This window comes from Streptomyces marincola, from assembly GCF_020410765.1.
Taxonomy (GTDB): Bacteria; Actinomycetota; Actinomycetes; order Streptomycetales; family Streptomycetaceae; genus Streptomyces; species Streptomyces marincola.
Genome location: NZ_CP084541.1, coordinates 2,781,083 through 2,837,304, shown reverse-complemented (window position 1 = coordinate 2,837,304; position 56,222 = coordinate 2,781,083). Strand labels below are relative to the sequence as shown.

The following is a 56,222-nucleotide window of genomic DNA, read 5'->3' as shown; positions in this document are numbered from 1 at the left end:
GACGGACGAGGGAGACGAGGCGTGAGCGAGGGCCAGGACGACCGGGACCGCGCCGGGGTGTACGACATCCTGGACGAGCGGTTCCGCACGGGGCGCTGCACCCTGGGAGACCAGCGGCTCGAAACGCTGCACACGGGCTCGCGGTGGGCCGAAGGGCCCCTGTACGTGCCGGCCGGCCGCTACCTGCTGTGGAGCGACATCCCCAACGACCGGCTGCTGCGGTGGGACGAGACGACCGGCGCCGTCGGGGTGTTCCGCGGCCCCGCCGGATTCCCCAACGGCAACACCCTCGACGGCTCCGGCCGCCTCATCACGTGCGAACAGGGCAACCGGCGCGTCACCAGGACGGAGCACGACGGTTCCGTGACCGTCATCGCCGACCGGTTCGGCGGCAAACGCCTGAACAGCCCCAACGACGCCGCCGTGAAGTCCGACGGCTCCGTCTGGTTCTCCGACCCGGACTTCGGCATCGTCAGCGACTACGAGGGGCACCGCGCCGACAGCGAGATCGGCGCCTGCAACGTGTACCGCGCCGACCCGGTCAGCGGCGAGGTCACCCAGGTCGCCGACGGCTTCGACGGCCCCAACGGCGTCATCTTCTCCCACGACGAGCGCCGCCTGTTCGTCTCCGACAGCAGGGCCGGGCAGATCCGGGTCTTCGACGTGCGGGACGACGGCACGCTGTCCGACGGCACGGTGTTCGCCGCACGCGACGACGGCGGCTTCGACAACATCCGCCTCGACGACGCCGGCCGCCTGTGGGCCGCGGCGCTGGAGGACGGCATCCACTGCTACGACCCGGACGGAACGCTCATCGGCCGCATCCGGGTGCCGGAGACCGTGGCGAATATCCGCTTCGGCGGCCCGCGCCGCAACCGCCTCTTCATCGCCGCGAGCACCACGATCTACTCGCTGGTCATGAGCGTCACCGGCCAGCGCTCGCAAACGCGTTGACGCCCGTCAGCTCCGCCGGCAGCGCCCCCAGCCGCGCCGCCTGCCCAGGGTCGGCGGCGTGCGCCGCGACCCCGGGCACCGGCCCGCCGCCTTCCGGCGCCGGCCCGGCAGGCGGTGCGACCTCGCAGTCCTCGCGGTAGACGCCGCCAAGACCGGCGAGCAGGGGGGACGTGGCCGCCCACACCTGGGTGGCGGCGCCCTGCTCCGGCGTCTTGAACGACGGGTCGGCCGGGCGGCCCGCCTCGTCGATCCAGCCCGCGCCGACCATCTCCGCCGTCTCCAAGTGCCGTTGCAGGGGCGTCAGGACCGAGCCCGGGTGCGGCGAGAACGCCCGCACGCCGTCCTCCCGGCCCAACTCGTCCAGACGCGGGGCGAACAGCACGTTCGCCGTCTTCGCCTGCCCGTACGCCAGCCACTTGTCGTACCCGTCCGCGAACTGCACGTCCGCCCAGCGGATGCCGGTGAGCTGGTGTCCCGAGGAGGACACCATCACGACACGGGCGCCCCGCCGCACGAGCGCCGGCCGGAGCAGATTGACCAGGGCGGACTGACCGAGGTGGTTGATCGCGAACTGCGCCTCCCAGCCCGGCCCGACCCGGGTCTCCGGGCAGGCCATGACCCCCGCGCCCGCGACCACGATGTCGATCTCCCGGCCGGAGTCCACGACCTCCTGCGCGAAGGCCCGCACGCTGCCCTGATCCGCCAGGTCGGCCTCGCCCACATCCACGCCCTCGATGCCGGCGAGCACTTCCCTCGCGTTCTCCGGACGCCGCGCCGGAACGACGACGCTCGCTCCGGCCCGTGACAGCGCCCGCACTGTCTCCAGACCGATCCCCGAGTAGCCTCCGGTGACGACCGCCCGCCTGCCCGTGAGGTCGATGCCCCTCACCACCTCCTCGCTGTGCTCCGATATCCGAAATTCGAACCGACGGCCCGCTGCGGTGTCCGTGTCGCTGCCATGCCGGTGACGCCAGGTGCTGGAGCGCTCTCGACGTCAACCCGGCGGGCCCGCCCTCCGCCCGAGCGCTTCGCCACACCCGCCGCGCTGGCGTTGACGCCGACGTCAACGTCTACCGTCGTGGTCACCGCGCCCAGCGGAAACGGAGACGGCGGCGGAAGGAGCAGACATGCGCATCGGGGAACTCGCCGAGCGAGCCGGAACGACCACGCGCACCCTGCGGTACTACGAGTCCCGTGGTCTGCTCGCTGCTCATCGCGACGCCAACGGCCACCGCACCTACGGTGACGACGCGCTGCTTCAACTGCGCCAGATCCGTGCCCTCCAAGAGTTCGGTTTCGGCCTGGAGGAGACCAGGCCGTTCGTGGAATGCCTCCGCGCGGGCCACCCGACCGGCGACACCTGTCCGGCGTCCCTCGACGTCTACCGCGACAAGCTGGCCGAGCTCGACGCGTGCATCGCTCGCCTCCAGGAGGTCCGCGACGCGGTCCGGGCCCGCCTCGCCCTTGCCGAATCCGCCGCGCCGCCGCCGCGGTGCCAACTCGGCCCCGACCACCCCCTCTCGAAGGAGTGACCCGCCATGCCCCCGAGCCTCACCGCCCTTTCCCAGGTCACCGACGACACGTTCGCCGAAGAGGTACTCGCCTCACCGCTGCCGGTGCTCGTCGACTTCACCGCCGCCTGGTGCCCGCCCTGCCGCATGATCGCTCCCGTCCTGGCCGACATCGCCGCGGAACGGCCCGACAGCCTGAAGGTCGTCAGCATCGACGTGGACGCCAACCCCGGCACCACCGCCGCGTACGGCGTGCTGTCCATGCCCACCTTGATGCTGTTCAAGGCGGGCGAGCCGGTGAAGTCCCTGGTCGGTGCCCGCCCCAAGCACCGACTGCTTCAGGAACTCGCCGACGAACTCTGACCCGCGGCCCGCCAGGCGCTTCCGCGTGGCACCCGCCGGCCGCCTTCACTCCGGGGCCGGCTTCCCGGGCCGGCCCCGGACCGGCCCGGGACGGCGTCCAGCTCACTGCCTCCTTCCAGCTCACGGCCTCCTTTCGCGCCGCTTCCTCCTTCCTCACTGTCCCCCCTGTCCCGGGCGGTGGCCTGCGAGTCCCCACCGCCCCGCTGCGCCACCGCCCCGCGGATCGCCCCGACCGCGATGCCGCCCGCCCACCGCGACCGCCACCGACCGTGACAGCCGGGCGGACGGCCGTGGCACTGCCGAACACCCCCGCGGCCCGGCGGTAGCCTCCTCGGGCCCTCGGCCCCTCGGCCCCTCGCACCGTTCGCCTGCGCCGAGAGAAGGTCTCCCGGCCTCCCGGCCTCCAGGTCTCCCGGCCTCCCGGCCTCCAGGCCTCCCGGCCTCCCGGCCTCCAGGCCTCCCGGCCTCCCGGCCTCCAGGCCTCCCGGCCGTCCGGTGCCGGTCAGCGCCCGCAGTCGTCGGTGGCGCCCGGTGCGGGGGACGGCTGCTGCCCGGGCCCCGGCTCCTCCCCACGCAGCGCGAGCACCTCCGGCGGTGTCACCACGAACGGCCGCACCATCCCGTGGGCCTGGCACTCCAACGACTGGCAGTGATAGGCGAACCGCCCGTACGCCCCCGCGAACGCCCCCATCACCGAGACCAACTGCCCCGGCGCCACCCGGAAGACGTCCTTCCAGCCCACCTCGTGAGTGGCCACCGTGGAGTCCGTTCCCGGCTGGCCGCCGCAGACCACCGGTTCCCCGGCCCGGGTGCCGCCCAACTCCGGATCGAACCCCTCGACGCGGCACGGCCGGCGCTCCATCACCTGGAAGGCCGACAGATGTATGTGCACCGGGTGGACCGGCCCGCCGAGGTGCAGGAAGGTCCACAGCTCGTGCTCCCCGTGCATCACCGAGAACGCCGGAGCCTCTTCAAAGGCCCGGGACGTCCTGCGGTACGTCACCGTCCTCCCGTCCGCGTGCACCACCTGGATCACACCGTCCGACGGAACCGCGACCGAGTCCTCCGGCACCGCCGCCATCTCCCACATCTCCGGATGCTCGCCGCCCCCCGTGGTGCGGGGCGGAGTCAGTACGACCAACCGCTCCCGGTGCGGGGTGTCATGCGGCAGCCTGCGGAACGAGGACGATATGACCCCTGGCAGCACGAACGCGTCGTCCCCCGGCCCCCGCCCTATCCGGAACTCCATGACCTGAGGGAAGGGCACGTCGCCGGCCGCGTCCTCCAGGCCCGGTCGCACGTGGGGCCCGACGTTGACCAGGCGCAGCCGCCTGCCGCGCAGTGCCCGGAAGTCGATCAGCAGATCCAGCCGCTCGGCAGGCGCAACGGTCATCCGAGGCAGCGCACCGTCGAAGTCCACCGGGACCGGCCTCGGCAGGAGTCCGCCGTCCGAGCCGATCTGGGTGACCGCGCCGGTCACCGGCACCCCGTCCTCGTCGACCAGGACAAGATCGAAGATGCGGGCGTTCGACGCGTTCAGCAAGCGGAACCGGTACCACCGCGGCTCCACTTCGGCGTAAGGCCACAGCACACCGTTGACCAGGGTGAAGGGTCCGGTGAACGGCAGCGTGACCGACCTGCCCGTTCTCCGGTCGGCCCCTGGCGAACGTGGCACCTTGTACAGCAGCTCGCCGGTGGGCTGCCCCCGGCCGTCCACCTCGAAGTTGCGGTCGAGCAGCACCAGCGGGATCTCGTACCTGCCCCGGGGCAGGTGCAGCGCGTCCTCCTCCGCGTCCCGCACCAGGTACATCCCCACCAGCCCCGCGTACACGTTCCACCGGGCGACATGTGCGGCGTGATCGTGGTACCAGAGGGCCGCCGCCCGTTGTTCGTTCGGATACTCCGCGAGCTGCGTGTCGCCGCTCGCCACCGCGTTCTCCCACCAGCCGTCGCTCCCGCCGCCGGTGACCGCGCCGTGCAGGTGCGTCACCGACCAGGCCGGAAGGTCCGCCACCTCCCTGGTCTCGGCGAATCCCGGCCCGCGCCCGGCGACCGCGCCGCACGGCACCCCGTCGACGACCCGCGGGGCATGGCCCGCCGTGGCGGGATACGGGGTCCCGATCCCGTTCCGCCAGCCGACCCGGATGCGCTGACCGCGCCGCACATCGAACGTGGGCCCCGGGAAGTGCCCGTCGTAGGCCCACACATGTGTCGGCGCCATCTGTGAGTGCAGGCGCACCCAGGTGGCCCTCAGCTCGATCTCGATGTCCTCCCGCACCCCTGCGCCGCGCCCCGGGCGCAGGATGGGCGGGATGCGCAGCGGGTCGAGGTAGGGCGTCAGCCCCGCGACGGGCTCGGCCGCCTCGACCGCGGGCCCCGACCACCCGTCGACGACCCGCAGCCCGTCGTCCCGCGATGACTCCGTCCCGCCGCGGAGACCGGCGGCATCGCGCATGGCCTGGGCGGCCGGCCGGCCCCAGGCCTCCGGCTCGCCGGCGGTAGGGAGATGAATGACATCCGACATGGACCACACCCCCGTGGTGTCCCCCGTGCCGCCGACCCACTCAGCGGCATTCTCTACCCCCCTTGACCACACGCGGTGGCCGTCAGGTTGCCCACGGAGACGGTCGAACGTGAATTCACCCTTTCGAGGGGCCCCGGCGCCCGGGGGCCCTCAGGCGGAAGCGGTGGCCTCGTCGAACACGGCGGCGACCGCCTCGATCTCCACCAGCTGGTCGTCGTAGCCGAGCACGGTGACACCCATGAGCGTGCTGGGCACGTCGTGGCCGCCGAACGCGTCGCGCACGACCTCCCACGCCGTGACGAGGTCCGCCTGGGAGGACGAGGCGACGAGCACCCGGGTACTGACGACGTCATCGAGCGTCGCGCCGGCCTCGCCCAGAGCCGTCCGCAGATTCTCGACGGCCTTCGCCGCCTGCCCCGCGTAGTCCCCGACGGCCACGGTCGCACCGTCCTCGTCGAGCGGGCAGGCCCCGGCGGGGTATATCAGCCGCGCCCCCGCCGGAACCGTCGCCGCATAGGCGTACTCGGCGACATCGGACAGCGCGGCGGAACGGACAAGGGTGACGGCTCGGCTCATGGCGAACTTCCTCTCAAGGCGGCGGACGGCAGTGCCCGGAGACGCACGGGCGCCGTGATTCTGACCCGCCACCCCCCGCCGCCGCGCGGCATTTTCCTGTCCCCGAGCCGACGCCGTACTCTCCGCCCCGTTGCCGCGGACGGGCGCGGTCGTCAGCGGGCGCCGGTCTCAGTACACGCCGTCCCAGATGGCCCGTTCGGCGGGGTTGGGATCGCTGACGACGGCGGAGTGCGTGTCGAAGCGCATGACCGGTCGGCGCGTCAGATCGTAGCGGGGCCAGCCGGGGTCGCCGTGGGTGGCGAACCCGACCCACCTGGCGTGCATCGTCTCGGCGAGTCCTCGTGGCGGCTCGGTTCCGGTGAGCTGCTGGAACAGCGGCGAGTCGAGCAGGTCGAAGACGAACGGAACCTCAAGGAAGTGGCAGGCGCCGAGGAGCCCGTCGTACAACGGAGACCGCCAGGCGAACTCGTAGAAGAACGTGGGCGCCGGAGCGTTCGCCCGGGCCTCGGCCAGCCGGTAGGCCGGAACGCGGTACCACCAGTCGCGCTGGAGCAGGGCCAGCAGGTCGCCCGGGGAGGCGTCGCGGTTCGCGGCCCGGTAGGCGCGCACGGCGTCCTCGACGGGCAGCCCGTAGAGCTCCATGGCGGTGACCAGGTCGCCGTGGCCGATCGCGTCGAGCCCTCCGAACGGCACCAACGACAGCCGGCCCTCTTCGGCGTTGGTGCCGACCAGCACGTCGATGTCACCGCCGACGCCGGACCGGATCAGATCGATCGGCGGCGCCGGCAGGTCCGCCTCCCCGGCAACAGGTTGCCAGGCGGTCACCCGGGCCCCCGGCTCGCCGTTCCACCGCCTGGGGTCGGGGCGGCGAGCCAGTCGGGCCATCACCGCGCTCTGGGCGTCGAGGACTCGTTCACGGGGAACGGCCGCGATCGAGTCCCGCTCGGGTGGAACCCCGAGTTCCGCCGCCAGGAGCCGCCCGACGAACTGAGCCGTCTCGGGAGTCTGCACCAGGTTCCCGGCTCCGCTTTGCAGGATGGCCCTGCCGAACAGCCCCCGCGCGGCCGGCATGGCGAGAAGGGCGCCGATGAACATGGCACCGGACGACTCGCCGAAAAGGGTCACAGCGTCCGGGTCGCCGCCGAAGGCCGCGATGTTCTCCCGTACCCACTCCAGGGCGGCGAGCTGATCGAGCAACCCCAGGTTGGCGACGCCGTCCCCCAGGTCGAGGAATCCCTCGGCGCCCAGCCGGTAGTTGACGCTCACGAAGACGACGCCGTCCCGGGCGAAGCGGCTTCCGTCGTAGGGAACGCTGCACCCGCCGTCGGTTCCCCCGCCGTGGATCCAGACCATGACGGGCTGCCGTGCCGCCCCCAGGTCGCGGGACCAGACGTTGAGATTGAGGTACTCGTCGCCCGGGACGGCCGGATAGAAGCCCGTGAGGCTGTCGGGAACGGGGAACGCCGGCTGCGGCGCGGTGGGACCGAAGCGGACGGCGTCGCGCACTCCGGCCCACGGGGCGGCGGGCCGTGGTGGGCGCAGCCGGTCCGGCCCTACCGGCGGTCTCGCGTACGGGATGCCTTTGAACGCCTGGACGCCGTTCTCAAGGACACCGCGCACGGCGCCTCCGCGCGTCATGACCACGGGACCGTTCTCCACGGACATCAGCTCGCCTTCGACTCGGGGCGGCGCCGCCGAGCCAGGCCGACGGCGACGGGCACTCTTACACCGTAAGTTTCTCGTTTCCTCGCATCATACGTACGGCGTAAGATGCGGCGGCCGAAAGGATGGTTGACGTGTGTGCTCGTCGTTCTCCTGGCCAGCGCGCCGGACTGAGCCGCCAGGCGGCACTGGAAACCGCCCTGGCACTGGTCGATCGGGAGGGCTTGAAGGCGTTGTCCATGCGCCGCCTCGGTAGCGAGCTCGGGGTGGAGGCCATGACGCTGTACCACTACGTCTCCGGCAAGGACGCCCTGCTCGACGGCTTGGTCGAACAGGTCGTCGCCGCCGTCGCGCCCCCACGGCTCGACGCCTCGTGGCAAACAGGGTTGCGCGACTTCGCGCACGCGCTTCTGGACGCGCTGAGCGCCCACCCGCACGTACTCCCGCTGGTGGTCTCCCGGCCGGCCCTCACCGCGCAGAACGTGCGACTGAGGGAGAGCACGCTGAGGTCGTTGCGGGAGGCGGGATTCCCGGCGCACAGGGCGCTGGACGTGCTGTACTCCATAACCAGTTTCGTCGTGGGGCATGCCGCGACAACGGCGGCTCACGACGCCTCGGGGACGGATGCCTCCCCCGACCTCGACGCCGCCCAGTCCTTGGAGCTTGCCGAAGCGATCCGCACCGGGCCCGGCGTCGGTGCCGGCAGGCGTTTCGACTTCGCCCTTGAGGCCATGCTCTCCGGATTCGAGGCGGCCCGTATCAGCAAGCAGTGACCGCTCACCGGCAGCTGACGGCACCCTCAAGACCACGAGCTTGTCAGCCGTCCCTCTCGGCGCCCACCCGAAACCCGCGCTCGGCCTGTGCGCGACGGCCCCTCGGCTCGAACGCGCCATCCGCACGCCCGCAAGCGGCCCCGCCCATCGTGCGCAACCCGCGGAAACGCCGAGAACCCGCCCGATCAATTCGATCGGACGGGATCCCGTCTGCCGTTCCACCTGGTCCTGGGCACGGATTGTGCTGTGGACCTGAGGGAATTTGAACCCCTGACCCCCTCGTTGCGAACTACGGGCACGACGGTTGCTGAGGTCTGCTGGGCTGGTCAGCTAGCCACATGGGGCTGATGGCGGCCGACTGCGGTCGCGCCGGTTGCTGTACTCCGCTCTGTACCGCAACCGAGCTGCGCCGGGCACCGGCCGGCGGCGCCTGTTGTCCGAGAGGGCTGGCCATCGGCTCCCTCCAACACGCTTTCCAAGTCTGTTGACCACCCATGACGACCGTCCAGACGCGTTCACCTGCGTCCATGCCAGGACGAGCACGCGGCCGCACGCTGCTGCGCACAGCCACGAACCCCCTCGTAGCCTCTGAATGAGACGGAAACTGAGACGGACCGGGGGGCGCGACGCGTGGGGCCGGTCGCTCACTCAGGCTGACGGGCAGATCGCGCGCCCGCTGCCGGGCGACTTCCCTATGGATCGGAGCTAATGGAAGGCGCTGTGCAACCGATAGGAGTTACAGACTTGCCAGTTAACGAGTAGCAAAGTTTGCCATATCGAGCAAGTCATAGATCCACGATTCAAACAATCTAATCCCACCTGCAGCCGGTGAATCCAAGAGCTCCAGCACGTTGGATGCCCCATGAGCAATCATCAGAGAGTCTATCCTCTTGGCCGCATTCCTCCCGCGATGTGCAATATAATTTCGCACGGCCTGCACTTCTTGTGGCGGCGAAGCATTGGCCTGCACTCCAGCTGATGGCGATACCGTGCTGTGAATACTAGAAACACCAATGGCCGCCGCGATAGTCGCCCGATTTGGGACATTCAATAAATCGGCAGCATCAATAGTGGCAGCTGGAACGAACCAGTTAGGCTCACCGTGAGATTTGGAAGATATCGACGACAGATTAGAGCCAAGAAACCGAAGTGCCTGAGTCTGATTGCGCCCCACGGCAGGAGAGAGGATGCGTCCAGAACGGGTTTCGAACTGATGAAAGGCGCTCCGAAGTACAAGGCTTCTGCAGAACCTGTTCCAGGCGTCATGTAATGCGATTACGGCACCCTCGCGCGTGATCCGCTGGGCCCCGAACCCAATATGATGCCGATCCCCTCGCGGCGGCAAAGTGAAGGAATCTAAGATCTCCATGCACTCTACGCGGAAATCAGAGTACGGCTTTGAAAGCCCCAGCACTAATGCTCCATACCGTCTTCAGTTAGAGCCTCGCAGAAAACCCTGAACCGCTCCCTTCGGCTAGCAATGCGCTGAGTCGAGGACTTGGAAGTCGTGTAGAAGCGCTCGAATTCTCTGGGCGGCTCCTCAGATTTTAGGATCTCATTCAGGTACGTCAGATTCGCCGTGAACCGCTCGATACTCTCGCTGAAGCCGTCAGGGCGTACAGGCATGTGCTCATCGCCGATATCACCGCTGGGAATTCCAAACTCGGCGTAGGCGAGGGCCGCGAAGATCATAAGTGCTTGCGGGCGTTTAACGATCGGTTCATTCGCGAGACTGGGCACAACGTGGTCGAACATCACGTCGAGAATTCGATCGACGCGCTGCTCAACCTTCGCTTGCTCGGGGAAGCCCGCCTTCTTTCGCTCGTAGAGGCGGTTGATCTTATCTTCGCCGCCATCGGTGACGCCTTGCAGTAGAACGCTGTACATCTCTGCCATCAGCGAATAGCCGATCATTCTGACCTGGTCTCGCTTGCCCAAGATCCCTAGGTCCCAGAGATCAGTCCACTTACGGGACTGCTCCTGTACAGAGAAGCTGAACTCCGTGTCGTACTTAGCATTGCGCAGCTCAGCCGCGTTCACCGGAACGGCGTAACTGTTGATCCGAGCAAAAACTTCAAGCACGTCGGAGTCAGTTGCGTTGATCAATTGCTCAGCCGTGATTTTGTACGCAAGAAACTTATCTTGAAGTTCGCCCGGCAGGCTACTGTAAGCGGCCCCGCGATAGTTTTTCGATCGAATCCCAAGCTTAAACTTACCAGCGGCGAAATCTATGATGGTACGAAGGCGCTGCTGGCCATCGACGACTTCCCGAAAGATTCGATGCGAAGTGCGATCGATATGCGTACGCATTAACACCTTGGGGACTGGGTATCCGTGCAAGATGGTGTCAATGAGATACGTGCGAGCAGTAGTTGTCCAGACTGGCCCTCGTTGAAAATTGGGATTTAGGACCAGCTCCTTTTCATTGTTCCATTTAATGAAGTCCGCAATTGGGTAGTGCTCAGGGCTAGACTGATCCATGAACTTCCTCGCCAGTGATTCTCTGGGTGATCGGCGAAGAGATCATATCGCTGGAGACGGCCCGTGTCCGGCCTTCTAGGGAAGTCGTCAAACCTTCACTTGCATCTGCCCAACCGCGCAAGTCGGTGGAGCGGGTTTGGGCGGTGTCCTGTTGGGGTTGGGGTCGGGCATGGTCAGAGGGCCGTACGCTGGCCGGCGACTTGGGCAGGCTGGTCCTGCCCGCGGTTGTGCCCGAGTGGCCCTCTGGCCTTGCTCGACGCGGGTCCCGAGCCCGGCAGGTGCGTAAAGCCGCGGAGCCGACCCCTAGCCACGACGGCGCCCGGTGACAGCAACCTTCTACGGCCTGCCTGTTGGTGCGCGGCCGGCGGGCCTGGGCCGGAGCGGGGCGGAGACAGGAGCGGCGGCCCGGGGGCCGCCGCTGCCGCGCGCGCCGCGCTACGCGCGGCGCCTTGAAGTCGTAGAGAAGGTTGTTACTCGTTGCGGCGTCTGGGGTGTGGTGGTTGGTGCTGTTGACGGTGGGCTTCGATGGCGTAGGTGGCTGCTTCGGCTTGGTGGATGGCGAGTTGGAGTCGGAGGCGGGGGAGCTGAGCGTGGAGCACTCGTTGCAACGCATCCAGCGCCGCCTGGTGCACGACGAGACCAAGACCGAGGCGTCCATGGCCGTGCTGCCGCTGCCGGACATCTGCGTGGCCGCGCTGAGGCTCCGGCGGGAGGCGCAGGTTGCCGCGCGGAAGGCCGTCGGGGAGTTGTGGACGGACAACGGGTTCGTGTTCACCACCCGGTGCGGGACTCCGGTGGAGCCGAGGAACTTCAACCGGCAGTTCGCCGCGCGGGCCGACAAGGCGGGGGTGCGCCGCATCCGGCTGCACGACACCCGGCACACCTGCGGATCGCTCCTGGCGGCCCTGGACGTGCACCCGCGCATCGCCATGCAGATCCTCCGGCACAGCAAGATCGCGGTCACCATGGAGGTGTACACGCACGTCCCGTCCGAGGCCACGCGCAAGGCACTGCGGAAGCTCGGCAAGCACCTCGGCGCCGCAGCGTCGCCCCCGTAGGCCGTTGCTGTACTTCGCTGCATGCACACACGCGAGAGCCCCCGCCGATCGAGATCGGCGGGGGCTCCCGTCTGCCGTTCCACCTGGTCCTGGGAACGGGTCTTGCTGTGGACCTGAGGGGATTTGAACCCCTGACCCCCTCGTTGCGAACGAGATGCGCTACCAGGCTGCGCTACAGGCCCGCGTTCGGGAGAAACTGTAACACCCCGCGGGGGGTGAGCCGAAATCCGTTCTCCGGGTCACTCGCCCGCCGCGCGGCGGTGCGGTTCGTCGGCGTACTGGTCGAAGAGCGGTGTGCGCTGCGGCGCCTTGACGTCGGCCGCCGGTTGCGCGGGCCGGGGGGGCGCGGCGGGCGCCGCGGGCGTGCCCGCCGTGGTGGAGCGGGCCGCGCTCCAGGTGTCGGGGCCGTCGAGGTCCACGCCCCGTGTGGTGCGCGGGGCGACGGGGGCGTTCACGTAGGTCGGCAGGGGCACGGGGGCGGGGTCCCAGCCCTCCTGGTCGTCGTCCGGGCGCCGGGCGCGGCGGCGCTGCTGGTCGACCCACTCGGCGTGGTCGGTCTGCTCCACGACGGCCGCGGCCGGCTTCTCGGGAACGGCCGCCCTGCTGCGCTGCGTGCGTTCCCGCAGGCGCTTGGCGGCCTCCTCGGCCCGGCGGCGGTCGAGGGCGACGGCGTAGCGGCGCCGTTCCTGCCGGCGCACGTGCACGACGTAGGCGGTGAGCAGCACGGCGGGAATGGCCGGAAGCCACAGGTACCCGGAGCCGGCGGTGAGGGCGAAGATTCCGCCCAGAGTGAACGCGAGCAGCAGGACCATGGTGGTCCTGCGCCTGCGGGCGAGCACTTTGGCGCGCGAGTTCGGGGTGCTGGTCGGTTTCGGCTGCTTGACGGGTTCGGCGAAGGACCGGACGTCGGCGGAGACGTCCGGCGGTGCCGCCTCGGCCGGCTCGTCGTCCGCCGGGGCCGCCGGCGCGCGTCTTCCGCGCGTCAGCAGCCTGATGGCGGTGCTGAAGCGCTCCGTCGGCCGGGCCTCGTTCAGCTCGTCCTGCCTGCGGAGCCACATCGGCACGAGGTAGGCGGCCCAGGCCCCCACGATCATTGCGAAGATGAGGCCACTGCTGCTCACGCTCACACCGTAGAGGGGTTCGCGTGGGTCCATCCGCCAAATAGCCCGGTGTGTCGCACGATCAGGCCGTCATCCCGGGTATTTCTTCGTACCGCCGGACGTATTCGAATATGTGTTTTATTTTTGGGTCGTGCTGTCCCGCCGCCACCGGGCCAGCAGGCCCTGCGGCACCTCCTCGACCGTGAGCGCGAAGACCAGGTGGTCGCGCCAGGCGCCGTCGATATGGAGATAGCGGGGGCGCACGCCCTCCTCGCGGAAACCCAGTTTTTCCACCACGCGCCGGCTCGGGCCGTTCTCCGGGCGGATGCAGATCTCCACCCGGTGCAGGCCGAGGGAGCGGAAGCAGTGGTCGGTCGCCAGGGCGACGGCCGTCGGCACGATGCCCCGGCCGGCCAGTGAGCGGTCGATCCAGTAGCCGATGTGCGCGGAGCACATGGACCCCCAGGTGATGCCGGCGACCGTCAACTGCCCGGCCAGGCGCCCCTGGTGGACGATGACGAACGGCAGCATGCGCCCCGCCTGCGCCTCCGCCCGCAGGTGCCTGACCATCTGCCGGAACGTCGGCCTGCGGGCCGGCAGGTGGCCGGGCGGCGGAGGCGGGACGGTGGCCTCCCAGGGGCGCAGCCAGTCGCGGTTGCGCTGGTTCACCTCGCGCCAGGCGCGGTGGTCGCGCTGCCGGATGGGCCTGAGGCCCACGTCGCCGTCCGCCAGTTCAACGGACCACGGATGCGCGCTCACGGCCGGTGATCGCCGCCGTTCAGCTGGTCGACGGCGTGCCGCAGGAGCGGGCGCAGCACGGCGAGCCCGTCCTTGACGCCGCCGGATGACCCGGGGAGGTTGATCACGAGTGTGCGGCCCGCGACGCCGGCGAGCCCGCGGGAGAGCGCGGCCGTCGGCACCTTCGCCAGGCCGGCGGCGCGAATGGCCTCCGGGATGCCGGAGATCTCGTAGTCCAGGACCCTGCGGGTCATCTCCGGGGTGCGGTCGGTGGGGGAGATGCCGGTGCCTCCCGTGGTGAGGACGGCGTCGTAGCCGGCGGCCACGGCGGCGCGCAGCGCGGTCTCGACCGGCTCGCCGTCGGGAACGACCTGCGGGCCGTCGGCGGCGAAGCCCAACTCGTCGAGGGCGGCGACGATCAGCGGCCCCGTGGTGTCGGCGTACACGCCGGCGGCGGCGCGGTTGGAGGCGGTGAGCGCGAGGGCCCGGTACCGCCCGGTGCCCGCGGTCATCCGGCGCGGCTCCAGTCACCCGAGGCGCCGCCGGTTTTCTCCTCGACCCGGATGTCGGTGACGACGGCGGCCTTGTCGACGGCCTTGACCATGTCGACGACGGTCAGCGCGGCGATGGAGACGGCGGTCAGCGCCTCCATCTCCACGCCGGTGCGGTCGGTGGTGCGGACGGTGGCGGAGATCTCCACGGCCTCGTCGGTGACGGCGAGCCGCACGTCGACGCCCGACAGGGCCAGCGGGTGGCACAGGGGAATCAGGTCGGGGGTGCGTTTGGCGCCCATGATGCCGGCGATCCGCGCGGTGGCCAGCGCGTCCCCCTTCGGCATGCCCTCGCCGCGCAGCAGTTCGACGACCCGCGGCGCGACGAGCACCCGGCCGGTGGCCGTGGCGGCGCGGGCGGTGATGTCCTTGCCCGACACGTCGACCATCCGGGCGGCCCCGGACGCGTCGAGGTGCGTGAGGTGCGGGGTGCTCATGGGCAGCTACGGTACCGCTCGCTCAGCGCAGCAGCACCACCGTCAGCTCGGCGCCGGGCGCGACCTCCGTCACCGTTTCCGGGATTTCGATCAGGGCGTCGGCCCGGGCCAGCGCGGCGACGAGGTGGGAGCCGGCGCCGCCGACGGGGCGGACCGTTCCGCGCCCGGCGTCGTGGCTGCCGCGCAGGTACTGCCTGCGGCCCGCGGGGGAGGCCACGGGTCCTTCGCCGTCGAGGCGGGCGGTGGTGCGCGGCCGGTGCAGCGCGTCCGCCGTGCGGCCGGCCATGGCGCGCAGCGCGGGCCGCACGAACAGCTCGAACGAGACGTAGGCGCTCACCGGGTTGCCCGGCAGGGCGAACAGCGGTGTGCGCGCGGGGCCGATGAGGCCGAAGCCCTGCGGCTTGCCGGGTTGCATGGCGAGCCTGCGGAACTCGGCCCGGCCGTCGAGTGCCTCCTTGACCACGTCGTAGGCGCCGACGCTGACGCCCCCGCTGGTGACGATCAGGTCGGCGCGGCCGAGCTGGTCGTCCAGCGTGGCGCGCAGGGTCTCCGGCTCGTCGGCGACGGCGCTGGCGCGGTAGGCGACGGCGCCCGCGTCGCGGGCCGCCGCGGTGAGCATGAAGCCGTTGGAGTCGTGGATGCGGCCGGGGGCGAGCGGCCGGCCCGGCGCGGTGAGTTCGCTGCCCGTGGACAGGACGACGACGCGCGGGCGGGGGCGGACGGGCACGGTGGCCCGGCCTATCGCGGCGAGCAGGCCGATCTGGGGGGCGCCGAGCACGGTGCCGGCGGCGAGCGCGACGGTGCCTGGCGCCGCGTCGCTGCCGCGGGGCCGGATGTGCGCCCCGGCCGCGGCCGGCCGGTGCACACGGACCTCGGGCCCGTGGTCGCGGCCGGTCATGGCGTCGGCGGGGCCCGCGCCCGTTCCCCCGTCGGTCCACTCGACGGGGACGACGGCCTGGGCGCCGGGCGGCACGGGCGCGCCCGTCATGATGCGGGCGGCCTCGCCGGGCCCGACGGCCGGCGGCCGGCCGCTGCCCGCGGCGATGTCGCCGATGACGCGCAGCACCGCGGGGTACTCCTCGGTGGCCGTCTCGACGTCGGCGACGCGCACCGCGTAGCCGTCCATGGAGCTGTTGTCGAACGGCGGCAGCGGTGCGGTGACCGGAACGTCCTCGACGAGGACGCAGCCGTCGGCGTCGAGGAGGGGGAGCTCGATGGGAGCGAGCGGGCGGACGGCGCCGAGGACGTCGTCGAGGTGCTCGTCCACGGACCAGAGATCAGTCAATCTGGGGCATCTCCTCGCGGACGTAGGAGCGCAGCCAGCTGCGGAACTCGGGGCCGAGATCGGGGCGTTCGCAGGCGAGGCGCACGATGGACCGCAGGTAGTCGCCGCGGTCGCCGGTGTCGTAGCGGCGGCCCTTGAACACCACGCCGTAGACGGGCCCCGCGGCCTCGGGCTCGCGCGCCATGGTCTGGAGTGCGTCGGTCAGCTGGATCTCGCCGCCGCGGCCGGGCGGGGTCCGGTCGAGCACGGCGAAGACGCCGGGGTCGAGCACGTAGCGGCCGATGATGGCCAGGTTGCTCGGCGCGTCGGCGGGGTCGGGCTTCTCGACCAGGCCCGTGACGCGCATCACGCCGTCCGCGACGGGGTCGACGGACGCCGCGCCGTAGAGGTGGATCTGCTCCGGGTCGACCTCCATCAGGGCGATGACGCTGCCGCCGTGCTCGGCCTGGGCCTCGATCATCCGGGTGAGCAGGGGGTCGCGGGGGTCGATCAGGTCGTCACCGAGGAGCACCGCGAACGGCTGGTCGCCGACGTGCGGCTCGGCGCACTGGACGGCGTGCCCCAGGCCCTTGGGGTCGCCCTGGCGGACGTAGTGGATGGTGGCGAGCGCGGTGGACTGCTGGACGCGGGAGAGCCGTTCCGAGTCGCCCTTGCGGCGCAGCGCGTCCTCCAGCTCGTAGTTGCGGTCGAAATGGTCCTCGACCGGTCGCTTGTTCCGGCCGGTGATCATGAGTACGTCGGTGAGTCCGGCGGCGGTCGCCTCCTCCACCACATACTGGATCGCGGGCTGGTCGACGACCGGCAGCATTTCCTTGGGCGTGGCCTTCGTCGCGGGCAGAAATCGTGTGCCGAGCCCGGCGGCGGGAATGACAGCCTTGCTGATCCGGGGGCGTGGTGACGTCATGTCGGTCACTTTATCCATCCGGTGAGCGGGCACCGAGCACTGCCGAAGTGCGTCGTGTTAAGGGAGGAAACGATTGGCGAGACGTGAAAGAGGTGAACGATGGGCGTGGACGGGTTGACGGCACGTAAACGCGAGGTGCGGCGCGACCTGCTCGCCGTGCGGGCCGCCATGTCGGACGACGAGGTGGAGGAGGCGGCCGGGGCGCTGGCCGACCGCGCGCTCGACCTGCCGGGGCTGGCCGCCGCGGACACGGTCGCCGCGTACGTGTCGGTGGGGCGCGAGCCCGGCACCGGCCGGCTGCTCGACGTGCTCGCGGAACGCGGGGTGCGGGTGCTGCTGCCGGTGCTGCTGCCGGACGACGACCTGGACTGGGCGCGGTACGAGGGCGCGGACCGGCTGGTGGAGTCGGAACGCGGCGGCCGGGCGCGGCTGCGCGAGCCGGGGGGCGTGCGCCTGGGGCGCGACGCGGTGGTGGACGCCGGTGTGGTGCTGCTGCCCGGCCTCGCGGTGGACCGGCGCGGCGTGCGGATGGGCCGGGGCGGAGGCAGCTACGACCGGGTGCTCGCCCGGCTGTCGGCGGCCGGCTCCGAGCCCGACCTGGTGGTGCTCGTGTACGGGCACGAGGTCGTCGACGAGCTGCCGAGGGAGCCGCACGACCGGCCTGTGCACGCCGCCGTCACGCCGGAGGGCGTGCACAGGTTCCGCGCCCCCGGGCGTACCCCGGGGGCGTGAGCGGGCGTCAGGAGGCGTTCGCGGGCGTGAGGGTCAGGGTGTTCTCCGCCCGCTCCTCCACCGCCTCGCGGCTGAACGCCCACGGCAGGTACTCGCCCCTGGCCCACAGGTCGGTCTGGTCGGTGTAGTTGCCGTGGTAGGCGTGTCCCGACGCGCCCGTGAGGTTGATCCACAGGGAGTCGTCGAAGTTGTCGAGACTCACGACCATCCGCATGGACGGCACCCAGGTGATGTCGTAGCCGCCGGCCGCGTTCCAGCCGCTGGCGTCGACGGCGTCGGTGCCGCCGGCGATGTTCCACGGGCCGCGGTTGAGCATCCACTGCACGGGGCCAGGACCCTCGGTGCCCAGGGTCTGGTTGTTCAGCATCAGCCGGTGCAGCCGGCCCCAGCTCCAGGTGTCGATGTCCTTGCCCAGCTCGGCGGTCAGTTCCCAGCGGGCGTCGCGCATGGCGCGGGCCAGCAGGTCGTCACGGTGCTCGACGGCCTGCTCGGTGTCCGTCTCCGGCACGGTCCACCAGGGGTTCTCCGGGTCATCGAGGAGGCCCCTGACCACCTCGAACCACCGGTCGCCGCCGTCGGGCTGCGCGGTCTCGGGGGAACGTTCGCCGCACTCGGTGATCATCCGGTCGCCGCCGTCGAGGTTCTCCAGCGGCTGCGACTCGTCGGCCGGCGGGACGCTCAGGCACTGGCCCTCGACGCGCAGTTCCTTGGGCAGCTTGTTGCCGAACGCCAGCTGGAGGACGTTGCGCCACACCGCGTTGTAGTAGGCGGCGGCCGGGGAGTCGGCGTCCTGGGTGTAGTCCCACCCTTCGAGGAGCGCCTGCGCCTCGCGCACGTAGGGGTCGGAGATGTCGATGCGCAGCAGGTGGGGGACGAGCAGCTTGGCCATCTCGTTGCTGTTGTCGAGCTGGATGTCCTGCATGTCGCCGGTCGAGATCTTGCCTCCGTCCTCGATCGTGCCGCGGATGAGGTCCTCGATGCGCTGGCTGCGGGTGCCGTAGCTCCAGTCGTCGGTCAGCCGGTAGCCGTAGTCGTCGCCGACGACGGCCTGGTTGGCCGTGACGATGTAGCCGCGTTCGGGGTTGAACTCCCAGGGCAGCTCGTCCTGCGGGATGTACTCATCGGCCCAGTCGTAGGCGGAGTCCCAGCCGGGCGAGGGGTAACGGCCGTCCCCCTCGCCGCGGATCGGGATGAGGCCGGGGGCCTGGTAGCCGATGTTGCCCTCGGTGTCCGCGTAGATCAGGTTCTGCGAGGGCACGGCGAAGTCCTCGGCGGCGGCGCGGAACTCCTCCCAGCCGGACGCGGCGTTGAGCGAGAAGACGGCGTCCATCGTGCGGGACGGTTCGAGCGCGGTCCAGCTGAGGGAGACGGCGTAGCCCTCGCCGCGGTCGGGCGCGGCCGAGTCGACCGGGGCGCTGTCGCCGACGTCGGCGTACTCCTCACCGCGGTCGGAGATGATCGGGCCGTTGCCGGTGGAGCGGACCGTGATCTCGCGGGGCTCGCCGCCCGCCACGTTGATTGTTTCGCTGCGGGTCTCGTACGGGATCTGCTCGCCGTCACGCAGGTAGTTGCCGTCGTTGAGCTTTTCCAGCCGCAGATCGGTCACGTCCGCGCCGAGGTTGGTCAGGCCCCACGCGATGTCCTGGTTGTGGCCGATGACGACGCCCGGCATTCCGGCGAACGTGAACCCGGAAACGGCGAACGGGCACTCGGCCGACACCTCCGAGCAGTGCAGCCCCATCTGGTACCACACGCCGGGCAGGGACGGCGCCAGGTGCGGGTCGTTGGCCAGCAGCGGGAGGCCGGTGGTGGTGTAGTCGCCGTGGACGACCCACGAGTTGGACCCGATGCCGCTGCCGTTCGTGCCGAGCAGCGCGGGCACGGTGTCCAGGCTGTCGGCCACCGAGGACAGCTGCGCGGACGCGCCGCCGAGCGCCTCCTCGGCGTCCGCGGGCAGGCCGACACCGGTGAACCCGTCGTCGGCCACGCCGTCGTCGGCCACCCCGTCCCCCGGCAGCGTCCCGTCGAGGGACGTGCCCTCGCCCGCGGCGCTCCCGCCCTCCGCGTCCGTCTCCTGGACGATCGGGTTGTTCCGGTCGTACGGGTACTCCGGGTACAGCTCCTCGATCTCCTCCGGGCTCAGCCGGGTGGCCAGCAGCGAACGGTCGATCTCCTCCTGCATGTTGCCGCGCAGGTCCCAGGCCATCGCCTTCAGCCAGGCCACGGAGTCGACGGGCTCCCACTCCTCCGGCTCGTAGTCGTTGACGAAACCGAGCGCCGCGTACTCGACGGAGATCTCCTCGCCGCTGTTCTCGGCCAGGTAGGCGTTGACGCCGTCCGCGTATGCCTGGAGATACGCCTTGGTCTCCTCGGAGAGGAGCTCGTCGTACTCCCGCTGCGCGACGTCGTGCCAGCCGAGCGTCCGCAGGAACGCGTCCGTCTCGACCTGCTCCTCCCCGAACATCTCGGAGAGCCGTCCCGCCGTCATGTGGCGCCGGACGTCCATTTCCCAGAAACGGTCCTGCGCGTGCACATACCCCTGGGCGCGGAACAGGTCCTCCGCCGAGTCGGCGTACAGCTGGGGAATTCCGTTCCCGTCCCGGGAGACGGTCACGGGCGCGGACAGGCCGTCGATCGCGATCTCGCCCGAGACCTGCGGGAAGGAGGCCCGCACGGTGCTGACGCTCCAGTAGGCGCCGTAGCCGAGCGCGGCCACGAGCAGCATTACGAGAGCGATCACGGTCAGACGACCGCGTCGCCTGGGCTTCTTGGCGGGCATCTCTGTCCTTCACAGGGCAGCTGAGCGGTAGGAGGCAACCATAGACATACGGCCACTGAGGTGAGCCTACGGGGAGTCACAGCCCCCGGGCGCCGCGTTCATATGCTGGTAAATTCGCCGCAAAGGCCGTGAACTGCCGACCCGGTACGCTGCCTCCGCCCCCGGGAGGAAGGACCGCCGCTGACTGTCGACCGCCTCAACGAGCTGATGTTCGCCGGCGCCCTCGTGCTGCTCGTGGCGGTCGCCGCCGTCCGGCTCACGTCGCGCAGCGGCCTGCCGTCGCTCCTGCTCTACCTCGCCATCGGCATGCTGCTCGGACGGGACGGGCTCGGCATCGAGTTCAGCGACGCGGAGCTGGCCCAGGTGCTCGGCTACGCGGCGCTCGTGGTCATCCTCGCCGAGGGCGGCCTCAGCACCCGCTGGCACGACATCCGCCCCGCCGTGCCGGCCGCCGCCGCGCTCGCCACCGCGGGCGTCGCGGTCAGCGTCGCCGTCACCGCCGCGGCGGCCCACTACCTGGCCGGATTCCCCTGGGAAGCGGCCCTCGTGATGGGCGCCGTGGTGTCCTCGACCGACGCCGCCGCCGTGTTCTCCGTGCTGCGCCGCGTCCCGCTGCCGCGCCGGCTGACCGGCGTGCTCGAAGCCGAGTCCGGCTTCAACGACGCACCCGTGATCATCCTCGTCGTCGCCTTCTCCACGACCCACGACCCCGCGGGGCACTGGTACGTCCTGCTCGGCGAAATGGTGCTCGAACTGGCCGTCGGGCTCGCCGCGGGCCTCGCCGTCGGCCGGGCCGGGGCCCTGGCCCTCCGGCACGTCGCGCTGCCGGCCTCCGGCCTCTACCCCATCGCCGTGCTGGCGCTGACCGTCGTGGCGTACGCCGGGGGCGCGCTGCTGCACGGCAGCGGCTTCCTCGCCGTCTACATCGCCGCGTTGCTGCTCGGCAACTCCCGGCTCCCGCACCGGCCGGCGACCCGCGGGTTCGCCGACGCGGTGGCGTGGGTCGCGCAGATCGGCCTCTTCGTGCTGCTCGGCATGCTCGTCGACCCGGACGCGCTGGGGGACGACATCGGGCCCGCGCTCATCGTGGGCGGCGCGCTGACGCTACTCGCCAGGCCGCTGTCGGTCGTGGTCGCGCTGCTGCCGTTCCGGCGGCCCTGGCGCGAACAGGCCATGCTCTCCTGGGCCGGGCTGCGCGGCGCCGTGCCGATCGTGCTCGCCACGATCCCGGTCGTCGGCGGCGTCGAGGACAGCGAACGCATCTTCTCCGTCGTCTTCGTCCTTGTCACCGTCTACACGCTCGTGCAGGGGCCCACGCTGCCCTGGGTCGCGCGGCGGCTCGGCCTCGCGGGCTCGGGGGAGGCGGTGGACGTCGACATCGAGTCCGCGCCGCTCGACCGGCTCCGCGGCCACCTGCTGTCCGTGACGATCCCGGGTGCGTCGCGGATGAACGGCGTGGAGGTCCGCGAGCTGCGGCTGCCCGTCCAGGCCGCGGTCACCCTGGTGGTGCGCGACGGCAGCAGCTTCGTGCCGCAGCCGGAGACGGTGCTCAGGCACGGGGACGAACTGCTCGTCGTGGCCACGGACGAGGTGCGGGACGCGGTGGAACGGCGGCTGCTCGCCGTCGGCCGCGGCGGCAAGCTCGCCGGCTGGCTCGGCACGGGCGGCAGCACGGGGGTGCGCAGGCGGGCGGAGTGAGACCGGGAGGCTCAGGGGGGCGCCGGTCGGGCCGGCGGTCGGGGTGGCCGCGCGGGGCGGCGGTCGGGTGGGGCGGGTGGCCGCGCGGGGCCGGCGGGGCGGCCGGTGTTCACCGGCAGTGGACTTCCGGGGGCGGAATGTTGCACGATGGAGCGTCGTTAGCACTCCATGACCATGAGTGCCAGGAGGAAGAAGACGTGCCGAAGTACCAGTATCAGTGCACCGAGTGCCACGAAGGTCTCGAAGTCGTGCAGAAGTTCACCGACGACGCCCTGACGCAGTGCCCGGCGTGCCAGGGCCGGCTGAAGAAGGTGTACTCGGCGGTCGGCATCGTCTTCAAGGGCTCCGGCTTCTACCGCAACGACAGCCGTAACAGTTCGTCGTCGAGCAGCGCGCCGGCGTCCGGAGGCAAGAGCGGCAAGAACGGCGGCAAGGGGAGCGACTCCTCGTCCTCCTCGACCTCCTCGTCGTCCGACTCCGCGGGAGGGTCCTCCTCGGGGTCCGCGGGCTCCTCGTCGTCCTCCTCCTCTTCGGCGTCCTCGAACGCCGCGGCCTCCGCCGCGTGAGCGCAGCGGGCGGGGGCGCCACCGCCGAGCGGGCCGACATAGGGGTGATCGGCGGGTCCGGGTTCTACTCGTTCCTCGACCGAGTGACCGAAATCACCGTCGACACCCCCTACGGCCCGCCCAGCGACTCGGTGCTGCTCGGCGAGATCGCCGGCCGCCGCGTCGCGTTCGTGCCGCGGCACGGCCGCGGGCACCACCTGCCCCCGCACCGCATCAACTACCGCGCCAACCTGTGGGCGCTCCGCTCGCTCGGCGTGCGCCAGGTCGTCGGCCCTTGCGCCGTCGGCGGGCTGCGGCCCGAGTACGGCCCGGGCACGCTGCTCGTCCCCGACCAGCTCGTGGACCGCACCAAGGGCCGCCCGCAGAGCTTCTTCGACGGCGCGCGGCGCGCGGACGGGCAGCAGCCGAACGTGGTGCACGTCTCGTTCGCCGACCCCTACTGCCCGACCGGGCGCGCGACCGCGCTCGCCGCGGCACGCGCCCACGACTGGCAGGCCGTGGACGGCGGCACCATGTGCGTCGTCGAGGGCCCCCGGTTCTCCACCCGTGCCGAGTCCCGCTGGCACGCCGCGCAGGGCTGGTCCGTGGTCGGGATGACCGGGCACCCCGAGGCGGTGCTCGCTCGCGAACTGGAGCTCTGCTACACCTCGCTCGCCCTCGTCACCGACCTGGACGCGGGAGCCGAAGCGGGCGAGGGCGTGTCGCACGCCGAGGTCCTCGACGTGTTCGCCGCCAACATCGACCGCCTGCGTGAGGTGCTGTTCGACCTGGTCGCGCGCCTGCCGGAGCAGCGGGACTGCGCGTGCGGCGCCGCGCTGGAGGGCCAGGACCCGGGGATCGCGCTGCCGTAGGCCGCTGCGCCGGGCCGGTCCCGTCGTGGTGTCGGCCACCTCGCCGCGCCGTGTCGACGTGCCCGGCTGCCCATGGCCCGGCCGTGGCCCCCGGCCGTCTGCCGCGGACTGTCCGCCGCCGCTTGTCCGCTGCGGGCTGTCGGCTTCCGGGGGTCCGCTTCCGGTGGTCCACCGCCGCTTGTCTGCTTTCGGCCGCCCGCTTTCGGTGGTCCGCTTTCGACCGTCTGCTTTCGGTGGTCCGGCCGTAGCGGTCCGTTGCCGACCGTCCGCAGCCTGCCGCACGGCACGTCGCGTATCGCTCGAACGGGTGACCGAGTTTTCCACAGGTGCCCGGTTGTCCACAGGCGTCGGCGGGATCTTGCGAAACCGGGCACGGTAGTGCCATGTCTCACGCGATGGCTCCGCCCCACTCCTCTCTGTCACCTTCCTCTCCCGATGCCACCGTCCCCGCCTGGGCGGCCCCCGACCCGCCCGGGGCCGCACCGCGGGTCCGGGATCGGCCCGTTCCCCGTCCCACGCCCGGCCCCGGCGTTCCGGTCGGCGCCCGGCCCGCGGCGGCCGAACGGGATTCGGCCCCGGCCGCGGCGGTCCGGAGCCTGCCCCTGCCCGCCGCCGTCGTTCCCCCGTTCGCTCCCGTGCGACCGCGTGGCGGGCGATGGCGGCTGCGACGGGCGGCGCGCCGGCATCGCCGGCGCCTCGCCGCCGTGCTCGCCCTGGCCTCCGCGGCCGTGGCGTTCGCCGTGCCGCGCGGCGGTGGCACCGACGTCCCGACACCCGCGGCCGCGGCGGCCCGCGAGGGCCCAGCCGCGCCCGCGAGGGACGAGGCCCGTGTCCTCGCGCCGGTACGGATCGCCGACGCGGAGGCGGTGAGACTGCTGCGCCCCGGTGACCGGGTGGACGTCCTCGCCGCCACGGCCGCCTCCGCGGCCGGGACGAGCGGCGCGGAAGCGCCACCGGCGCGGGTCGTGGCCCGTCGGGCACGGGTCGCCGACGTGCCCGAGCAACCGTCCCCCGAGGACGCGGCTGGGGCCGGCGCGCACGGTGCCCTGCTGGTCCTGTCGGTCCCGCCCGGGACGGCCGCCGCACTCGCCGGTGCGGCGGCCACGGCCGACCTGGCGGTGACCAGGTGGTGAAGGGACTGGGACGGCTCACCGGATGGAGGGAGCGGAATTGGACAGAGCCGACCCGCCTGTTGCAGCTTGGACGGCTCAGGCAGCGTGAGCAGCGCCGCGATGTGGGCGGCGCCGACGGGAGGCGCAGTGGTCACCGAGGAGAAGCGGGGCGCCCTGGCGGGCGCCCGGAGCACCCTGGAGGGTTTCCGGACCTTCCTCCTGCGGGGCAACGTGGTGGAGCTGGCGGTCGCCGTGGTCATCGGCGCGGCGTTCACCAACATCGTGAACTCGGTCGTGGAAGGGGTCATCAACCCCCTGGTCGGAGCCTTCGGCACCAAGGACCTGGACGCCTACCAGTCCTGCCTGCGCGGTCCCTGCACGGTGAACGAGGCGGGCCAGGTCGTGGAAGGCATCCCGATCCGCTGGGGATCGGTGCTGAGCGCCTCGCTGACCTTCCTGATCACGGCGGCTGTCGTGTACTTCCTGATGATCCTGCCCCTGACCCGCTACCTGGAACGGCGCCGGGCGAAGGCCCCCGCCCCGCCGGTGGTGCAGACGGAGCTGGAACTGCTCGCGGAAATCCGCGACGAGCTGGTCGCTCAGCGGGCCGCCCGCGAGGACGCCGCCGTGGGGGCCCAGCGCACGCACAGCCCCGGGGCGGCGACCGCGGACTCCGGCGCCCGCGTGCCGGACGGGCAGCGGCCGGAGGGGCCGCGCGGGACGTAGCCGCACCGCAGCCCCTCCGCGCCGGGCGCCGTCACAGGTGGTGGGGCGGCTTCTCGCGCAGAAGACGGGCGAGATTCCCGGCCTCGGCCTCGCCGGGAGGCAGGTCGCCCCAGCCCTGGTCCGAGTCGTCGGGGGCCCGCCGCGTCAGTGGGTCGTCGAAATCCAGTGCGCGTCCGGTGTCCGGCTGCGTCCGCCCCGGACGCGACATGTCGCTCATGCCGCCAGGATACGGCCGCGACGGCAGCCTCACCGGGGCCAGTGCCTCGTACCACCAGCGATCACGTCCCGGCTGCCAGGGGACAGGGCGCGGCGTCTGCGGCACCACCAGCACGGTGTGGATGTCCGGGCGGCCCGCGAGCGCGCGGTCGAGCGCGGCCTTCGTACCGATCACCCGGCCCCGCGTACGGCAGGCGTCCGCCGTGATCACCAGCGGGACGGCCGAGCCGCCGAGCCGATGGCGCAGGAGACCGTGCTGGTTGCTCACCGGCAGCGAAACGCGCGTCGCGGACAACTGGGCGCAGGCCAGTGTCACGATCACGGACTCCAGGCACATGGGCAGCAGCACCGGGACGGTGTCCCCCGCACGCACCCCGAGACGGGCCAGGGCTCCCGCCGCCCGCTCGCTCTCCCACAGCAACTGCCCGTGGCTCAGTACGTCGGCCGGGCCGGTGCCTTCCCCCGGGCCGCCGTTCCGTCCGCCTTGATCTCCCGACATGAGGGGCAGCATCGCGGTTCGCGTTGGACGTCCGATAAACGTCCGCTGTACATGGGCCGGTTCGCCGGGATTTCCGTGGTCCGAAGAGCGTGGTACCCAGGTGGCATGAATGACGGAATGCCGCTCCCCCCTGGACCGCTCGACGCACTCACGGATGTCGCGGGCCTTCGGGTCGGGCATGCGCAGCGCGTCGGGAACGGCTGGCTCACGGGCGTGACGGTGGTGCTCGCCCCGGAAGGCGGGATCGTCGCCGCCGCCGATGTCCGGGGTGGCGGTCCCGGAACCCGGGAGACGGACGTGCTCGACCCGCGGAACCTGGTCACCCATGTGGACGCGGTCGTGCTGACGGGCGGCAGCGCCTTCGGTCTCGACGCGGCCGGTGGCGTCGTCGCCTGGCTCGAAGAGCACGGGCGGGGCTTCCAGGTCGGGCCCGACCCGTCCGAGGTGGTGCCCATCGTGCCGGCCGCGGTCCTGTTCGACCTCGGCCGCGGTGGTGACTGGCGGGCGCGGCCCGACGCCGTGCTCGGGCGAGCGGCGGTGGAGGACGCGGCCCGCCGGGAGGTCGGGGCCGGGTTTCCCGAGGGCACGGTCGGTGCGGGCACGGGCGCCAGGGCCGGCGGCTTCAAAGGCGGCATCGGGACGGCGAGCGCCGTCCTGCCGTCCGGCGCCACCGTCGCGGCACTGGTCGCGGTGAACTCGGCGGGCTCGCCCGTCGATCCGGGCTCCGGTGCCCTGTACGGCGAGCGGGACGGCCGGGCGCCGTCGGCCGAGCGGCACGCCGAGGCGGCCAGGCGGCTCGCCGAGGCCGGCGCCGAGACGGTTCGCCGGTCCGCGCCGGCCGGGCGGCCCCCGTTGAACACGACGCTCGCCGTCGTGGCCACGGATGTCGCGCTGTCGCCGTCGCAGGCCCAGAAGCTGGCGGGCACGGCACATGGAGGGCTGGCCCGCGCGGTACGGCCGGCTCACCTGATGACCGACGGCGACACGGTGTTCGCGTTGGCCACGGGCGGTCGACCGGGACCGGAAGGGCCGACTCCCATCGAGGCGGCGCTCGCCTTCAACGAGGTACTGGCGGCGGGGGCCGACGTGCTGGCGCGCGCGGTGGTCAAGGGAGTGCTGGCGGCCGAGGGCGCGGACACGCCGGGTGGCGTGTTCCCCGCCTACCGGGAGCTGTACGGCGACCGGTAGACCCGGCGGGGGCGCCGCCGGAGGCTGGGGGGCGAGGGCGTCGGCGCGGACGGGGTGGGCGTCATCGAGCCTGCGTCGCCCCGGGCGCCTGGGCCGGGCCGCGGCCGGGACCGTCGGCAGTGCGGCGGTGTTTGAGCAGAACCACGAGGGCGGCGGTGACCACGGTCCCGGCCGCGATGGAAAGGAGGTACAGGGCGGGTCCGCCGACGAGCGGCACGACGAACACGCCGCCGTGCGGTGCCCGCAGAGTGCTTCCGGCCGCCATGGCCAGGGCCCCGGTGAGCGCGCCGCCGGCCATGGCGGAGGGAATGACGCGCAGGGGGTCCGCCGCCGCGAACGGGATGGCGCCCTCGGTGATGAACGAGGCGCCGAGCACCCAGGCCGCCTTGCCGTTGTCCTTCTCGGTGGAGGTGAACAACCGGCCGCGAACGGTGGTGGCCAGGGCGAGCCCGAGCGGCGGGACCATGCCGGCGGCCATGACCGCGGCCATGATCTCCAGGCTGGTGTCCCCCGGGTCGGCGACGGCGATCCCGCCGGTGGCGAAGGCGTAGGCGACCTTGTTGACCGGGCCGCCCAGGTCGAAGCACATCATCAGCCCGAGCAGAGCGCCCAGGAGGACGGCGTTCGCGCCGCCCAGCCCGTTCAGCCAGTCGGTCAGCGCCGACTGGGCCTCAGCGATCGGGCGGCCGACGACCACGAACATGAGCAACCCGACGGCCGCGGCCGAAAGGAGGGGAATGACGACGACGGGCATGATGCCGCGAAGCGCCGGGGGGACGCGGACCCGCCGGATACCGAGCACGACGGCGCCGGCCAGCAGGCCTGCGGCCAGGCCGCCGAGGAACCCGGCCTCGACGGTCACGGCGATGGCGCCCCCGGTGAAGCCGGGCACCAGCCCGGGGCGGTCGGCCATGCCGTAGGCGATGTAGCCCGCGAGGACGGGGATGAGGAAAGTGAAGGAGGTGCTGCCGATCTGATGGGCGAGGGCGGCCCAGCTGTCGGCCTCGGCCGGTGAGAAGTGGTCGGCCACGGCGGGCGCGTCGCTGATCTCGTAGCCGCCGAGGGCGAAGGCGAGCGCGATGAGCAGGCCCCCGGCGGCGACGAACGGCACCATGTAACTGACGCCGGTCATCAGCCACTTGCGCAGGCGCGTGCCCAGGTGGTCGCCGGGTTCCGCGGCGCGTTCCATCGGCGCGGGCCGGCTCGCTCCCGGGACGCCGTCCGGAGGCGGGGCTGCGCGGGCGCGGGCGATCAGTTCGCCGGGACGGCTCACGGCGGCCTTGACGCCTGTGTCCACGGTCGGTTTGCCGTCGAACCTGGCCCGGTCGCGCACCTCCACGTCGTGGGCGAGGATCACCGCGTCGGCGCGGGCTATGAGTTCGGGGGGCAGGCGTTCGAAGCCGCCGGAGCCCTGCGGCTCCACGGCGATCTCGATCCCGTCCGCCTCGTCGGCGGCGCGCCGCAACGCCTCGGCCGCGAGGTAGGTATGGGCGATGCCGGTGGGGCAGGCGGTCACGGCCACGATCCGGAACGGTGTGCCGCCCGCCGCGGCTCCCTCGGCCTCCACCCGGCCGCCGTCGGCCCGCGCGGGCGTCCCGGCGCCCGGAACGGGGCCGCGTCCGGCGTGCGGCACGGGCCCGTCGCCTTCCGCCCGTGCGTGTGTCCCGGCCCGCGGCGGGTGTGCGCCGTCGGCGTGTGCGTCCGGCGGAGCCGCTCCGGACTCGGCGGCGTGCGCATCGGGCGAGTGCGAGGTGCCTGGGGCGGCAGGCGTGCGCTCGTCGCGGCCGAACGGTTCGTCGGCGGGTGTCCGGGGCGTGGGGTCGAACGGTTCGGCGGCGGGCGTCCGTTCGTCGCGGCTGGACGGTTCGTCGGCGGGTGTCCGGGGCGCGCGGCCGGCCCGCGCCTGCGGGCCCGGTTCGCCGCCGGTCCCGCCGGTCCCGGTTCCGTCGGCGCTGCCCGTGCCGGTCCCGTCGGTGCCCGTCCCGGAGCCGGAGCCCGGGTCGCCTCCGGCGACCTGGGCCGGGGAGGCGGAGGAGGAGGGGTGGGAGGGGGTGGGGGAGGGCCCCCTGAGCAGGGAAGCCGCCCTGGCCGGGTCCCCGGTCTCCCGCAGGGCGCGAGTGAACTGCGGGTCCATGAGGTCGCGGGCCAGGGCGGAGAGGACCGACAGGTGGTCCCGGTCGCCGCCGGCCGGGGCGGCGATGAGGAAGATGAGGTGCGCCGGACCGTCGGGGGCGCCGAAGTCGATGCCGCGCGAGCTGCGGCCGAACGCGAGCGTCGGCTCGGTCACGTGGGCGCTGCGGCAGTGGGGTATGCCGATGCCGCCTTCGAGACCGGTCGGCGCCTGCGCCTCGCGGGCCGCCACGTCGGCCAGAAAGGCGTCGACGTCCGTGACACGGCCCGCGGCGGCCATGCGGGCCGCGAGGGCGCGGGCGGCCCCCTCGCGGTGCGCGGCGGTTCGGTCGAGATCGAGGTCGACCAGATCCGCGGTGATCAGTGGGTTCATCGCGCGGCTCCCAACGGGCGTTCGAGCGGTGGTTGCGAGGTGACGGCGACCTCGTCGGGCCGCAGGTCGGCCGGCTCGGGCATGGCGCTGCCCGGCAGCCGTACGGCCGCCGCGCCGTGGGCCAGTGCGGCGGCCAGCGCCCGCGGCCCCCGGCCGCCGGCGGACAGGAACCCGGCCAGCGAGGCGTCGCCCGCGCCGACATCGCTGCGGACCGGCGTGGCCGGCGCGGTGCCCCAGTGCGTGCCCGTGTCGTCGACGAGCAGTTGCCCCGCCGCGCCGAGTGTGGCGAGCACCGCTCGGGCCCCGGCCGTCCGCAGTTCCTCGGCGGCCAGGACGGCGTCTCCGACGGTGGTGAGGTGGCGGCGGACGGCGGTGGCGAGTTCATCGGTGTTCGGTTTGACCACGTCGGGCCGGGCGGGCAGGGCGCGGGTGAGGGCGGGGCCCGAGGTGTCCAGGGCGATGCGCGCGCCGGTCCCGCGGGCGCGGGCGACGAGTGCGGCGTACCAGTCGTCGTCGAGGCCGCGGGGCAGGCTGCCGCAGCAGACGGTCCACGTGGCGCTGCCGGCGCGTGCCGTGACGGCGCTCAGCAGTGCGCGCGACTCGGCCGGGGTCAGTTCGGGGCCCGGGGCGTTGAGTTTGGTGAGGGTGCCGTCCGGTTCGGCGGCGGCGACGTTGACGCGGGTGCGGCCCGTGACGGGGACGGCGGCGACCTCGATGCCGAGCCCGGTCAGCAGCCGTTCGAGCAGCGCGCCTTCCGGACCGCCGAGTGGCAGGACCGCGATGGTGCGGTGCCCGGCGGCGGCGACCGCGCGGGAGACGTTGACGCCCTTGCCGCCGGGGTCGACGCGGTCGGCGTCGGCGCGCAGCACCGCGCCTCGGGCGAGGGCCGGGATCTCGTAGGTGCGGTCGAGGCTCGGGTTCGGCGTTACGGTGAGGATCACGCGCGGCGCACCTCGGGTCCTGCCGCCTCGACGCTCGCCGCGTCCCTCTCGGCCAGGCCGTCGTCGGTGATCAGCAGGTCGACCTGCGCGAGGGTGCCGAAGCGGGCGAAGTGCTCCTGTCCGAACTTGCCCGAGTCGGCGAGCAGCACGACGCGGCGGGCGGCGGAGATCAGGGCGCGTTTCACCGCTGCCTCGGCCAGGTCGGGCGTGGTCAGGCCGGAGGCGGGGCCGAAACCGTTGGTGGCGACGAACGCGATGTCCGCGGTGATCTCGCCGTAGGTGCGCAGCGCCCAGGCGTCGACCGCCGCCCGGGTGCGGTGCCTGACCCGGCCGCCGGCCAGGTGCAGGTCGATCCCGGGATGGTCGGCGAGCCTGGTGGCGATCGGCAGCGCGTGGGTGACGACGGTGAGGGTGGCGTCGAGTGGCAGCACGGCGGCCAGGGCGGCGGTGGTCGTGCCCGCGTCGATGAGGACGCTGCCCTCGCCGGGGAGGAGAGGGAGGGCGGCGCGGGCGATGCGTTCCTTCTCCGGGACGGCGGTGGCCTCGCGTTCGCCGAGGCCGGGTTCGAAGTCCAGTCGGCCCGCCGGGATGGCGCCGCCGTGCACACGGCGCAGCACGCCGGCCCGGACGAGGGTCTTCAGGTCGCGGCGCACGGTTTCCGCGGTGACGTGGAACTCCTGTGCGAGCGCCAGGACTTCGACCCGGCCGCGGGTGCGCGCGAGGGCGAGGATCGCCTGCTGGCGCTCGGGTGCGTACATGTGTGTTTGGGTCCGTTCCGTGCCCGATTCTGTTGTCCCGGTCGGGATCGTACGCGCGGATCATTCCGGTGTGAACAGGTCGGGAGCGGGCGGACGGGGGCCTCCGCACGGCAACGCCCGGCCCCCGCGGCGGTGTGCCGCGAGGGCCGGGCGCGTGAGGGGCGCGTGCCGGGTGCGGGTGGCCGGGCCTCCCGCGGCCGGTTCAGTGCACCATCACGGGCACGTGCGCGGCGTCGTCCGCGTCGTCGCCCGAGGACTCCGCGTCACGGCTGCTTCCCTTGCTGTTGATCAGCAGGGCCGAGATCACGGCGGAGCCGAGCACGATGAAGAACGCCCACCAGATGGCCGTGGTGTAGCCGTGGACCATCGCGCTGAACGCGAGCAGCTGTTCGTCCGTCGCGCCCGCCGCGTGGTCGGTGAGGTACGCGGTCGTGGCACCGGCGGCGATGGTGTTGAGCAACGCGGTGCCGATGGCGCCGCCGACCTGCTGCGACACGTTCACCATGGCGCCGGCCACACCGGCGTCGGTCGGCTTGACCCGTTCCGTCGCCAGGCTCATCGCGGGCATGAACGCGGTGCCCATGCCCAGGCCGAGCAGCACCTGAGCCGGCAGGATCACCGCGACGTAGGAGGTGTCGAGGCTGAGCTGGGTCAGCAGCAGCATGCCGAGCGAGGCGACGGCGAAGCCCGGCGCCATGAGTGCGCGCGGCGAGACCCTCGTGACCAGTCGGGCGCCGATCTGGGTGGAGCCGATGATCATGCCCGCGACCATGGGCAGGAACGACACACCGGTCCTGACCGGCGAGTATCCGCGCACGACCTGGAGGTAGTAGGTCATGAACAGGAAGAGGCCGAACATGCCGATGATCGCCAGACCCAGTGCGGCGTAGGCACCGCCGCGGTTCCGGTCGGTGATCACGCGCAGCGGGAGCAGCGGGGACTTGACGCGCGACTCGACGAGCGCGAACGCCGCGAGCAGCACGGCCGCGGTCACGAACATCGTGACGGTGAGCGGCTCCGTCCAGTCCTCGTGCTCTGCCCGGGCGAAGCCGTAGACCAGGGCCACCAGGCCGAGGGACGCGAGCACGGCGCCCGGGATGTCGAGGGTGGAGCGGTTCCTGGCGTTCTCGGGCTCCTTGATGTAGAGCACGGCGCCGATGGCGGCGACCACGGCGAACGGGATGTTCACGTAGAACGTCCAGCGCCAGTCCAGGTAGTCGGTGAGCGCGCCGCCGAGCAGCAGGCCGATGGCCGCGCCCGCGCCGGAGATGGCGCCGAAGACACCGAACGCCTTGGCGCGTTCCTTGCCGTTGGAGAACAGGACGGTCAGCAGCGAGAGCGCGGCCGGGGCGAGCAGCGCGCCGAAGACGCCCTGGAGGGCGCGGGAGATGTAGAGCATCGCCTCGTTCTGCGCGGCGCCGCCGAGCGCGGACGCCAGGGCGAAGCCGATGAGGCCGACGATGAACGCCCGGCGGCGTCCCCACAGGTCGGAGACCCGCCCGCCGAACAGCAGGAGTCCGCCGAAGGCGAGCGCGTAGGCGGTGATGACCCACTGGCGGTTGCCGTCGGATATGCCCAGGTCGACCTGGGCGGTGGGGAGGGCGATGTTCACGATGGTGCCGTCCAGGACCACCATCAGCTGGGCGAGGGCGATGAAGAACAGCGCGTGCCAGCGCTTGGGGTCCAGGGCGCCGCGAGCCGGGCTCGCGGTCTTCTCGGGTGGCATGACGGTGGGAACCTCACGTTGCGTTCGTGCGGTGGGCAGGGCGAAGGACGGCTGGAAGCCGTTGAGGGTGAGGACTTCGGTGGAGAGCCGGATTCAGCGTCGGTCCGGCGTCGGACCGCCGCCGGGCCCGTGCCCGCCGCTGGAGCGGGGCGCGGTGCCGGAACGGTTGGCGGCGGTGGAACGGGTGGCACTGGTGGAGCGGGTGGCGGCCGGGGCGCAGAATCCGTCCTTGAAGTCGGCGAGGTTGCTCGCCCGGCCTGGCAGCGGGCTGCGCGGGGGTGTGCGCAACCCGTCGAGGAACACCTGGAGGTGGCGCCTCGCCATCTCGGTCATGTCGCTCCGGCGGTCCTCCTGGGTGCCGGGAACGGGCTGGGTCAGGCGGGCGACGGCCACCAGCAGGTCGCCGGAGCCGATGTCGGCGCGGAGCGCGCCCGACTCGTGCGCGCGGTCGACGATCTGCTGGGTCACGCGGTGCATCCGTTCCCGGCTGGCGACCAGCTGCGGATCCTCGGGGTCGATCCCGAAGCCGAGCATCGGGCAGAGTCCGCCGACCCGTTCCTCCGCTGAGGCGAGCACCATGCGGCACAGGGCCTCGAAGGGGTCGTCGACGGTTTTCAGGGTCTGCTCGGCCTGCTCGACGATCCGCTCGTTCACGTAGAGCATCACGTGGAACAGCAGCGAGTGCCGGTCGGGGAAGTGCCGGTAGAGCGTGGCGTTCCCGACTCCGGCCCGCCGGGCGATGTCGTCGAGGGGGGCCTCGGGGCCGTGCTCGACGATGGCTTCCCGGGCGGCGAGGAGGATGCGTTCGCGGTTGCGGACGGCGTCGGCGCGCAACCGGGTGCACGCGTCCGCGGCGCGCCTGCCCACGGGCGCGGCCGTCGACGCCGCGGGGCTCGTCGCGGCCGAGGACCCGGACGACGTGGACGGCGCTGACGGCGTGGGCGATGGCGTGGACGCGGATGTGGCGGTCATGCTGCCGCTTCCCCCTCCGGCGGTTCGGCGCGCCGGCTCGTCTGCCGGTCGCGGAGTTCGTGGGCGGAACAACCGGGGACCAAGTCCCCGGTTGAGTCGGACACCGTTCCGAACGGAGAACGACTCCCCGCTTATTTCGCGCGCTGCTGTGTGCTGCGTCACAGCACCGGACGGGGTGCGCGACGTACGCCGGAACGACAACGGGCCGCGCACCACCCGTGAGGGGTGGTGCGCGGCCCGCAGGCGGTGCTCCTGTGGTGCGTCGGGGCGTGCGCGCGGTGCGCGGGCGCGCCCCGGCCGCGGTCAGGCGGCGGCGTCGAACCCGGAGTCGTTCGCCATGCGCTTCAGCTCAAGCAGGGCGTGTTTCTCGATCTGCCGGATGCGCTCACGGGTCAGGCCGTGCTGCTTGCCCACTTCCGTGAGGGTCCGCTCGCGGCCGTCCTCGATGCCGTACCTGGCCCTGATGATGGCCGCGGTGCGGTCGTCGAGCCGGCTGATCAGGTCTTCCAGACCCTCACGCCGCATCATGACCAGGACGGACTGCTCGGGCGAGGCCGCCGAGGTGTCTTCGAGCAGGTCGCCGAACTGCGTCTCGCCCTCGTCGTCCACCGACATGTTGAGGCTGACCGGGTCGCGCGCCCAGTCGAGGACGTCCTGGATGCGCTCGGGCGTCGAACCCAGGTCGGTCGCGATCTCCGCGGGCTCCGGCTCGCGCCCGTGCTCGCGGTTGAACTCCCGCTGTACGCGCCGGATGCGCCCCAGCTCCTCGACGAGGTGGACGGGCAGCCGGATCGTGCGGGACTGGTCGGCTATCGACCGCGTGATCGCCTGCCGGATCCACCACGTCGCATACGTCGAGAACTTGAAGCCCTTGCTGTAGTCGAACTTCTCGACCGCCCTGACCAGGCCGGCGTTGCCCTCCTGGATCAGGTCGAGCAGCGGCAGTCCGCTGCGCGGGTAGCGGCGGGCGACGGCGACGACCAGTCGCAGGTTGGCCCGGATGAACGCGTCCTTGGCGCGCTCGCCCGCGGCGACGAGGGCTTCGAGCTCCTCGCGCGAGGCCGCGGCGGCGGCGCCCTCCCGGGCCGGCTGCTCCTCGCCCCGGAGAATGCGGTCCGCGTACAGCCCCGCCTCGATCGTGAGGGACAGCTCGACTTCTTTCGCCGCGTCGAGCAGCGGAGTGCGGGCTATCTCGTCGAGGTACATGCCGACCAGATCGCGCTCCGTGGCATCGCTGCCTGCGCTGGACCGGACACTGCCCGCCGCTCCGACACTGTCATCGGTGTCCGGACGCCGGGCGACGGCACGGGTTGCCATACGTGCTCCCTTGCGAAGTGATCGAACGTGGTCCTTGCCGGACCGGACCCGGGATGCCCCCTTGCCTCCCGCGTCCGTAACGAATCAACGACGGGAATCCGGACAGAATTCCCAAGCCGCTCATCTTCTTGCCGGGGATGCAGTACCCTGCCCGTTCACAGGCGCTCGACCCGGGCCCCACGGGGCCGGCGGCGCGCACGGGCCGGGTGCGGGCCCTGTCTTCCGGCGCTCCCCACATCACGTTCCACATCCCTGAAGACGATCGGGACGCTGTCTTAGTTGCGTCCGGGTACCCAGCGCCCGCACCGCCATGCGGCGCCCGGCGCGTTCCGGCCACGGGCTGCCGGCCGCAGGCCGCCGCGGGTGCCCGCGCGGCCCTGGTGACGTGCCTGCCCGGGCCCGGGTAGGTTGCCGCTCAGTGCCTTCCCCGCCGGGCGGGGGACCCGGCCCGTCCGGGGAGCGGACGGACACAGGGGGCGGGTGCATGGGCAGCGGTGGCAGTGCCGGAGGAGACAGCCGTGACCGCGCCCGGGCACGGGGATCGCGCGGCACGCCGGACGCGTCGGGGGCGTCCCCGCGTCCCGACCGTTCCAGGCCCGACCGCTTCAGGCCCGACCGCTCCAGGGGCGTGCCCCCGGCGGTCGCGCGCTGGATCGCACACCGACGCAACACCGAGCTGGCCATGATCGTGCTGGCCGTGGCCGCCGCCGCGGCCGGGCACGCCGCGGCGGGCCTCGCGATCGACGAACGGGTGCCGTCCGGCCTGCCGGGACACGTGGCCCTGCTCGGCGGCACCGCCCTCGCCGCCCACCTGGTGGTGCGGCGCTTCGCCCGGCACGCCGACCCGCTGATCCTGCCCGTCACCGTGCTGCTCAGCGGGCTCGGGCTCGTGCTGCTCGACCGCCTCGACCACGCGTACGCCACGCACTACCCGCCCGACAACTACCAGTCGGCGCCCGCGGCCCCCGACCAGGTGACGTGGACGCTGGTCGGCGCCGGCCTCTTCGTCGCGACCCTGGTCGTGCTGCGCCACCACCGCATGCTCCAGCGGTACACCTACCTGGGCATGGCCCTGGCGATGCTGCTGCTGATGGCGCCGGCGCTGTTCGGCGCCGACCGGTTCGGCGCGAAGCGCTGGATCACCGTCGGGCCGCTGAGCGTGCAGCCGGGCGAGTTCGTCAAGGTGATGATCGTCGTGTTCTTCGCGAGCTACCTCATGGCGAACCGCGACGCCCTCGCCCTCACCGGCCGCCGCGTGCTCGGCCTCGCGCTGCCGCGCGGGCGCAACGCGGGACCCGTTCTGCTCGTGTGGGGCGTCAGCCTCTTCGTGCTGTTCTACGAACGGGACCTGGGCACGTCGTTGATCTTCTTCGGCGTGTTCGTCCTCATGCTCTACATCGCGACCCAGCGCACCAGCTGGGTCGTGCTCGGCGGCCTGATGGCCGTCGTCGGCGCCGCCGTCGTGGCCACGACCCAGCCGCACGTCAAGGGCCGGGTCCAGGCGTGGCTCGACCCGATGGCCGCCTTCCTGCCCGAGGGCGAACGCCCGCCCGGCCTGGTCTCCGACCAGCTGGCGCAGTCGCTGTTCAGCTTCGGAGCGGGCGACCTCACCGGCACGGGGCTCGGCCAGGGGCACTCCTACCTGGTCGGCTTCGCGGGCCGCAGCGACTTCATCCTGGCCACCGTCGGCGAGGAACTCGGCCTGGCCGGTGTGACGGCGGTCCTCCTGCTGTACGCCCTGCTGATCCAGCGCGGCATCAAGGCGGCGCTCTCCGCGACCGACCCGTTCGGCAAGCTGCTCGCCGCCGGCCTGTCCTGCGTGCTCGCGCTCCAGGTCTTCATCGTCTCGGGCGGCGTCACCGGGCTCATCCCGCTGACCGGCAAGGCGCTGCCGTTCCTCGCCCAGGGCGGCTCGTCGACGGTGGCCAACTGGCTGCTGGTCGCCCTCCTGATCAGGGTCAGCGACACCGCGGGCCGGGCCGCGACCCAGCCACCCGGCAACGCCACGATCCTCACTCCGGTGATCACCGACGACACCCCCCGCCCGGCGCCGTGACCCGGTGCCCGGCGTTCCAGAGAAGGAGCCGGCCGACATGAACCTCTCCGACGACGCCACCGCACTCGCCGACGACCTGGTGCACCTGCGCCGCACGCTGCACGGCGTTCCCGAACTGGGACTCGACCTGCCGCGCACCCAGGAAACAGTGCTCGACGCCCTCGACGGGCTGCCCCTGGACATCACCGCGGGACGCGGCCTCAGCTCCGTGACGGCCGTGCTGCGCGGCACCCGGCCGGGGCCGACCGTCCTGCTGCGCGGCGACATGGACGCGCTGCCGGTCGAGGAACGCACCGGGCTGCCGTTCGCCGCGCCCGCCGCGCGCATGCACGCCTGCGGGCACGACCTGCACACCACGATGCTGGCCGGCGCCGCCCGGCTGCTCGCCGCGCACCGGGACCGGATCGCGGGGAACGTGGTGTTCATGTTCCAGCCGGGCGAGGAGGGGTACGACGGCGCGGGGCACATGATCTCCGAGGGGGTGCTCGATGCAACCGGGGAGCGCCCGGTCGCCGCGTACGCCCTCCACGTGATCTCGCACACCTGGGAGTCGGGGGTGTTCGCGACGCGCGGCGGCCCGGCGATGGCCGCGTCGAGCGTGCTCGACGTCACGGTCCTCGGCGCCGGCGGCCACGGCTCCGCGCCCCACCGGGCGAAGGACCCCGTCCCGGCCGCCTGCGAGATGGTCACCGCGCTCCAGACGTGGATCTCGCGCAGCTTCGACGTGTTCGACCCGGTGGTGCTCACGGTCGGCACGTTCCACGCGGGTACGCAGTCCAACATCATTCCCGACACCGCCAGGTTCACCGCCACCGTCCGCAGCTTCTCCGACGCGACCAGGGACCGGCTGCGCGAGGGCACCGTCGCCGTGTGCGAGGGCATCGCGGCAGCGCACGGGCTCGGTGTTGACGCGCGTTTCACCGAGCAGTACCCGGTCACGGTCAACGACGCGGCCGAGGTCGCGTTCGCCGCAGGGACCGTGCGCGAGGTGCACGGCGAGGAGCGGTTCAGCGGCATGGACACGCCGCTGCTCGGCGCCGAGGACTTCTCGCGCGTCGTCGACGCCGTGCCGGGGGCCATGATCTTCCTCGGCGCGACCATGCCGGGCCTGCACCCCGACACCGCTCCGGCCAACCACTCGCCGCTGGCCGCGTTCGACGAGGCAGTCCTGCCCGACGGCGCCGCCCTGTACGCCGAACTCGCCGTACGCCGGCTCGCCGCCGCCGCGTAACCCGACCGCCTTCCGCGCCGACCCGCCCGCCGACCGCCTCGCGCGGCCGGCCGGCGGGCCCGTGTCGACCGACTGGGGGCACAGCCGGAGCGTGCCGCCGCCACCCGCCGTACCGTGAATCCGACGCCACCGGCGCATAACGGGCGTAACGGACGGGTGGCCGAAGGAGGGCGACACGCATGGCGACGGGACTGACGGTCGGCCCCCCGGCCCGCCGCGAGCCGGAACCCGGCCTCGGGGAACGCGACGCCGAGACCCACATCGGCGCCACCGGCTTCGCGACCGGCCCCCCGGTGCGCACCGGGGTCGAACTCGAATGGCTGGTCCGCGACGCCCGCGACCCCGCGCGCCTGCCCGCCATCGAGGCGCTCGACGCCGCGCTCGCCCCCCTCGCCGCGCCGAACGCGCTCCCCGGCGGCGGTCGCGTCACCCGCGAACCCGGCGGCCAGATCGAACTGAGCAGCCGGCCGGCGCCGACGCTGGCCGCCTGCGTCCGCGCCACCGCCGCCGACGTGACCCGGCTGCGCCACCTGCTCGCCGAGGCCGGACTCGTCCCGGTCGGCCTCGGCCTCGACCCCCGCCAGGCGCCGCCCCGCCTGCTCGACCACCCCCGCTACCGCGCGATGGAGAACTACTTCGACCGCTTCGGCCCGGCCGGTCGCGTCATGATGCGCGCGACGGCGGCCGTCCAGGTCAGCGTCGACGCCGGAGACGAGACCGCGGGCATCACCGGCTACCGCGCCCGCTGGCAGCTCGCCCACAGGCTCGGCCCCGTGCTGGTCGCCGCGTTCGCCAACTCACCGCTCTGGCGCGGCAGACCCACCGGCTGGGTCTCCACCCGGCAGGCGGTGTGGGCCCGCATCGACCCCGCCCGCACCCGCCCGCCCGGCGCCGGCGACGGCACCGAGGCGCCGGCCGATCCGCGCGCCGCGTGGGCCGCGTACGCGCTGGACGCCCCCCTGCTGTGCGTCCGCCGCACCCCGCCCGCGCCGTGGACCGCGCCCCCGGGGCGCACGTTCCGCTCCTGGCTGCGCGGCCCGTTCGGCGAACGCCCGCCCCGCCTCGCCGACCTCGACTACCACCTCGGCACCCTGTTCCCGCCCGTGCGCCCCCGCGGCTGGCTCGAACTCCGCATGATCGACGCCCAGCCGGGCGACGACTGGACCGTTCCCCTCGCCCTCGTCCGCACGCTGCTCGACGACCCGGCGGCGGCCGACGCCGCGTTCGCCGCGACCGAACCGCTCACCCGCGGCCGGCCCCTGCCCCGCCCCGACTGGTGGCTGCGCGCCGCGCGCCTCGGCCCCGCGGACCCGCTGCTCGCCGACGCGGCCCGCGCCTGCTTCGCCGCGGCCGACGCCGCGCTCGCGGGACCCGCACCCGCGGACGCGGCGGCCAACGCCGCCCTGCGCCGCGCCCTCGCCGACTGGGCCGACCGCTACCCCGCGCGAGGCCGCTGCCCCGCCGACGACCAGCTCGAAGGAGCCAGGCGATGAGCACGGAAGGAGCCAGGCGATGACTGAGGACACCCTCGCCCCCGAGGGCGCCTGGGAGAGCGCCATCGAAACGACCGCGGTCCCCGTCAGGGAACGCGCCCGGATCGCCCTGTCCGCCGCCAGGCGCCGCACCCTCGCGCTCACCGACTGCCTGCCCGACACCGAACTCACCGCCCAGCACTCCCCGCTGATGTCCCCGCTCGTGTGGGACCTCGGCCACATCGGCAACCAGGAGGAGATCTGGCTCCTGCGCCGCGCCGGCGGCCGGCCCCCGCTGCGCGCGGACCTCGACCACCTCTACGACGCGTTCCGGCACCCGCGCGCCGACCGGCCCGCGCTGCCCCTGCTCAGCCCGCGGCAGGCGCGCCGCTACCTCGCGACCGTCCGCGACCACGCGTTCGACGTCCTGGCCGCCACGCCGCACCCGGGCGACGGGTTCCTGTTCGGCATGATCGCCCAGCACGAACAGCAGCACGACGAGACGATGCTCGCCACCCACCAGCTGCGCAGCGGTCCCGCCGTGCTCGACGCCCCCGCACCGCCCCCCGCGCCGGGCGACGCGCCGCCGCCCGAGGTGCTCGTGCCCGGCGGGCCGTTCACCATGGGCACCGACACCGACCCGTGGGCGCTGGACAACGAACGCCCCGCGCACCGCGTGCACGTGCCCGCGTTCCACCTTGACAGCACACCCGTGACCAACGCCGCCTACCAGCGGTTCATCGCCGACGGCGGCTACGAGGAACCCCGCTGGTGGCACCCCGACGGCTGGCTGCACCGCACCCGCGAGGGACTCACCGCGCCCGCGTTCTGGCACCGGGACGGCGCCACCTGGCTGCGCCGCCGCTTCGGCAGCACCGAACCCGTGCCGCCGGACGAGCCCGTCCTGCACGTCAGCTGGTACGAGGCCGACGCCTACGCCCGCTGGGCCGGCCGGCGCCTGCCCACCGAGGCCGAATGGGAGAAGGCCGCCCGGCACGACCCCGCGACCGGCGCCTCACGCACCTACCCCTGGGGGGACACCACACCGGGACCCGCGCACGCCAACCTCGGCCAGCAGCACCTCCAGCCCGCCCCCGCCGGCTCCTGCCCGGCCGGCGCGGCGCCCTGCGGCGCCAGGCAGCTCCTCGGCGACGTGTGGGAGTGGACGGCGAGCGACTTCAGGCCGTACCCGGGGTTCGCCGCGCACCCCTACCGCGAGTACAGCGAGGTGTTCTTCGGCAGCAGGTACAAGGTGCTGCGCGGCGGCTCGTTCGCCACGGGGCAGGTCGCCTGCCGCGCCACGTTCCGCAACTGGGACCTGCCGGAACGGCGGCAGATCTTCGCCGGTTTCCGCACCTGCCGCAGCGCGGAGCCGGGCTGATGTGCCGCCACCTCGCCTACCTCGGCCCCACCCGCCCCCTCGCCGCGCTCGTCACCGACCCGCCGCACAGCCTCTACCGGCAGTCGTGGACGCCGACCCTGAACGCCGACGGCTTCGGCATCGGCTGGTACCCGCCGGACAACGGCGCCGGCCCCGTGCGCTACCGGCGCGCCGTCCCCATCTGGACCGACGCCAACCTCCCGGGCCTCGCCGCCGTGCTGCACAGCGGCGCCGTCCTCGCGGCGGTGCGCTCCGCGACGCCCGGCACCAGCCACGACGAGGCCGCGGCGGCGCCGTTCGCCCTGGGCCGGTGGCTGTTCAGCCACAACGGGGCCGTTCCGCGCTGGGAGGAGCTGCCCGCCGACACCCGCGAGCCGCTGGCCCCGGCGGAACTCCTCACCCTCGAAGCCCGCAGCGACTCCGCGCTGCTGTGGGCCATGGCCGGCCGCCGGCTCACCGCGGGAGAGGCCCCGGGCGAAGCCCTCGCCGACGTCGTCCGCCGCACCGCCGCCGCCCGGCCGGAGGCGCGCCTCAACCTGCTGCTCACCGACGGCGGCACCATCGCGGCCACCCGCCACGGCGACACCCTCTGGTACCGCCGCGCCGACGAAACGGAAGTGACCGTAGCCTCCGCGCCCGTGCCCGACGAACCCGGTTGGCACGAGGTGCCCGACCACTCCCTGCTGCTCGCCACCCGCGCCACCACGGAGATCGAACCGCTCTGACCCCGAGAACCCGCGAGAACCCGCGAGACCCGCCAGAACCCAGAAGGAGAAGGCCCATGCGCATCACGCTCGACCGCCGCCTGCCCGCCGACCACGCCGCCCGCGCCCTGCGCGCCGACGCCGAGGCGGCCCTGACACAACGCCCCAAGACGCTGCCGCCCAAGTGGTTCTACGACGAGCACGGCAGCACCCTGTTCGACCGGATCACGCGGCTGCCCGAGTACTACCTGACCCGCGCCGAACGCCAGATACTCAACGCCCACGCCGACGAGACCGCGCGCCTCACCGGCGCGCGGACACTCGTCGAACTGGGCTCGGGAACGTCGGCCAAGACCCGCGTCCTGCTCGACGCCCTCACCGCGGCCGGCACCCTCAAGCTGTACGCGCCCGTCGATGTCAGCGCCGCCACCCTGGACCGCGCGGCGGAAGCCGTCTGCCGCGACTACCCCGACCTGCGCGTCGCCGCGACCGTCGCCGACTTCGAGACCGACCTCGCCCTGCCGGAGCACCCCGGGCCGCGCCTGGTCGCGTTCCTCGGCTCCACCCTCGGCAACCTCGACACCGAGGCGCGCGCCACGTTCCTCGGCCGCCTCCGCGCCGAACTCACCGCCGAGGGCGACGCGCTGCTGCTCGGCGTCGACCTGGTGAAGGACCCGAACACGCTCATCCGCGCCTACGACGACGACCAGGGCGTGACCGCGGCGTTCGACAAGAACGTCCTGCGCGTCCTCAACCGCGAGCTCGGCGCCGACTTCGACCCCGGCGCGTTCGACCACAAGGCGATCTGGAACGCCGAGGCCGAGCGCATCGAGATGCGCCTGCGCGCCCGCGTCGCCCACCGCGTCGAGGTCCCCGCCCTCGCGCTCACCGCGGACTTCGCGCGCGCCGAGGACCTGCGCACGGAGATCTCCGTGAAGTTCCGCAGGGAGCCGCTGACGGAGGAACTCGCCCGGGCCGGCCTCACCGTCGCCCACTGGTGGACCGACCCGCAGTCGCGCTTCGCCGTCCTGCTCGCCACCCCGTCCTGAACGCCCGCGCCTCCCGGGCGCCCGCCCTCCGACATCCCGTTCCCACCCGGCGACCGAGACCCGGTAGGCTGACCCAGGCAGCGCCTCGCCTCAGTAGCTCAGGGGATAGAGCACCGCTCTCCTAAAGCGGGTGTCGCAGGTTCGAATCCTGCCTGGGGCACAAACCGAAGGGCCAGCTCAGGGGCCACCCCCCGGGGCTGGCCCTCCGCCGTTCCCGGCCCCGCGCCACACCCTGCGCCACTGCGCCCCGCCAACGCCGTGAGGTCCACACTTCGGCTCCCGCTGGGCTGCCCGCTCGGCGTTGGGCTTCGACGCGTGGGCAGTGCGGCCGGCGGTCGACCGGGCACGCGAAGTGCGCATCAGCACCTGGTCGGCACAGGTGCGTCCGCGCCGGGACGTGTCCGACAGGGCGGCGCACCACGGTCAACGGCCATGCGTTGCGGCTCCGGCGTGCGTCCCGCCGCTCGGCGTCGCACCACAGCGTCAGGCGACCGTGAACTCCGCGTCGCCGAAGTCCGCGACCACGCGCAAGCGTCCGCCGAGGGCCTCTACGTAGGAGCGGAGCGTCGCCAGCTCCGCGCGGTCGATGTCGCCATGTTCGATCGCCGACACGCGTGGGGGGGAGACGCCCATGGCCGCGGCGACAGCGCGCTGGGTCAGCGCCTGTTCCTGCCGGATCTCCGCGAGGCGGTGGGCGCGCACCTCGGAGACGAGCCGGTCCATCGCCTCCCGCTTCTCCGCAGACGACCGCACGGGCAGCCCGGCGGCTTCACGACGCTCACGCGCCCTGCGCCTCGTCTCCTCCCAGCTGACCGCGCTCATTGGTACTCCCTGCCTTCAAGATCGGCCACGTGTTCCGGGGAACGCCCGTCGCCACGGGGGCCTCATGTCGCCGTCGGTCGGTGGTTCTTGGCCCCTTGGTCAGGTACACCAGCGGCCGATCCAGCGTAGGGCCCGTCTCGGCCGGCAGATCCACGGCATGAATGCCGTGGGCCCGGTCTGCTTCGATCCTCGGTGGGTGCCGCCGCGGCCGTAGGGGCGGGCGGTGGTCTCGCCGCTGGATCATCACGAAATCATCACATGGTCTGCCACTGCCGTCGCAACGTGCCACGCTGCGCGCATGCGAACACACAGACTCCTCGTGACGACAACCGCCTTGACCCTCGCCCTTGTTGGGACGGCGTGCGGCTCGGAGGAGGGCACGGACCAGGGCGGTGCGGGGGCGTCGGAGGCGGAGCGCGGCTCGGAGGAGGCGCTGCGCCAGGCTGTCGAGGACAACCTGGCCGCGATGAACGCCGGCGACACCGATGCCTTCCTCGCGGGCCAGTCGGCCCGCTGCCGCGAGCTGACCACGGCCTCGGCGGCCGACCAGGCGATGGAGCTCATCGGCACTCTGTACGGTGACATCTCCCTGCGGGAACTGGACATCCTGGAGTTCGACGGCACCAGCGCCCGTGTCCTCGGCACGACCGGTATCGAGGCCCTGGACGACGCGGGCGAGCAGGACGGTGCCCGGTGGGTGTGGGAGGAGGGGGCATGGCGCAGCGACGACTGCGAAGAGGGCGCGACCGGTCAGGCGGCCGACGAGGACCCGGCCGAGGGGGACACGTCCGCGACGGTTCCCTCCGATCTGGCCGTGGGCGAGAGCCACGCATGGGACGACGGCGTGTCTGTCACGGTTGCCGCGCTCGCCGAGATACCGCTGGACAGCCTGGGGGAATTCGACACGGTCACCGAGGGGCACACACCGTTCTGGGTCGAGTTGGAGATCGTCAACGATGGTGATCAGCCCCTCGACCTGAGCGAGTTCGGCCTGATCGTCGAGGGGGCGACCAATGGGGGCGCCGTCGAATCGGTCTACCTTGAGGACACGGAATTCCTCGAAGGCCGCCTCGCGCCGGGGGAGACCATGGACTTCCGCGACGCGCACAGCATCGACACGGCGCGGAACGGGAGCGAGCTGGTGATCGAGGTGTGGCGCTACAACGACGACATGGGCTTCGAGCCTCCGACCTGGGTCGGTTCCCTCTCCTGACGCCTCAACCGGCCGCCGAGGTCCCGGGAGCAGCCGCGCGTTCGGGCGCGTGACCGCCGGAGCGCAGGGCGGTGAGGTTTCCGGGGGCCTGTGGGGGTTAACCGCTAGGGCAGGACGAACGGAAGGAAAGGAGGCCGCGCTCATGTTGAGGGCTATCGCGGACATCTTCCGGGCCGTGGGCGGCGCCGTCGCCACGGTGGTGTCGTTGCCGTTCCGGTTGGTCGCCCGGCTGTTCGGTGGTGCGTCGAGCACCGCCCGCGGGCGGCACTGAGTCAGGCTCCGGTGCGGTTGTACTCCTCGACGCGGTCGGGGGGCGGGCAGGGCTCGACGCCCTGATCGCGCAACTGCCCCGTGAGCCGGGCCACGTGGCGCGCGAAGGCGCGGACGAGCGTTTCCAGTGTCAACAAGCGTTGCCTGAGCTGGGCGTTCTCCGCGTCGACGCGTTCCACGGCGGCCTTGAACACGGCCAGGTCGGCGAGCCGTTCCTCCGGCCCCGCCATGGTCTCGGCGGCGTGCCGGTGGGCGTCGGCGGTCACGCCGGCCGCGGTGCGCGTCGCGCGCGCCGCGTACCAGCTGCCGAGGGCGGCGGCCAGGGGCCCGCCGATGGCGGCCATGGCCGTCCACAGGGTGTTCATCCGTCGGTGCCCTTTCCCGGGGGGCCAGGGGCGGGCACCGCGTACTCGGGCACGGCCGATGCCCACAGGCACACCCCGACGTGGGTGGTCGCGTAGTACGCGGCGAACCAGAGTCCCTGCGCGTACTCGCCGGAGAACGCGCCGGCCACGTACGCCGCCGTCCACACCGTGGGCGGGGTCAGCAGGGCGGCGAAGCCGGCCCAGTCGCGCCCGGCGCGGACGCCGGCGCTGACGGCGCCGGTGAGGCCGGCCGCGACCCACAGCCAGGCCCACGCGTGCAGGGGAGCCGCGTCGGTGAGCAGGGCGAGGCCCTGCGGGTCGGGCAGGGGGTCGAGCAGGTACTGGAGCCCCCACACCAGCTCGCCGGCGCCGACGACGAGCAGGAACGCGCCGCGGCGGCCGAGCCGGGCCCGCGCCGCGGCGCCGCCTCGCCCGAGGGAACCGATCAACGCGTACCTCCCGCCACTTCGCGCCCGGTGTGCCGGGGAGATACCCGGGTGGGGCGCGGATAGCGCGGCGGCGGGTCCCGATTAGCCCGAACGAGTCTTCGCGCCGTTGCCTCGCGCCGTGTGCGCGGGGGCACGTTGGCCTGGTGTTCGCCCAGTGTTACCGCGTGGGGTGTCCGGGGCCGGTGGGTTCCGGACCATACTGCGGGCCGTCGGACGAGGAAAAGTGGAGGTTTTCGTCATGACGGACACGCGCGATCCGCGAACCGGGCGGCGGGCACTGCTGCGGGGCACGGTCGCCGCGACCGCGGCCGGGCTCGCGGCGCCCGGGCTGCTGGCGGGCGCCGCCCCGGCGTTCGCGCGCTCCGGGCGCCCGATGGCGCGCTGGGGCGTGCAGGTCGGGGATGTCACCGGTTCCTCCGGCCTGGTGTGGGTGCGGTCCGACCGCCCGGCCCGCATGATCGTGGAGACCTCGGCGACGGAGTCGTTCCGCCGCCCCCGCCGCTGGTTCGGCCCGCTGCTCGGCCCCGGCACGGACCTCACCGGCACCACCGCGCTGCACGGCCTGCCTCCGGGCCGGCAGGTGCACTACCGGGTGCTGCTGGCCGACCCGGACGACCCGCGCCGCACGGGCGAGCCGGTGACGGGCACGTTCCGCACCGCGCCCGCGCGCCGCAGGGAGGGCGTGCGGTTCGTGTGGTCGGGCGACCTCGCGGGCCAGGGCTGGGGGATCAACCCGGAGATCGGCGGGTACCGGGCGTTCGCGGACATGCGCGGGCGGGACCCGGACTTCTTCCTGTTCAGCGGGGACACGGTGTACGCCGACGGGCCGATCGAGGACCGCGTGACCCTGCCGGACGGCCGCACCTACCGCAACCTCGTCACCGACGAGAAGCGCAAGGTCGCGGAGACCCTCGACGAGTACCGCGGCAACTTCCGCTACAACCTGCTCGACGAGAACATGCGCCGCTTCAACGCGCAGGTGCCCGTCATCGCGCAGTGGGACGACCACGAGGTCACCAACAACTGGTACCCGGGCGAGATCCTGGCGGACGACCGCTACACCGAGAAGTCCGTCGACGTGCTTGCCGCGCGCGCCCGGCGGGCGTTCTCCGAGTACTTCCCCATCCAGACGCTGCGCCCCGGCCGCCGCGAGGGCCGGGTGCACCGGGTGGTGCGGCACGGGCCGCTGCTCGACGTGTTCGTGCTCGACATGCGGACGTACCGGAACGCCAACTCGCCCAGCCGGCAGCCGCACGACCGGCAGGGCATCCTGGGCCGCGAGCAGCTCGACTGGCTCAAGCGCGAGCTGGCGCGGTCCCGCGCGGTGTGGAAGGTCATCGCCGCGGACATGCCGATCGGTCTCGTCGTGCCGGACGGCGCCGAGAACATCGAGGCCATCGCGAACGGCGACCCCGGCGCGCCGCTCGGCCGCGAGCTCCAGATCGCGGAGCTGCTCCGCTTCATCAAGCACCGCCGCATCACGGGAACGGTGTGGCTGACCGCCGACGTGCACTACACGTCGGCGCAGCACTACCGGCCCGAGCGGGCGGCGTTCGGCGACTTCGAGCCGTTCTGGGAGTTCGTCAGCGGCCCGCTGAACGCCGGCGCGTTCCCGCCCAACGCGCTGGACGGCACGTTCGGCCCGGAACGCGTCTTCGTGAAGGCGCCCGAGACGGCGAACGTCTCGCCCGCCGAGGGCTACCAGTTCTACGGCGAGGTCGAGATCGACGGCGACAGCGGGGAGCTGACGGCGCGGCTGCGGGAGGTCGACGGTCCTGTGCTGTTCAGCAAGACGCTCCGGCCCGGCCGGGTCGGCCAGTAGGGACGGCGATCAGGCGCACGCGCGCCGCCCCGGTGGTGGCGCGCAGCGCGACGCGGCCGTCGGGGGAGAGGGCGGCGAACTCGGGGCGGCCGGCGGCCGTTCCGAGGAACGCCGCCGCCCCGGCGCCCATCAGGTCGGCGCCCGGCAGGACGCGCACCGCGCGCCACCGCGGCGGCCCGTCGTCCACGGCGGTGGCCAGCAGGAACTCCCCGGCGGGGCCGTAAAGGCCGTAGCGCCGGGCGAGCCGGGCCCAGGCGGCGTTCGCGCGCGGCACCAGGAAGGGGTCGGCGCGGTCGATCCCGATCTCCCGCCCGCCGTCCCCGGGGCGGCGGGCCGGTCCGGCCAGGGCGGCGGTCGCGGTCAGCGGCGGCGCCGGCGGCCTGCCGGGCACGGCGGCGAGCCCGGCGCGGCGCAGGCGGGCCCGCTCGTCCTCGGCGGCGTACCGCCCGCGGGCGGCCTCGATCTCCGGCAGGTGCGCGCGGCTCCAGGCGCACATGCCGGCCACGCGGGTCCGCAGGTCCTGACCGGCGGGCGTGAGCGCGTACTCCACGCGCGGTGGGACCGTCGGGTGCGCCGTGCGGACCACGATGCCGTCGCGTTCGAGGGCGCGCAGGGTTCTGGCGAGCATCTGGTGGCTGATGCCGTCGACGCGGCCGTGCAGCCGCGTGTAGCGCAGGGTCTCCTTGGCGAGGGCGTCCACGACCAGGAGGGCCCACCTGCTCGCGAGGCCCGTGAGGACCGAAGGGGCGAGCGGCTTCGAGGACCGGCCGGTCACCGTTCCGTTCCTCTCTCAGCTCGGGGTGCGTGCTTCCCGCGCGCGGTGGCCGGTGCCCAGCATGCCGGTATGACCATTCTCAAAACGTACGCCCGCCTGTGGTCGGACGACATGGACGCGGCCCTCGCGCCGCTGCGTGAACTGACCGGCGCGGAGCCCGACCTGCGGATGCCGTTCGAGTCGGTGGAACTCGCCGCGATCGGTGACTTCCTCGTCATCGCGGGCCCCGCCGCCGCGCGCGACCGCTACCGCGGCGCCACCGCCACCGTCGTGGTCGACGACCTCGACCGGACGGCGGCGCTGCTCGCCGCCCACGGGGCGCGCGTCACGGTGCCGCCGGCGCGCAGCGCCACCGGGCGCTTCCTGTACGCCCGGCACGCCGACGGCGCCGAGGTCGAGTACGTGCAGTGGCTGCCCGAGCTGGTGGAACGCGTCATCGGGCCGGGGGCGCGCGCCGTCCGGCCGACGGGCGCGTGAGCGGCCGGGGGCCGACCATGGCCGCATGGCAGGTCATGAGGAGGCCGCGGGGGAGCCGCGGGACGGCGCCGGGCGCCTGACCACCGCGTCGCCCACGGGCCGCCGCGTGCTGGGCAGCGCCGTCCTCGGCTCCGGCATGGCGATGCTCGACGGCACGATCGTCACCGTGGCGCTGCCGCGCGTCGGGGACGACTTCGGGGTGCCGATCTCGGGCCTCCAGTGGATCCTCAACGCCTACATGCTCACGCTCGCCGGGCTGATCCTGCTCGGCGGGGGGCTCGGTGACCGGTTCGGGCGCCGCCGGGTGTTCGTGTGGGGCGTGGTGTGGTTCGCGGTGGCGTCGGTGCTGTGCGGGCTCGCGCCGTCCGCGCCGGCGCTCATCGCCGCGCGTGCGCTCCAGGGGGTGGGGGGCGCGCTGCTGACGCCCGGGTCGCTCGCGCTGATCCAGTCGTCGTTCGCCCGGGACCAGCGGGCGAAGGCCGTCGGCCTGTGGTCGGGGCTCGGCGGGGTGGCCACGGCGCTCGGGCCGTTCCTCGGCGGCTGGCTGGTCGACGGGCCGGGCTGGCGGTGGATCTTCCTGATCAACGTGCCGCTCGCGGCGGCCGTGCTGCTGCTGACGCGCGCGGTGCCGGAGAGCAGGGACTGGGCGGCGAGCGGCCGGTTCGACGTGCCGGGCGCGGTGCTCGCCGCGCTGTCGCTCGGCGGCGTCACGTTCGCGCTGATCAACGCGCCCGCGCTCTGGGCGCTCGCGGGCGGGCTGCTGCTCGGCGCGGCGTTCGTGCGGCGGGAGCGGCGGGCGGCGCGGCCGATGCTGCCGCTCGGGGTGTTCAGGTCGCGCCTGTTCACTGCGGCCAACGCCGTCACCCTGTGCCTGTACGCCGCGATCGGCGGCGTCTTCTTCCTGCTGCCCACGCAGTTGCAGAACGGCCTCGGCTACGACGCGCTCACGGCCGGGGTGGCCTCGCTGCCGGTGACGCTGCTGCTGACGGTGCTCTCTGGGCCCGCGGGCGCGCTGTCCCACCGGATCGGGCCGCGGCTGCCGCTCACGCTCGGCCCGCTGGTGGCGGCGGTCGGCCTGGTGCTGCTGCACCGGGTGCGCCCGGGCGGTTCGTACTGGACGGACGTGTTCCCCGGCGTGCTGGTGCAGGGGCTGGGGATGAGCCTGTTCGTCGCGCCGCTGACGGCGACCGTGCTGGCCTCGGTCGAGGTGCGCAGGGCGGGGGTGGCCAGCGGGGTGAACAACGCGGCGGCCCGCGTCGCCCAGCTGGTCGCGGTGGCCGCGCTGCCGCTGGCCACCGGCCTGTCCGCCGACCAGTACCGTTCCGCGGAGGCCGTGGACCGGGCGTTCGGCCGGGCGGTGCTGCTGTGCGCGGGACTGATGCTGCTCGGCGCCCTCATCGCCTGGTTCGCCGTGCCGGGCCGGCTGGCGCCGCACGCCCCGGAGCCGCAGTGCACCCGGCACTGCGCGGTCGGCGCGCCCCCGCTCGAACCGGGCGGGCGGCGCCCCGCGGCCGGACCGCCAGGACGGGCGGGCGGGGGCGGAACGGGTGATGGTTGACGCATGACGTCGCCCCCCGCACGGCAGCCCGCGCCGGCGCCCGGCTCCGGGCGCCGGCGCGCGGGGGGTGCGAAGGGCGCGGGGCGCGTGGGGGGCGCGGAAGGCGGGGTGCCGCGCCTGTGGACGCGGGAGTTCGGGCTGTTCTTCACGGCGCGGGCCGTTGCCAGGTTCGGCGACATGATGCTGCCCGTCGCGCTGGCCGCGGGGCTGGTGGGGCACGGCGGCGGCGCGGGCGCGGTGGGGGCGGCGCTCGCGTCGTTCACCGCCTCCTTCGCGGGGCTCGTGGTCTTCGGCGGCGTGGTCGCGGACCGGTTCGACCCCCGGCACCTGATGATCGGGGCCGACCTGGTGCGGGTGGGCACGGAGGTGCTGGCCGCGTCGCTGTTCCTCACCGGGCACGTCGTGCTGTGGCAGGTGTGCGCGATCGGCGCGGTGAACGGGGTGTGCGCCGCGATGTTCCAGCCCGGCCTCACGAGCACGGTGCCGCGCATCGCGCACGACGTGCAGGCGGCCAACGGCGCGGTCCGCACCGCCGAGTCCTGCATGGCCATCGGGGGCCCCGCGGCGGCGGGCGTGCTGGTCGGGGTGACATCGCCGGGCGGCGTGTTCCTCGCGCACGCCGGAACGTACCTGGTCAGCGCCCTGTGCCTGCTGCTGCTCCGGCTGCCGCCGCGGCCCGGGCGGCCGGCCGCCGGTTCGTTCGCCGCCGACCTGGCCGAGGGCTGGCGCGAGTTCAGGGCGCGCACCTGGATGTGGGCGGTCATCGCCGTCTGGATGGTGTTCATGGCGGCGGCGTGGGGCCCCGCGGTCCCGCTGGTGGCGACGGAGGTGATCGCGGCCCACGGAACGGGCGCCTACGGCCTGGTGAACTCGGCGCTCGGGGCGGGCATGGCCGTCGGCGGGCTGGTCGCGATGCGCGTGCGGCCCAGGTACCCGCTGCGCGCGGGGGCGCTGGCGCTGTTCGGCTGCTTCCTCCAGCCGGCGACGGTGGGCGCGGGGTGCGGGGTCGCGGTGATCACCGCGGGTTTCGTCGTGGCGGGCGCGGCGATGGCGTTCTGGGGTGTCCTGTGGATCACCAGTGTCCAGACGCGGGTGCCGGCCGCCGTGCTGAACCGCATCCACGCCTACGAGGTCGCGGGCTCCGCGGCGATGCTGCCGGTCGGGCAGGGGCTCGCAGGTCCGGCCGCGGGCGCCTTCGGCGCGTCCCCTGTGCTGCTCGCGGGGGCGGCGGTCGCGCTCGCGGTCGGCGCCGCGCTGCTCGCGATCCCCGCGGTGCGGAACCTCGGGCGGGTGGACGCGGCGGAGACGGCCGCCGTCCCGCGGCCGGCGGGCGGGCCGCGGGCCGGTCGCGGCCGGGCGGGGGACTGACGGCCGCGCTCGACCCGGCGGCCCGGCGGCGTCCGCCGGGTCAGGCCGCCGGCTCAGGCCGGCTCACCGCGCTCGCGCGGCCGCCGCGTCGAGCGCGGCCGTCAGCCGCGTCAGGTCCGCGCGCAGCCGGGCAAGCTCCGCGTCGTCCAGGCCGGTGGCCCCGGCGACGAGCGGCGGAACGCGCTCGGCGCGCTCGCGCAGGGCGAGCCCGGCGGCCGTCGGGCGGACGGTGACGGAGCGCTCGTCCTCGGTGCCGCGCGTCCGCCGCACCAAGCCGCCCGCCTCCAGCCGCTTGAGCAGCGGCGACAGCGTGCCCGAGTCGAGGCGCAGGTGCTCGCCGATGCGCCCCACGGACAGCTCTCCGTGCTCCCACAGCACGAGCATGACCAGGTATTGCGGGTAGGTGAGCCCCAGATCGCGCAGGACCGCGCGGTAGACGCCGCCGAAGGCGCGCGAGGCCGCGTGCAGGGCGAAGCAGATCTGCTGGTCGAGGCGCAGGTACTCCGTGCTCATGGGGGCCAGCGTAGCGCAGCGTGCGCCATTTGATTGTGCACAACTCAATTGTGTGATCTACTGATCGGCCGGGCCGGACGGCGCACGCGGCCGAACGGCCCCGGTACCGAGGACACCGACCATCCGAGAACCGGAGGACGACGCAGATGGAGTCGCTGTACACCGCCGCGGTCACCGCCAACGGCAGGGAGGGCCGCGCCGTCAGTTCCGACGGCCTCCTCGACCTGGCGCTCGCCCCGCCGCCGGCGTTCGGCGGGGCCGAGCAGCCCGCGGGCACGAACCCGGAGCAGCTGTTCGCCGCCGGCTACGCGGCCTGCTTCGCCAGCGCGCTGGGCGCGGTCGGGCGCAGCGCCGGCGCCGACACGCGCGACGCGTCGGTGACCGCGGAGGTCGGCATCGGCAAGGACACCGACGACGAGGGCTACCGGCTGGCGGTCACCCTGCGGGTCGAGCTCCCCCCGAGCCTGGAGGGCGAGACCGGGCGGAGCCTGGTCGAGCAGGCGCACCAGCTCTGCCCCTACTCCAAGGCGACGCGCGGCAACGTCGAGGTCTCCGTCGTCGTCGAGTAGCCGGACGAACGGCACCCGGCCGGGCGGACTTTCACCCGACCGGGTGAACGCGGGCCGCGCCCGCCGCCGGCCCCGCGCTCCGGTGGCGCGGCGGGAGCGGCAGCCGCCGCCGGCGCGCCGTCCGGGTGCCGCGCGCGGCGGGCGGTCCCGGGCGTCGCCCCGGTGCGGCGTGGGCAGGGAAACGGGCAGACAGGCGGCCGGCCGGCGGGACCGGAGCGGACGGCGGGCGAACGGGCGCGGGTGCGGCCGGCCGGGCGGGCACGGGACCGTGCGCGGCACCGGCCGGGCGGGAAAGGGCACAACCGAACATGAACAAGCGGCTTCGGGCAATGGCGGTCTCGGCGGTGGCGGGCGCGGTGGTGTTCACCGCCGGGGGCTGCGGGTCGGACGACGACTCCGGCGGAAGCGCCGCAGGGGAGGCGGACGGGACGGGCGGTGCGTCCGGCGGCCGGCAGCCGGCCGAGACGGGGGACGGCGCCGCGCCGCGCCCCGGCGGCGGGCACGAGCTGCCCGGGCTGCCGGACCCGGCCGAGGCCGCCGGGCTGCTCGCGGAACTCACCGTGGCCGAGCCGGAGCCGATGACCGGCTACTCAAGGGACAGGTTCCCGCACTGGGCCAGCGTGGACGGCTGCACCGTCCGCCAGCTGGTGCTGCGCCGCGACGGCGAGGGCGTCGAGGTCGACGACGAGTGCCGGCCGGTGGCGGGCTCGTGGTTCAGCGCCTACGACGCGCGGGAGTACGGGGACGACGGCGAGATCGACATCGACCACATGGTGCCGTTGGCCAACGCCTGGCGCTCGGGCGCCGACGCGTGGACGGACGACGAGCGCGGCGAGTTCGCCAACGACCTGGAGCATCCGCAGCTCATCGCCGTCGCCTCGGGCGTCAACCGCGAGAAGGGCGACCAGTCGCCCGACGAGTGGCTGCCGCCCGCCGAGGACTTCCACTGCACCTACGCGGTGGCCTGGACCTCGGTCAAGCACACCTACGAGCTGACCATTACGGAAGCCGAACTCGCCACGCTCACCGACCTGTTGGGGACCTGCGAGGCGTGAGGGCCGGCCGCCGGGCGGTGCGGCGGCTGGCGGCCCCCGTGCTGCATGATCGGGCCGTGGACGAATTCGACGCGAGCGCGCGCACGGGCTTCGAGGCGCGGCGCAGCAGCGAACGCGGCTGGTACGTGGTGGACCCGGTGGGCAGCCTGGTGCACGTCCAGGGCGAGGACGGGCGCCCGCGCGCGGCGTTCTTCGGCGCGGACGAGGCGGCGGCCCGCGCCCTGGCCGGCCACCTCAACGACCGGCACGGAGCGGACGGCGCGGAGTACGTCGACGACGGGAACGACACGGCCGGCTGACCGGGCGCCCACCGAACAGGCGGGCGCCCGGCGGCCGTTCAGCGGGCGAACGTGCTGTGGCAGTCCATGCACTGCCACCTGCGCGGCATGCCGGTGCTCGTCACGTTGACGCTGCCGCAGCTCGGACACTTCATGCGCGTTTCCCCATCCCATTTCGGCGTGTCGACGACGGCCGGCGGCGGCCGTCGCCGTGCGCTCCCCGGAACGTTCCCGGGGCCGGGGCGGGCCCGCTCGTGCGGCTTGCCGCACGCCCCGGCGGGCACGCTCCGGCGCGGCCTCCCTGGGGCCGCCCGCGCACGGACCCGCCGTGGCGGAGGCCGCGGCGGGACGAACAGCATCGCGCGCCACCCGGCCGGGCGGCCAGTGCGGAACGTCGCCGCGCCGGCTCAGGCAACGCGGGTGTGTGCGAAGGGCGAACGCCGGCGCGAGCCCACGCGCCGGCGCGCGGCAGACGGCGCGCGGCGCGGGACAGCACGTGCGGCGCGGGGCGGCGCGGGCCGCGCTGGGCCGCGCTCGGGCGCGCAGGGGCGTGACGCCGGAGGAGGTGGCCGCCCGGCGGCGGCCACCCCCGCGCTCACAGCGCGTTGGCGCGCGTGATCTCGGAGAACCAGCGACCGCTGTCCTTCAGGGTCCGCACCTGCGTCTCGAAGTCCACGTGCACCAGACCGAACCGCTTCGAATAGCCGTGCGCCCACTCGAAGTTGTCCAGCAGCGTCCACACGAAGTAGCCGCGCAGGTCGGCCCCGTCCGCGATGGCCCGGTGCGCCGCCCTGAAGTGCTCCTCCAGGTAGCGGCGGCGGTCCTCGTCGTGCACGCGCCCCTCGCGCGTCACCTCGTCGGGGAACGCGGCCCCGTTCTCCGTGACGTACAGCGGCAGCGGGCCGTACTCGCGGGCGAGGCGCGTCAGCGTCTCGTACAGCCCGTCCGGGTCGATCTCCCAGCCCATCTCGGTCTCGGGCACCCCGCGCTTGACGAACTCCACGTCGGAGGAACCGACCCACTGCGAGGGCCCGGGCCGCGGCGCGCCGGCGCGCACGACGTGGCGCGAGTAGTAGTTCACGCCGAGGAAGTCCAGCGGCGCCGAGATGGTCGCGAGGTCGCCGTCGCGCACGTGCTCGGTGCCGGTGATCTCGGCGACGTCCTTCAGCACGTCCGCCGGGTAGGAGCCGCGCAGCACCGGGTCGAGGAAGAGGCGGTTCATCAGGCCGTCGATGCGCCGCGCCGCGTCCCGGTCGGCGTCCCCGTCGGTGGCCGCGTCCACGGGGTACAGGTT

General features: G+C 73.4%; 52 protein-coding genes, 2 tRNA genes and 1 pseudogene (1 of these 55 cut by a window edge). 28 read left to right on the top strand and 27 right to left on the bottom strand.

Annotation, left to right across the window (positions count from 1 at the left end):
- Positions 1–21: 21 nt before the first annotated feature.
- On the top strand, positions 22–954 hold the full coding sequence (locus tag LC193_RS12035; RefSeq protein WP_086160031.1) for an SMP-30/gluconolactonase/LRE family protein: 933 nt from the start codon (positions 22–24) through the stop codon (positions 952–954).
- Here LC193_RS12035 and LC193_RS12030 read toward each other — a convergent pair.
- A pseudogene (locus tag LC193_RS12030) lies at positions 926–1,914 on the bottom strand (oxidoreductase). The gene LC193_RS12035 and the pseudogene LC193_RS12030 overlap by 29 nt on opposite strands.
- Positions 1,915–2,081: 167 nt before the next feature.
- Here LC193_RS12030 and LC193_RS12025 point away from each other — a divergent pair.
- The gene (locus tag LC193_RS12025; RefSeq protein WP_226073941.1) at positions 2,082–2,486 is read left to right on the top strand and encodes a MerR family transcriptional regulator; all 405 of its coding nucleotides are present in this window, start codon (positions 2,082–2,084) and stop codon (positions 2,484–2,486) included.
- 6 nt (positions 2,487–2,492) lie between these two features.
- A complete protein-coding gene (gene trxA, locus LC193_RS12020) occupies positions 2,493–2,828 on the top strand; it encodes a thioredoxin (RefSeq protein WP_226073939.1) in 336 nt (111 codons plus the stop codon).
- Positions 2,829–3,330: 502 nt separating this feature from the next.
- Here trxA and LC193_RS12015 read toward each other — a convergent pair.
- The 3 genes from LC193_RS12015 to LC193_RS12005 form a co-directional block, all read right to left on the bottom strand.
- The gene (locus tag LC193_RS12015; protein ID WP_226073937.1) at positions 3,331–5,352 is read right to left on the bottom strand and encodes a multicopper oxidase family protein; all 2,022 of its coding nucleotides are present in this window, start codon (positions 5,350–5,352) and stop codon (positions 3,331–3,333) included.
- 150 nt (positions 5,353–5,502) lie between these two features.
- Positions 5,503–5,928, bottom strand: coding sequence for a RidA family protein (locus LC193_RS12010; RefSeq protein ID WP_226073935.1), 426 nt, complete (start codon positions 5,926–5,928; stop codon positions 5,503–5,505).
- 168 nt (positions 5,929–6,096) lie between these two features.
- Positions 6,097–7,593, bottom strand: coding sequence for a carboxylesterase/lipase family protein (locus LC193_RS12005; protein WP_226073933.1), 1,497 nt, complete (start codon positions 7,591–7,593; stop codon positions 6,097–6,099).
- 236 nt (positions 7,594–7,829) lie between these two features.
- Between LC193_RS12005 and LC193_RS12000 the strand changes: the two genes are divergently transcribed.
- On the top strand, positions 7,830–8,363 hold the full coding sequence (locus tag LC193_RS12000) for a TetR/AcrR family transcriptional regulator C-terminal domain-containing protein (protein ID WP_404819396.1): 534 nt from the start codon (positions 7,830–7,832) through the stop codon (positions 8,361–8,363).
- A 751-nt stretch (positions 8,364–9,114) separates the two neighbouring features.
- Here the strand turns inward: LC193_RS12000 and LC193_RS11995 are convergent.
- Both LC193_RS11995 and LC193_RS11990 read right to left on the bottom strand, forming a co-directional pair.
- Positions 9,115–9,537 carry a hypothetical protein gene (locus LC193_RS11995; protein ID WP_226073929.1) on the bottom strand — a complete coding sequence of 141 codons (423 nt, stop codon included), beginning with the start codon at positions 9,535–9,537 and terminating at the stop codon, positions 9,115–9,117.
- 239 nt (positions 9,538–9,776) lie between these two features.
- On the bottom strand, positions 9,777–10,844 hold the full coding sequence (locus tag LC193_RS11990; protein WP_226073928.1) for a DUF262 domain-containing protein: 1,068 nt from the start codon (positions 10,842–10,844) through the stop codon (positions 9,777–9,779).
- A 551-nt stretch (positions 10,845–11,395) separates the two neighbouring features.
- On the opposite strand from LC193_RS11990, the gene LC193_RS11985 reads away from it, so the two are divergent.
- Entirely contained in the window at positions 11,396–11,902 is a 507-nt protein-coding gene (locus LC193_RS11985) for a tyrosine-type recombinase/integrase (protein WP_226073927.1), read from the top strand.
- A 108-nt stretch (positions 11,903–12,010) separates the two neighbouring features.
- On the opposite strand, the gene LC193_RS11980 is transcribed toward LC193_RS11985, so the two are convergent.
- From LC193_RS11980 to galU, 7 genes are all read right to left on the bottom strand, one after another.
- Positions 12,011–12,084, bottom strand: a tRNA-Ala gene (locus tag LC193_RS11980).
- A 57-nt stretch (positions 12,085–12,141) separates the two neighbouring features.
- Positions 12,142–13,023, bottom strand: coding sequence for a divisome protein SepX/GlpR (gene sepX / locus LC193_RS11975; protein WP_226073926.1), 882 nt, complete (start codon positions 13,021–13,023; stop codon positions 12,142–12,144).
- A 117-nt stretch (positions 13,024–13,140) separates the two neighbouring features.
- Entirely contained in the window at positions 13,141–13,761 is a 621-nt protein-coding gene (locus tag LC193_RS11970) for a GNAT family N-acetyltransferase (protein WP_226073925.1), read from the bottom strand.
- On the bottom strand, positions 13,758–14,252 hold the full coding sequence (locus LC193_RS11965; protein WP_226073924.1) for a MogA/MoaB family molybdenum cofactor biosynthesis protein: 495 nt from the start codon (positions 14,250–14,252) through the stop codon (positions 13,758–13,760). The genes LC193_RS11970 and LC193_RS11965 overlap by 4 nt, the downstream gene beginning before the upstream one ends.
- Positions 14,249–14,728, bottom strand: a complete 480-nt coding sequence (gene moaC, locus LC193_RS11960; RefSeq protein WP_226073923.1) for a cyclic pyranopterin monophosphate synthase MoaC — start codon at positions 14,726–14,728, stop codon at positions 14,249–14,251. Before moaC ends, LC193_RS11965 begins: the two co-directional genes overlap by 4 nt.
- A 22-nt stretch (positions 14,729–14,750) precedes the next feature.
- Positions 14,751–16,013 (bottom strand): molybdotransferase-like divisome protein Glp, encoded by a 1,263-nt coding sequence (glp, locus tag LC193_RS11955; RefSeq protein WP_226073922.1) that lies wholly within the window; start codon positions 16,011–16,013, stop codon positions 14,751–14,753.
- On the bottom strand, positions 16,006–16,917 hold the full coding sequence (gene galU, locus LC193_RS11950; protein ID WP_086162262.1) for a UTP--glucose-1-phosphate uridylyltransferase GalU: 912 nt from the start codon (positions 16,915–16,917) through the stop codon (positions 16,006–16,008). Before galU ends, glp begins: the two co-directional genes overlap by 8 nt.
- A gap of 105 nt (positions 16,918–17,022) precedes the next feature.
- On the opposite strand from galU, the gene LC193_RS11945 reads away from it, so the two are divergent.
- Positions 17,023–17,649 carry a 5-formyltetrahydrofolate cyclo-ligase gene (locus tag LC193_RS11945; RefSeq protein ID WP_226073921.1) on the top strand — a complete coding sequence of 209 codons (627 nt, stop codon included), beginning with the start codon at positions 17,023–17,025 and terminating at the stop codon, positions 17,647–17,649.
- Between the two features lie 7 nt (positions 17,650–17,656).
- On the opposite strand, the gene LC193_RS11940 is transcribed toward LC193_RS11945, so the two are convergent.
- A complete protein-coding gene (locus LC193_RS11940) occupies positions 17,657–20,428 on the bottom strand; it encodes a penicillin acylase family protein (protein ID WP_226073919.1) in 2,772 nt (923 codons plus the stop codon).
- Positions 20,429–20,608: 180 nt separating this feature from the next.
- On the opposite strand from LC193_RS11940, the gene LC193_RS11935 reads away from it, so the two are divergent.
- The 5 genes from LC193_RS11935 (at position 20,609) to LC193_RS11915 (ending at position 25,381) form a co-directional block, all read left to right on the top strand.
- On the top strand, positions 20,609–22,126 hold the full coding sequence (locus LC193_RS11935; protein ID WP_264086297.1) for a potassium/proton antiporter: 1,518 nt from the start codon (positions 20,609–20,611) through the stop codon (positions 22,124–22,126).
- 197 nt (positions 22,127–22,323) lie between these two features.
- The gene (locus LC193_RS11930) at positions 22,324–22,692 is read left to right on the top strand and encodes an FmdB family zinc ribbon protein (RefSeq protein WP_226073916.1); all 369 of its coding nucleotides are present in this window, start codon (positions 22,324–22,326) and stop codon (positions 22,690–22,692) included.
- Positions 22,689–23,543: an S-methyl-5'-thioadenosine phosphorylase gene (locus LC193_RS11925; RefSeq protein WP_226073915.1), complete on the top strand. Its 855-nt coding sequence runs from the start codon at positions 22,689–22,691 to the stop codon at positions 23,541–23,543. Before LC193_RS11930 ends, LC193_RS11925 begins: the two co-directional genes overlap by 4 nt.
- A 704-nt stretch (positions 23,544–24,247) precedes the next feature.
- Entirely contained in the window at positions 24,248–24,676 is a 429-nt protein-coding gene (locus tag LC193_RS11920; protein ID WP_226073914.1) for an RcpC/CpaB family pilus assembly protein, read from the top strand.
- Between the two features lie 126 nt (positions 24,677–24,802).
- Complete coding sequence (locus LC193_RS11915; protein WP_226073913.1) at positions 24,803–25,381, top strand: MscL family protein; 579 nt, start codon at positions 24,803–24,805, stop codon at positions 25,379–25,381.
- Between the two features lie 31 nt (positions 25,382–25,412).
- On the opposite strand, the gene LC193_RS11910 is transcribed toward LC193_RS11915, so the two are convergent.
- The gene (locus tag LC193_RS11910) at positions 25,413–26,096 is read right to left on the bottom strand and encodes an AMP-binding protein (RefSeq protein ID WP_226073912.1); all 684 of its coding nucleotides are present in this window, start codon (positions 26,094–26,096) and stop codon (positions 25,413–25,415) included.
- Between the two features lie 117 nt (positions 26,097–26,213).
- Here LC193_RS11910 and LC193_RS11905 point away from each other — a divergent pair, with 117 nt between their 5' ends.
- Positions 26,214–27,284 (top strand): P1 family peptidase, encoded by a 1,071-nt coding sequence (locus tag LC193_RS11905; protein ID WP_226073911.1) that lies wholly within the window; start codon positions 26,214–26,216, stop codon positions 27,282–27,284.
- A gap of 61 nt (positions 27,285–27,345) precedes the next feature.
- On the opposite strand, the gene LC193_RS11900 is transcribed toward LC193_RS11905, so the two are convergent.
- From LC193_RS11900 to LC193_RS11875, 6 genes are all read right to left on the bottom strand, one after another.
- Positions 27,346–29,787 carry a fructose-specific PTS transporter subunit EIIC gene (locus tag LC193_RS11900; protein ID WP_226073909.1) on the bottom strand — a complete coding sequence of 814 codons (2,442 nt, stop codon included), beginning with the start codon at positions 29,785–29,787 and terminating at the stop codon, positions 27,346–27,348.
- Positions 29,784–30,728, bottom strand: a complete 945-nt coding sequence (gene pfkB, locus LC193_RS11895; protein ID WP_226073908.1) for a 1-phosphofructokinase — start codon at positions 30,726–30,728, stop codon at positions 29,784–29,786. The genes LC193_RS11900 and pfkB overlap by 4 nt, the downstream gene beginning before the upstream one ends.
- Positions 30,725–31,486, bottom strand: coding sequence for a DeoR/GlpR family DNA-binding transcription regulator (locus LC193_RS11890; RefSeq protein ID WP_226073907.1), 762 nt, complete (start codon positions 31,484–31,486; stop codon positions 30,725–30,727). Before LC193_RS11890 ends, pfkB begins: the two co-directional genes overlap by 4 nt.
- Before the next feature lie 202 nt (positions 31,487–31,688).
- Positions 31,689–33,212, bottom strand: a complete 1,524-nt coding sequence (locus LC193_RS11885; protein ID WP_226073906.1) for an MFS transporter — start codon at positions 33,210–33,212, stop codon at positions 31,689–31,691.
- A gap of 93 nt (positions 33,213–33,305) precedes the next feature.
- The gene (locus LC193_RS11880; RefSeq protein WP_318842148.1) at positions 33,306–34,184 is read right to left on the bottom strand and encodes a TetR/AcrR family transcriptional regulator; all 879 of its coding nucleotides are present in this window, start codon (positions 34,182–34,184) and stop codon (positions 33,306–33,308) included.
- A 303-nt stretch (positions 34,185–34,487) separates the two neighbouring features.
- On the bottom strand, positions 34,488–35,501 hold the full coding sequence (locus tag LC193_RS11875; RefSeq protein WP_226073905.1) for a sigma-70 family RNA polymerase sigma factor: 1,014 nt from the start codon (positions 35,499–35,501) through the stop codon (positions 34,488–34,490).
- Between the two features lie 682 nt (positions 35,502–36,183).
- Here LC193_RS11875 and LC193_RS11870 point away from each other — a divergent pair.
- The 7 genes from LC193_RS11870 to LC193_RS11840 all read left to right on the top strand — a co-directional run bounded on the left by LC193_RS11870 (position 36,184) and on the right by LC193_RS11840 (position 43,554).
- The gene (locus LC193_RS11870) at positions 36,184–37,557 is read left to right on the top strand and encodes an FtsW/RodA/SpoVE family cell cycle protein (protein ID WP_226078560.1); all 1,374 of its coding nucleotides are present in this window, start codon (positions 36,184–36,186) and stop codon (positions 37,555–37,557) included.
- A gap of 37 nt (positions 37,558–37,594) precedes the next feature.
- Positions 37,595–38,788, top strand: coding sequence for a M20 metallopeptidase family protein (locus LC193_RS11865; protein ID WP_226073904.1), 1,194 nt, complete (start codon positions 37,595–37,597; stop codon positions 38,786–38,788).
- 179 nt (positions 38,789–38,967) lie between these two features.
- Entirely contained in the window at positions 38,968–40,281 is a 1,314-nt protein-coding gene (gene egtA, locus LC193_RS11860; RefSeq protein ID WP_226073903.1) for an ergothioneine biosynthesis glutamate--cysteine ligase EgtA, read from the top strand.
- A gap of 19 nt (positions 40,282–40,300) precedes the next feature.
- Positions 40,301–41,641: an ergothioneine biosynthesis protein EgtB gene (gene egtB, locus LC193_RS11855; protein WP_226073902.1), complete on the top strand. Its 1,341-nt coding sequence runs from the start codon at positions 40,301–40,303 to the stop codon at positions 41,639–41,641.
- Complete coding sequence (gene egtC, locus LC193_RS11850) at positions 41,641–42,366, top strand: ergothioneine biosynthesis protein EgtC (RefSeq protein WP_226073901.1); 726 nt, start codon at positions 41,641–41,643, stop codon at positions 42,364–42,366. Before egtB ends, egtC begins: the two co-directional genes overlap by 1 nt.
- Before the next feature lie 56 nt (positions 42,367–42,422).
- The gene (gene egtD / locus LC193_RS11845) at positions 42,423–43,394 is read left to right on the top strand and encodes an L-histidine N(alpha)-methyltransferase (RefSeq protein WP_226073899.1); all 972 of its coding nucleotides are present in this window, start codon (positions 42,423–42,425) and stop codon (positions 43,392–43,394) included.
- Between the two features lie 87 nt (positions 43,395–43,481).
- Positions 43,482–43,554, top strand: a tRNA-Arg gene (locus LC193_RS11840).
- A 323-nt stretch (positions 43,555–43,877) separates the two neighbouring features.
- Here the strand turns inward: LC193_RS11840 and LC193_RS11835 are convergent.
- Complete coding sequence (locus LC193_RS11835; RefSeq protein ID WP_226073897.1) at positions 43,878–44,216, bottom strand: XRE family transcriptional regulator; 339 nt, start codon at positions 44,214–44,216, stop codon at positions 43,878–43,880.
- 298 nt (positions 44,217–44,514) lie between these two features.
- Here LC193_RS11835 and LC193_RS11830 point away from each other — a divergent pair, with 298 nt between their 5' ends.
- Both LC193_RS11830 and LC193_RS28980 read left to right on the top strand, forming a co-directional pair.
- Positions 44,515–45,429: a DUF4352 domain-containing protein gene (locus tag LC193_RS11830; protein ID WP_226073895.1), complete on the top strand. Its 915-nt coding sequence runs from the start codon at positions 44,515–44,517 to the stop codon at positions 45,427–45,429.
- Between the two features lie 142 nt (positions 45,430–45,571).
- Positions 45,572–45,700, top strand: coding sequence for an LPFR motif small protein (locus LC193_RS28980; protein ID WP_264086268.1), 129 nt, complete (start codon positions 45,572–45,574; stop codon positions 45,698–45,700).
- Between the two features lies 1 nt (position 45,701).
- Here LC193_RS28980 and LC193_RS11825 read toward each other — a convergent pair whose 3' ends face one another.
- Together LC193_RS11825 and LC193_RS11820 are read right to left on the bottom strand one after the other, a co-directional pair.
- A complete protein-coding gene (locus LC193_RS11825; protein WP_226073894.1) occupies positions 45,702–46,064 on the bottom strand; it encodes a hypothetical protein in 363 nt (120 codons plus the stop codon).
- Entirely contained in the window at positions 46,061–46,513 is a 453-nt protein-coding gene (locus LC193_RS11820) for a hypothetical protein (RefSeq protein WP_226073893.1), read from the bottom strand. Before LC193_RS11820 ends, LC193_RS11825 begins: the two co-directional genes overlap by 4 nt.
- A gap of 238 nt (positions 46,514–46,751) precedes the next feature.
- Between LC193_RS11820 and LC193_RS11815 the strand changes: the two genes are divergently transcribed.
- A complete protein-coding gene (locus tag LC193_RS11815; RefSeq protein WP_226073892.1) occupies positions 46,752–48,335 on the top strand; it encodes an alkaline phosphatase D family protein in 1,584 nt (527 codons plus the stop codon).
- On the opposite strand, the gene LC193_RS11810 is transcribed toward LC193_RS11815, so the two are convergent.
- The gene (locus LC193_RS11810) at positions 48,298–49,110 is read right to left on the bottom strand and encodes a winged helix-turn-helix transcriptional regulator (protein ID WP_226073891.1); all 813 of its coding nucleotides are present in this window, start codon (positions 49,108–49,110) and stop codon (positions 48,298–48,300) included. The genes LC193_RS11815 and LC193_RS11810 overlap by 38 nt on opposite strands.
- A gap of 69 nt (positions 49,111–49,179) precedes the next feature.
- Between LC193_RS11810 and LC193_RS11805 the strand changes: the two genes are divergently transcribed.
- Genes LC193_RS11805 through LC193_RS11795 form a run of 3 tightly spaced genes read left to right on the top strand, consistent with a single transcriptional unit; the run spans position 49,180 to position 52,513 of the window.
- Positions 49,180–49,587, top strand: coding sequence for a VOC family protein (locus LC193_RS11805; RefSeq protein ID WP_226073890.1), 408 nt, complete (start codon positions 49,180–49,182; stop codon positions 49,585–49,587).
- 25 nt (positions 49,588–49,612) lie between these two features.
- Positions 49,613–51,145, top strand: coding sequence for an MFS transporter (locus tag LC193_RS11800; RefSeq protein WP_226073889.1), 1,533 nt, complete (start codon positions 49,613–49,615; stop codon positions 51,143–51,145).
- A gap of 3 nt (positions 51,146–51,148) precedes the next feature.
- A complete protein-coding gene (locus tag LC193_RS11795) occupies positions 51,149–52,513 on the top strand; it encodes an MFS transporter (protein WP_404819394.1) in 1,365 nt (454 codons plus the stop codon).
- Between the two features lie 63 nt (positions 52,514–52,576).
- Here LC193_RS11795 and LC193_RS11790 read toward each other — a convergent pair whose 3' ends face one another.
- Positions 52,577–53,026, bottom strand: a complete 450-nt coding sequence (locus tag LC193_RS11790; protein ID WP_226073886.1) for a MarR family winged helix-turn-helix transcriptional regulator — start codon at positions 53,024–53,026, stop codon at positions 52,577–52,579.
- Between the two features lie 146 nt (positions 53,027–53,172).
- Between LC193_RS11790 and LC193_RS11785 the strand changes: the two genes are divergently transcribed.
- The 3 genes from LC193_RS11785 (at position 53,173) to LC193_RS11775 (ending at position 54,949) form a co-directional block, all read left to right on the top strand.
- Positions 53,173–53,595, top strand: coding sequence for an organic hydroperoxide resistance protein (locus LC193_RS11785; protein ID WP_226073884.1), 423 nt, complete (start codon positions 53,173–53,175; stop codon positions 53,593–53,595).
- 308 nt (positions 53,596–53,903) lie between these two features.
- Entirely contained in the window at positions 53,904–54,650 is a 747-nt protein-coding gene (locus LC193_RS11780) for an HNH endonuclease family protein (protein WP_226073882.1), read from the top strand.
- 56 nt (positions 54,651–54,706) lie between these two features.
- Positions 54,707–54,949: a hypothetical protein gene (locus LC193_RS11775; protein ID WP_226073881.1), complete on the top strand. Its 243-nt coding sequence runs from the start codon at positions 54,707–54,709 to the stop codon at positions 54,947–54,949.
- Positions 54,950–55,523: 574 nt separating this feature from the next.
- Here LC193_RS11775 and LC193_RS11770 read toward each other — a convergent pair.
- Positions 55,524–56,222, bottom strand: the 3' portion of a protein-coding gene (locus LC193_RS11770) for a GH1 family beta-glucosidase (RefSeq protein WP_226073880.1). Its footprint extends 672 nt past the window's final position; 699 of the gene's 1,371 nt are visible here — the last part of the coding sequence; its start codon lies beyond the right edge, outside the window; it ends in the stop codon at positions 55,524–55,526.

Bases quoted from the DNA above. Each gene is read 5' to 3' on its own strand.
- LC193_RS12025 (WP_226073941.1), top strand. From the start codon at position 2,082: ATGCGCATCGGGGAACTCGCCGAGCGAGCCGGAACGACCACGCGCACC.
- trxA (WP_226073939.1), top strand. From the start codon at position 2,493: ATGCCCCCGAGCCTCACCGCCCTTTCCCAGGTCACCGACGACACGTTC.
- LC193_RS12015 (WP_226073937.1), bottom strand. From the start codon at position 5,352: ATGTCGGATGTCATTCATCTCCCTACCGCCGGCGAGCCGGAGGCCTGG.
- LC193_RS12010 (WP_226073935.1), bottom strand. From the start codon at position 5,928: ATGAGCCGAGCCGTCACCCTTGTCCGTTCCGCCGCGCTGTCCGATGTC.
- LC193_RS12005 (WP_226073933.1), bottom strand. From the start codon at position 7,593: ATGTCCGTGGAGAACGGTCCCGTGGTCATGACGCGCGGAGGCGCCGTG.
- LC193_RS12000 (WP_404819396.1), top strand. From the start codon at position 7,830: ATGCGCCGCCTCGGTAGCGAGCTCGGGGTGGAGGCCATGACGCTGTAC.
- LC193_RS11990 (WP_226073928.1), bottom strand. From the start codon at position 10,844: ATGGATCAGTCTAGCCCTGAGCACTACCCAATTGCGGACTTCATTAAA.
- LC193_RS11965 (WP_226073924.1), bottom strand. From the start codon at position 14,252: ATGACCGCGGGCACCGGGCGGTACCGGGCCCTCGCGCTCACCGCCTCC.
- moaC (WP_226073923.1), bottom strand. From the start codon at position 14,728: ATGAGCACCCCGCACCTCACGCACCTCGACGCGTCCGGGGCCGCCCGG.
- galU (WP_086162262.1), bottom strand. From the start codon at position 16,917: ATGACGTCACCACGCCCCCGGATCAGCAAGGCTGTCATTCCCGCCGCC.
- LC193_RS11940 (WP_226073919.1), bottom strand. From the start codon at position 20,428: ATGCCCGCCAAGAAGCCCAGGCGACGCGGTCGTCTGACCGTGATCGCT.
- LC193_RS11910 (WP_226073912.1), bottom strand. From the start codon at position 26,096: ATGTCGGGAGATCAAGGCGGACGGAACGGCGGCCCGGGGGAAGGCACC.
- LC193_RS11905 (WP_226073911.1), top strand. From the start codon at position 26,214: ATGCCGCTCCCCCCTGGACCGCTCGACGCACTCACGGATGTCGCGGGC.
- LC193_RS11900 (WP_226073909.1), bottom strand. From the start codon at position 29,787: ATGAACCCACTGATCACCGCGGATCTGGTCGACCTCGATCTCGACCGA.
- LC193_RS11890 (WP_226073907.1), bottom strand. From the start codon at position 31,486: ATGTACGCACCCGAGCGCCAGCAGGCGATCCTCGCCCTCGCGCGCACC.
- LC193_RS11885 (WP_226073906.1), bottom strand. From the start codon at position 33,212: ATGCCACCCGAGAAGACCGCGAGCCCGGCTCGCGGCGCCCTGGACCCC.
- LC193_RS11880 (WP_318842148.1), bottom strand. From the start codon at position 34,184: ATGACCGCCACATCCGCGTCCACGCCATCGCCCACGCCGTCAGCGCCG.
- LC193_RS11875 (WP_226073905.1), bottom strand. From the start codon at position 35,501: ATGGCAACCCGTGCCGTCGCCCGGCGTCCGGACACCGATGACAGTGTC.
- LC193_RS11870 (WP_226078560.1), top strand. From the start codon at position 36,184: ATGATCGTGCTGGCCGTGGCCGCCGCCGCGGCCGGGCACGCCGCGGCG.
- LC193_RS11865 (WP_226073904.1), top strand. From the start codon at position 37,595: ATGAACCTCTCCGACGACGCCACCGCACTCGCCGACGACCTGGTGCAC.
- egtA (WP_226073903.1), top strand. From the start codon at position 38,968: ATGGCGACGGGACTGACGGTCGGCCCCCCGGCCCGCCGCGAGCCGGAA.
- egtB (WP_226073902.1), top strand. From the start codon at position 40,301: ATGACTGAGGACACCCTCGCCCCCGAGGGCGCCTGGGAGAGCGCCATC.
- egtC (WP_226073901.1), top strand. From the start codon at position 41,641: ATGTGCCGCCACCTCGCCTACCTCGGCCCCACCCGCCCCCTCGCCGCG.
- egtD (WP_226073899.1), top strand. From the start codon at position 42,423: ATGCGCATCACGCTCGACCGCCGCCTGCCCGCCGACCACGCCGCCCGC.
- LC193_RS11835 (WP_226073897.1), bottom strand. From the start codon at position 44,216: ATGAGCGCGGTCAGCTGGGAGGAGACGAGGCGCAGGGCGCGTGAGCGT.
- LC193_RS11830 (WP_226073895.1), top strand. From the start codon at position 44,515: ATGCGAACACACAGACTCCTCGTGACGACAACCGCCTTGACCCTCGCC.
- LC193_RS28980 (WP_264086268.1), top strand. From the start codon at position 45,572: ATGTTGAGGGCTATCGCGGACATCTTCCGGGCCGTGGGCGGCGCCGTC.
- LC193_RS11825 (WP_226073894.1), bottom strand. From the start codon at position 46,064: ATGAACACCCTGTGGACGGCCATGGCCGCCATCGGCGGGCCCCTGGCC.
- LC193_RS11815 (WP_226073892.1), top strand. From the start codon at position 46,752: ATGACGGACACGCGCGATCCGCGAACCGGGCGGCGGGCACTGCTGCGG.
- LC193_RS11805 (WP_226073890.1), top strand. From the start codon at position 49,180: ATGACCATTCTCAAAACGTACGCCCGCCTGTGGTCGGACGACATGGAC.
- LC193_RS11800 (WP_226073889.1), top strand. From the start codon at position 49,613: ATGGCAGGTCATGAGGAGGCCGCGGGGGAGCCGCGGGACGGCGCCGGG.
- LC193_RS11795 (WP_404819394.1), top strand. From the start codon at position 51,149: ATGACGTCGCCCCCCGCACGGCAGCCCGCGCCGGCGCCCGGCTCCGGG.
- LC193_RS11790 (WP_226073886.1), bottom strand. From the start codon at position 53,026: ATGAGCACGGAGTACCTGCGCCTCGACCAGCAGATCTGCTTCGCCCTG.
- LC193_RS11785 (WP_226073884.1), top strand. From the start codon at position 53,173: ATGGAGTCGCTGTACACCGCCGCGGTCACCGCCAACGGCAGGGAGGGC.
- LC193_RS11780 (WP_226073882.1), top strand. From the start codon at position 53,904: ATGAACAAGCGGCTTCGGGCAATGGCGGTCTCGGCGGTGGCGGGCGCG.